The 55440-nt window shown below is 55.3% G+C and carries 48 protein-coding genes and 1 tRNA gene (1 of these 49 cut by a window edge); 17 read left to right on the plus strand and 32 right to left on the minus strand.

Features of this window, described 5'->3' with window-relative positions; all coding sequences use genetic code 11:
- Nucleotides 1-1528: the 5' portion of an ATP-dependent DNA helicase gene (locus ACILP3_RS02200; RefSeq protein ID WP_395615036.1), read on the minus strand. It extends 1208 nt beyond the left edge of the window; the window shows 1528 of its 2736 coding nt (coding positions 1-1528); it begins with the start codon at nucleotides 1526-1528; the stop codon falls past the left edge of the window.
- Nucleotides 1529-1566: 38 nt separating this feature from the next.
- Here ACILP3_RS02200 and ACILP3_RS02205 point away from each other — a divergent pair, with 38 nt between their 5' ends.
- Both ACILP3_RS02205 and ACILP3_RS02210 read left to right on the plus strand, forming a co-directional pair.
- Nucleotides 1567-3132 carry a lysine--tRNA ligase gene (locus ACILP3_RS02205; RefSeq protein ID WP_395615037.1) on the plus strand — a complete coding sequence of 522 codons (1566 nt, stop codon included), beginning with the start codon at nucleotides 1567-1569 and terminating at the stop codon, nucleotides 3130-3132.
- 44 nt (nucleotides 3133-3176) lie between these two features.
- Nucleotides 3177-3698, plus strand: a complete 522-nt coding sequence (locus tag ACILP3_RS02210; protein ID WP_395615038.1) for a DUF1003 domain-containing protein — start codon at nucleotides 3177-3179, stop codon at nucleotides 3696-3698.
- Here ACILP3_RS02210 and ACILP3_RS02215 read toward each other — a convergent pair.
- From ACILP3_RS02215 to ACILP3_RS02260, 10 genes are all read right to left on the minus strand, one after another.
- Nucleotides 3691-4614: a fatty acid desaturase family protein gene (locus ACILP3_RS02215; RefSeq protein WP_395615039.1), complete on the minus strand. Its 924-nt coding sequence runs from the start codon at nucleotides 4612-4614 to the stop codon at nucleotides 3691-3693. The two genes, ACILP3_RS02210 and ACILP3_RS02215, sit on opposite strands and share 8 nt — an antisense overlap.
- A gap of 57 nt (nucleotides 4615-4671) precedes the next feature.
- Nucleotides 4672-5559, minus strand: coding sequence for an alpha/beta hydrolase fold domain-containing protein (locus tag ACILP3_RS02220; protein WP_395615040.1), 888 nt, complete (start codon nucleotides 5557-5559; stop codon nucleotides 4672-4674).
- A gap of 96 nt (nucleotides 5560-5655) precedes the next feature.
- Nucleotides 5656-7461, minus strand: a complete 1806-nt coding sequence (locus tag ACILP3_RS02225; protein WP_395615041.1) for a DUF885 domain-containing protein — start codon at nucleotides 7459-7461, stop codon at nucleotides 5656-5658.
- 140 nt (nucleotides 7462-7601) lie between these two features.
- Nucleotides 7602-8312 (minus strand): prolyl hydroxylase family protein, encoded by a 711-nt coding sequence (locus tag ACILP3_RS02230; protein ID WP_395615042.1) that lies wholly within the window; start codon nucleotides 8310-8312, stop codon nucleotides 7602-7604.
- A 12-nt stretch (nucleotides 8313-8324) separates the two neighbouring features.
- Nucleotides 8325-9593 (minus strand): amidohydrolase family protein, encoded by a 1269-nt coding sequence (locus ACILP3_RS02235; RefSeq protein ID WP_395615043.1) that lies wholly within the window; start codon nucleotides 9591-9593, stop codon nucleotides 8325-8327.
- Between the two features lie 105 nt (nucleotides 9594-9698).
- The gene (locus ACILP3_RS02240) at nucleotides 9699-10517 is read right to left on the minus strand and encodes an RcnB family protein (RefSeq protein ID WP_395615044.1); all 819 of its coding nucleotides are present in this window, start codon (nucleotides 10515-10517) and stop codon (nucleotides 9699-9701) included.
- 124 nt (nucleotides 10518-10641) lie between these two features.
- The gene (locus ACILP3_RS02245) at nucleotides 10642-11355 is read right to left on the minus strand and encodes a M15 family metallopeptidase (RefSeq protein WP_395615045.1); all 714 of its coding nucleotides are present in this window, start codon (nucleotides 11353-11355) and stop codon (nucleotides 10642-10644) included.
- The gene (gene accC, locus ACILP3_RS02250; protein WP_395615046.1) at nucleotides 11331-12680 is read right to left on the minus strand and encodes an acetyl-CoA carboxylase biotin carboxylase subunit; all 1350 of its coding nucleotides are present in this window, start codon (nucleotides 12678-12680) and stop codon (nucleotides 11331-11333) included. The genes ACILP3_RS02245 and accC overlap by 25 nt, the downstream gene beginning before the upstream one ends.
- 2 nt (nucleotides 12681-12682) lie before the next feature.
- Entirely contained in the window at nucleotides 12683-13156 is a 474-nt protein-coding gene (gene accB, locus ACILP3_RS02255; RefSeq protein ID WP_395615047.1) for an acetyl-CoA carboxylase biotin carboxyl carrier protein, read from the minus strand.
- Nucleotides 13157-13200: 44 nt separating this feature from the next.
- Nucleotides 13201-13641: a type II 3-dehydroquinate dehydratase gene (locus tag ACILP3_RS02260; RefSeq protein ID WP_395615085.1), complete on the minus strand. Its 441-nt coding sequence runs from the start codon at nucleotides 13639-13641 to the stop codon at nucleotides 13201-13203.
- A gap of 88 nt (nucleotides 13642-13729) precedes the next feature.
- On the opposite strand from ACILP3_RS02260, the gene thiS reads away from it, so the two are divergent.
- Entirely contained in the window at nucleotides 13730-14737 is a 1008-nt protein-coding gene (gene thiS, locus ACILP3_RS02265; protein ID WP_395615048.1) for a sulfur carrier protein ThiS, read from the plus strand.
- A 65-nt stretch (nucleotides 14738-14802) separates the two neighbouring features.
- Here the strand turns inward: thiS and ACILP3_RS02270 are convergent, their stop codons facing one another.
- The 5 genes from ACILP3_RS02270 to lnt all read right to left on the minus strand — a co-directional run bounded on the left by ACILP3_RS02270 (nucleotide 14803) and on the right by lnt (nucleotide 20573).
- Nucleotides 14803-15546, minus strand: a complete 744-nt coding sequence (locus ACILP3_RS02270; RefSeq protein WP_395615049.1) for a LytR/AlgR family response regulator transcription factor — start codon at nucleotides 15544-15546, stop codon at nucleotides 14803-14805.
- Entirely contained in the window at nucleotides 15543-16670 is a 1128-nt protein-coding gene (locus tag ACILP3_RS02275; protein WP_395615050.1) for a sensor histidine kinase, read from the minus strand. The genes ACILP3_RS02270 and ACILP3_RS02275 overlap by 4 nt, the downstream gene beginning before the upstream one ends.
- Nucleotides 16671-16774: 104 nt before the next feature.
- A complete protein-coding gene (locus ACILP3_RS02280) occupies nucleotides 16775-17479 on the minus strand; it encodes a tRNA (guanine(46)-N(7))-methyltransferase TrmB (protein ID WP_395615051.1) in 705 nt (234 codons plus the stop codon).
- Nucleotides 17480-17522: 43 nt separating this feature from the next.
- Nucleotides 17523-18731 carry a methionine adenosyltransferase gene (gene metK / locus ACILP3_RS02285; protein ID WP_395615052.1) on the minus strand — a complete coding sequence of 403 codons (1209 nt, stop codon included), beginning with the start codon at nucleotides 18729-18731 and terminating at the stop codon, nucleotides 17523-17525.
- 60 nt (nucleotides 18732-18791) lie between these two features.
- Nucleotides 18792-20573, minus strand: coding sequence for an apolipoprotein N-acyltransferase (lnt, locus tag ACILP3_RS02290; RefSeq protein ID WP_395615053.1), 1782 nt, complete (start codon nucleotides 20571-20573; stop codon nucleotides 18792-18794).
- Between the two features lie 70 nt (nucleotides 20574-20643).
- Here lnt and ACILP3_RS02295 point away from each other — a divergent pair, with 70 nt between their 5' ends.
- Genes ACILP3_RS02295 through ACILP3_RS02305 form a run of 3 tightly spaced genes read left to right on the plus strand, consistent with a single transcriptional unit; the run spans nucleotide 20644 to nucleotide 22624 of the window.
- Nucleotides 20644-21018 (plus strand): hypothetical protein, encoded by a 375-nt coding sequence (locus tag ACILP3_RS02295; protein ID WP_395615054.1) that lies wholly within the window; start codon nucleotides 20644-20646, stop codon nucleotides 21016-21018.
- Nucleotides 21015-21434 (plus strand): VOC family protein, encoded by a 420-nt coding sequence (locus ACILP3_RS02300; protein WP_395615055.1) that lies wholly within the window; start codon nucleotides 21015-21017, stop codon nucleotides 21432-21434. Before ACILP3_RS02295 ends, ACILP3_RS02300 begins: the two co-directional genes overlap by 4 nt.
- A 38-nt stretch (nucleotides 21435-21472) precedes the next feature.
- The gene (locus ACILP3_RS02305; RefSeq protein WP_395615056.1) at nucleotides 21473-22624 is read left to right on the plus strand and encodes a JmjC domain-containing protein; all 1152 of its coding nucleotides are present in this window, start codon (nucleotides 21473-21475) and stop codon (nucleotides 22622-22624) included.
- Nucleotides 22625-22815: 191 nt separating this feature from the next.
- On the opposite strand, the gene ACILP3_RS02310 is transcribed toward ACILP3_RS02305, so the two are convergent.
- Nucleotides 22816-23367, minus strand: coding sequence for a pseudouridine synthase (locus ACILP3_RS02310; RefSeq protein WP_395615057.1), 552 nt, complete (start codon nucleotides 23365-23367; stop codon nucleotides 22816-22818).
- 34 nt (nucleotides 23368-23401) lie between these two features.
- Between ACILP3_RS02310 and ACILP3_RS02315 the strand changes: the two genes are divergently transcribed.
- A complete protein-coding gene (locus tag ACILP3_RS02315) occupies nucleotides 23402-23902 on the plus strand; it encodes a DUF2793 domain-containing protein (protein ID WP_395615058.1) in 501 nt (166 codons plus the stop codon).
- Nucleotides 23903-24062: 160 nt separating this feature from the next.
- Nucleotides 24063-25184 carry an OmpA family protein gene (locus ACILP3_RS02320; RefSeq protein ID WP_395615059.1) on the plus strand — a complete coding sequence of 374 codons (1122 nt, stop codon included), beginning with the start codon at nucleotides 24063-24065 and terminating at the stop codon, nucleotides 25182-25184.
- A 95-nt stretch (nucleotides 25185-25279) separates the two neighbouring features.
- On the opposite strand, the gene ACILP3_RS02325 is transcribed toward ACILP3_RS02320, so the two are convergent.
- The gene (locus tag ACILP3_RS02325; RefSeq protein ID WP_395615060.1) at nucleotides 25280-28039 is read right to left on the minus strand and encodes a [protein-PII] uridylyltransferase; all 2760 of its coding nucleotides are present in this window, start codon (nucleotides 28037-28039) and stop codon (nucleotides 25280-25282) included.
- Nucleotides 28040-28076: 37 nt separating this feature from the next.
- Nucleotides 28077-29774 carry a class I adenylate-forming enzyme family protein gene (locus ACILP3_RS02330; protein WP_395615061.1) on the minus strand — a complete coding sequence of 566 codons (1698 nt, stop codon included), beginning with the start codon at nucleotides 29772-29774 and terminating at the stop codon, nucleotides 28077-28079.
- Between the two features lie 75 nt (nucleotides 29775-29849).
- Between ACILP3_RS02330 and lgt the strand changes: the two genes are divergently transcribed.
- Both lgt and ACILP3_RS02340 read left to right on the plus strand, forming a co-directional pair.
- Nucleotides 29850-30716 carry a prolipoprotein diacylglyceryl transferase gene (gene lgt / locus ACILP3_RS02335; RefSeq protein WP_395615062.1) on the plus strand — a complete coding sequence of 289 codons (867 nt, stop codon included), beginning with the start codon at nucleotides 29850-29852 and terminating at the stop codon, nucleotides 30714-30716.
- The gene (locus tag ACILP3_RS02340; RefSeq protein WP_395615063.1) at nucleotides 30706-31764 is read left to right on the plus strand and encodes a class I SAM-dependent methyltransferase; all 1059 of its coding nucleotides are present in this window, start codon (nucleotides 30706-30708) and stop codon (nucleotides 31762-31764) included. The genes lgt and ACILP3_RS02340 overlap by 11 nt, the downstream gene beginning before the upstream one ends.
- Here ACILP3_RS02340 and ACILP3_RS02345 read toward each other — a convergent pair.
- The 4 genes from ACILP3_RS02345 to ACILP3_RS02360 are packed head-to-tail and all read right to left on the minus strand — an operon-like array spanning nucleotide 31761 to nucleotide 35278.
- Nucleotides 31761-32357, minus strand: a complete 597-nt coding sequence (locus ACILP3_RS02345; RefSeq protein ID WP_395615064.1) for an ABC-type transport auxiliary lipoprotein family protein — start codon at nucleotides 32355-32357, stop codon at nucleotides 31761-31763. The two genes, ACILP3_RS02340 and ACILP3_RS02345, sit on opposite strands and share 4 nt — an antisense overlap.
- Nucleotides 32354-33334, minus strand: coding sequence for an MlaD family protein (locus ACILP3_RS02350; RefSeq protein ID WP_395615065.1), 981 nt, complete (start codon nucleotides 33332-33334; stop codon nucleotides 32354-32356). The genes ACILP3_RS02345 and ACILP3_RS02350 overlap by 4 nt, the downstream gene beginning before the upstream one ends.
- 9 nt (nucleotides 33335-33343) lie before the next feature.
- On the minus strand, nucleotides 33344-34165 hold the full coding sequence (locus tag ACILP3_RS02355) for an ABC transporter ATP-binding protein (protein ID WP_395615066.1): 822 nt from the start codon (nucleotides 34163-34165) through the stop codon (nucleotides 33344-33346).
- A gap of 3 nt (nucleotides 34166-34168) precedes the next feature.
- Complete coding sequence (locus tag ACILP3_RS02360; RefSeq protein WP_395615067.1) at nucleotides 34169-35278, minus strand: MlaE family lipid ABC transporter permease subunit; 1110 nt, start codon at nucleotides 35276-35278, stop codon at nucleotides 34169-34171.
- A gap of 78 nt (nucleotides 35279-35356) precedes the next feature.
- Here ACILP3_RS02360 and ACILP3_RS02365 point away from each other — a divergent pair, with 78 nt between their 5' ends.
- The gene (locus tag ACILP3_RS02365) at nucleotides 35357-36055 is read left to right on the plus strand and encodes an HAD family hydrolase (RefSeq protein WP_395615068.1); all 699 of its coding nucleotides are present in this window, start codon (nucleotides 35357-35359) and stop codon (nucleotides 36053-36055) included.
- 24 nt (nucleotides 36056-36079) lie between these two features.
- On the opposite strand, the gene ACILP3_RS02370 is transcribed toward ACILP3_RS02365, so the two are convergent.
- On the minus strand, nucleotides 36080-37489 hold the full coding sequence (locus ACILP3_RS02370; protein WP_395615069.1) for an SLC13 family permease: 1410 nt from the start codon (nucleotides 37487-37489) through the stop codon (nucleotides 36080-36082).
- Nucleotides 37486-38250, minus strand: coding sequence for a peptidoglycan editing factor PgeF (gene pgeF, locus ACILP3_RS02375; protein WP_395615070.1), 765 nt, complete (start codon nucleotides 38248-38250; stop codon nucleotides 37486-37488). Before pgeF ends, ACILP3_RS02370 begins: the two co-directional genes overlap by 4 nt.
- A 90-nt stretch (nucleotides 38251-38340) precedes the next feature.
- Here pgeF and ACILP3_RS02380 point away from each other — a divergent pair, with 90 nt between their 5' ends.
- The gene (locus ACILP3_RS02380; protein WP_395615071.1) at nucleotides 38341-39189 is read left to right on the plus strand and encodes an SDR family oxidoreductase; all 849 of its coding nucleotides are present in this window, start codon (nucleotides 38341-38343) and stop codon (nucleotides 39187-39189) included.
- Here ACILP3_RS02380 and ACILP3_RS02385 read toward each other — a convergent pair.
- Nucleotides 39099-40031 (minus strand): DMT family transporter, encoded by a 933-nt coding sequence (locus tag ACILP3_RS02385; protein WP_395615072.1) that lies wholly within the window; start codon nucleotides 40029-40031, stop codon nucleotides 39099-39101. The two genes, ACILP3_RS02380 and ACILP3_RS02385, sit on opposite strands and share 91 nt — an antisense overlap.
- Nucleotides 40028-41044: a threonine aldolase family protein gene (locus tag ACILP3_RS02390; RefSeq protein WP_395615073.1), complete on the minus strand. Its 1017-nt coding sequence runs from the start codon at nucleotides 41042-41044 to the stop codon at nucleotides 40028-40030. Before ACILP3_RS02390 ends, ACILP3_RS02385 begins: the two co-directional genes overlap by 4 nt.
- 530 nt (nucleotides 41045-41574) lie before the next feature.
- Here ACILP3_RS02390 and ACILP3_RS02395 point away from each other — a divergent pair.
- A complete protein-coding gene (locus ACILP3_RS02395; protein WP_395615074.1) occupies nucleotides 41575-43980 on the plus strand; it encodes a hypothetical protein in 2406 nt (801 codons plus the stop codon).
- A 592-nt stretch (nucleotides 43981-44572) separates the two neighbouring features.
- Here the strand turns inward: ACILP3_RS02395 and ACILP3_RS02400 are convergent.
- On the minus strand, nucleotides 44573-46855 hold the full coding sequence (locus ACILP3_RS02400) for an EAL domain-containing protein (protein ID WP_395615075.1): 2283 nt from the start codon (nucleotides 46853-46855) through the stop codon (nucleotides 44573-44575).
- Between the two features lie 171 nt (nucleotides 46856-47026).
- Here ACILP3_RS02400 and ACILP3_RS02405 point away from each other — a divergent pair, with 171 nt between their 5' ends.
- Together ACILP3_RS02405 and crtI are read left to right on the plus strand one after the other, a co-directional pair.
- A complete protein-coding gene (locus ACILP3_RS02405) occupies nucleotides 47027-48301 on the plus strand; it encodes a M20/M25/M40 family metallo-hydrolase (RefSeq protein ID WP_395615076.1) in 1275 nt (424 codons plus the stop codon).
- 83 nt (nucleotides 48302-48384) lie between these two features.
- A complete protein-coding gene (gene crtI / locus ACILP3_RS02410) occupies nucleotides 48385-49992 on the plus strand; it encodes a phytoene desaturase family protein (protein ID WP_395615077.1) in 1608 nt (535 codons plus the stop codon).
- Nucleotides 49993-50042: 50 nt separating this feature from the next.
- Here crtI and ACILP3_RS02415 read toward each other — a convergent pair whose 3' ends face one another.
- Together ACILP3_RS02415 and ACILP3_RS02420 are read right to left on the minus strand one after the other, a co-directional pair.
- The gene (locus ACILP3_RS02415) at nucleotides 50043-51656 is read right to left on the minus strand and encodes a sensor histidine kinase (protein WP_395615078.1); all 1614 of its coding nucleotides are present in this window, start codon (nucleotides 51654-51656) and stop codon (nucleotides 50043-50045) included.
- Between the two features lie 189 nt (nucleotides 51657-51845).
- Complete coding sequence (locus ACILP3_RS02420) at nucleotides 51846-52748, minus strand: LysR family transcriptional regulator (RefSeq protein ID WP_395615079.1); 903 nt, start codon at nucleotides 52746-52748, stop codon at nucleotides 51846-51848.
- Nucleotides 52749-52837: 89 nt separating this feature from the next.
- Between ACILP3_RS02420 and ACILP3_RS02425 the strand changes: the two genes are divergently transcribed.
- Entirely contained in the window at nucleotides 52838-53773 is a 936-nt protein-coding gene (locus ACILP3_RS02425; RefSeq protein ID WP_395615080.1) for a sterol desaturase family protein, read from the plus strand.
- Entirely contained in the window at nucleotides 53770-54348 is a 579-nt protein-coding gene (locus tag ACILP3_RS02430) for a hypothetical protein (protein ID WP_395615081.1), read from the plus strand. The genes ACILP3_RS02425 and ACILP3_RS02430 overlap by 4 nt, the downstream gene beginning before the upstream one ends.
- Nucleotides 54349-54516: 168 nt before the next feature.
- On the opposite strand, the gene ACILP3_RS02435 is transcribed toward ACILP3_RS02430, so the two are convergent.
- Together ACILP3_RS02435 and ACILP3_RS02440 are read right to left on the minus strand one after the other, a co-directional pair.
- The gene (locus ACILP3_RS02435) at nucleotides 54517-55086 is read right to left on the minus strand and encodes a carboxymuconolactone decarboxylase family protein (RefSeq protein WP_395615082.1); all 570 of its coding nucleotides are present in this window, start codon (nucleotides 55084-55086) and stop codon (nucleotides 54517-54519) included.
- Nucleotides 55087-55319: 233 nt separating this feature from the next.
- A tRNA-Thr gene (locus ACILP3_RS02440) sits at nucleotides 55320-55394 on the minus strand.
- Between the last annotated feature and the right edge of the window lie 46 nt (nucleotides 55395-55440).

Here is a 55440-nt window from a genome sequence, read left to right on the forward strand (position 1 = left end):
CGCGGATCGCGGCCAATAATCGTTCGATTGGCCCGGACGGCATGCCCTCGGCCAAACGCGCAAGCCATCCGTCGCCGGGCAAAGCCTCAGCAGCGACGCGCGCCATTTCAATGGCCAAGCCGCCCTCTTCATCATAAGACGCCACATCGGCCAGCCGCGCCGAAAGCCCGCGCCGTCGCCCGCGCGCTTTGCCTTCGGGACCAATGACCCAGCGGCGCAGCTCAATCGTTTCTTGGCCCGTCAGCGCGGCGGCAAACATGGAATCGGCGGCGTCAAACAGATGATGACCTTCGTCAAAAATGATCCGGCTTGGCCGGTTTTGTTCATCCCGCCCGCGCGCGGCGTTGACCATCATCAACGCGTGATTGGCGATGACAATTTCGGCCTGCACCGACGAACGGGCGGCGCGTTCAATGAAACATTTTTTATAATGCGGGCATCCGGCATAAATGCATTCGCCCCGCCGGTCGGTCAGTGCTGTGGAGCCATTGCGCCGAAACAAGGTCGGCAGCCAGCCGGGCAAATCGCCGCCGATCATATCGCCATCATGCGAATAAGCCGCCCAGCGCGCGACCAAATGCGCAAGGATCGCCGCACGTCCGGCAAAGCCGCCTTGCAAGGCATCCTCCAGATTCAGCAGGCACAGATAATTTTCGCGCCCCTTGCGCACCACGACCTTGGATTTAAATGTTTCATGGTCTGGGTAAATCCGCTTTGCCTCGCGCACCAATTGCCGTTGTAGCGCCTTGGTAAAAGTGGAAATCCACACGGTGCCATCGGCGGCGGTCGCCCACAGGCTGGCAGGCGCGAGATAACCCAGCGTCTTGCCAATGCCCGTGCCTGCTTCGGCCAGCAGCATATGCGGTTCGCCCTTGCCCTTGCGCGGCGCGAAAATATTGGCCGCCGCTTGCGCAAAATCGCGCTGGCCCTGCCGCGTTTCTGCAGAGCCGCCGACCAAAGATGCCAAGCGTTCTTGCACGGCATCGGCCTGTAACGTGACGACGCGGGGCGGGGTGCGCGGTGCGGCTTCTTCCCATTCGGGCAAGCGGCTAAACAGCCAGCGTTCGGGCCGCTCGGGCTTTTTGAGTGCGGCCAGCACCAGATTGGCCCATGGCCAACGCAGCCGCATCAACGCTTGCGCTGAATCCCACGCGCCTTCGCGTTCGGCCCAATCTGGGTCGCCGAGCACAGACAGCAACTGACGCGCGGCGCGCAATAAGAACAACGGAACCTCTTGGTCTGTTGCGGGCGCTGGCAAGTCTAAGGTCTTCGCCAGTCCCTTCGGCGTCGGCACGGCAAAGCGCGCCGGATAGACAAAGGCATATAGCTCCAGAAGGTCCAGCCCTGACAAATCGGGATAGCCAAGCCTTTGTGCGACCAATGGCGCATTCAGCATGACCATCGGCGTTTCCGCCGCACGGCCCGCCGCCTCGCCCTTGCTCATGGTTTGCAACTGTCCGTCGCTGTTGCCCATCCAAATACCGGCATGGCTTGCATGGAGCGCAGGAAAGGCTAGTGGAGTTTCCATCAGCCCTGATAGGCGTATTTGGAACGAAAGAGCAACACGTGACTGACCTTCGCGATATAGCATTGGCATCAAAAGCCTGGCCTTATGAAGAGGCGCGGCGTTTGCTGAAACGCTATCCCCATGGCAAGGCCGATGGTCAGGCGATTATCTTCGAATGTGGCTATGGCCCATCGGGCTTGCCGCATATCGGCACGTTTAACGAAGTGCTGCGCACGACGATGGTGCGCAATGCGTTCCGGACCCTGTCCGACGCACCGTCGCGCTTGATCGAATTTTCCGATGATATGGATGGCCTGCGCAAGGTGCCGGACAATGTGCCCAACCAGGCAATGCTCGCCGAACATTTGGGCAAGCCCTTGTCGCGCATCCCCGATCCGTTTGAAAAGTTCGAAAGCTTTGCCGCGCATAATAATGCGATGCTGCGCGATTTTCTGGATCAGTTTGGCTTTGAATATGAATTTATCTCTTCATCGTCGCAATATGAAAGCGGCGCGTTTGACGATGCCTTGAAAAATGTGCTGCGCAATTATCAGGGCATCATGGACATCATGTTGCCGACGTTGCGCAAGGAACGGGCCGCGACCTATTCGCCCATATTGCCGATCAGCGCAAAGAGCGGCGTTGTGCTTCAGGTACCCGTTGAGGTTGTCGATGCCGAGGCTGGCCTTATCCGTTTCGATGATGATGGCGACATCGTCACGCAATCGGTTTTGGGCGGCCAGTCAAAGCTGCAATGGAAGGTCGACTGGGCGATGCGCTGGGTCGCGTTGGGCGTCGATTATGAAATGTATGGCAAGGATTTGACCGACAGCGGCGTGCAATCGGGCAAGATCGCGCGCGTGCTGGGCGGGCGTCCGCCCGAAAGCCTGATTTACGAAATGTTCCTCGACGAAAAAGGCGAGAAGATTTCCAAGTCCAAGGGCAATGGCCTCGCGCTTGAGGATTGGTTGAAATATGGCACCGAAAACAGCGTTGCCTTTTACGCTTTTCGCGAACCCAAAAGCGCCAAGCAACTGCATTTGGGCGTCGTGCCAAAGGCTGTGGACGAATATTTCCAGTTCCGCGCGCAATGGCATGACCAACCGATTGAAAAGCGGCTGGGCAACCCTGTGCACCATGTCCACAATGGCCAAGTGCCGAGCGGGCAGCCACCGGTGACATTCGGCCTGTTGCTCAACCTTGTCGGCGTGATGGGGGCAGGCGCCACCGAGGCGCAGGTTTGGGCCTATCTTGGCAATTATGCCGATAATGTCTCGCCGGAAAATGCGCCGGAACTGGCCGAGCTGATCCCCATTGCCTTGGCCTATAACCGCGACTTTGTTGCGCCGACGCTGCACAAGCGTAAGCCCGAGGGCGTCGAGATTGCGGCCTTGCAAACGCTGGATGCGCGGCTGGCGCAATTGCCTGCGGATGCCAGCGCCGAGGATATTCAAAATATCGTCTATGAAATCGGCAAAGAGGGCGGATTTGAAAATCTGCGCGACTGGTTCAAGGCGTTGTACGAAACGCTTTTGGGTTCAAGCGCCGGACCGCGCATGGGCAGCTTTATCGCGCTGTATGGCGTGGCCAATAGCCGCGAGCTCATTGCCGAGGCGCTTGCATAAAAAAGAGCCGCGCCATTCGGATGGAACATTGCAGGAGTATGGATATGAAAGAACTGCCTTCCGTCGAACAACTGGCGCTTGATCTGCTTGGAAAGTCGCTGGACCAGCTGGAGGCGGAAGAGGCCAAGGTGCTGCACCATATTCACCATGTGCAGCACACCAGCCGCGACGTCGGCGATATTGTCGACGAACAGTCGACCTTTGGCGAGCGGCTGTCCGACAAGGTTGCGGCGGTGGGTGGATCATGGAAATTCATCATGGTCTTTGCCGCTGTTTTGTTGGGCTGGATGCTTTTAAACTCGCAGATATTGGGCACGTTGGGCAAAGCCTTTGACCCCTATCCGTTCATTTTTCTGAACCTGATGCTGTCAACGGTGGCGGCGATTCAAGCGCCCATCATCATGATGAGCCAAAATCGCCAGTCGGCCAAAGACCGCATCGCCGCTGCGCATGATTATGAAGTCAATTTGCGCGCCGAACTAGAAATCCTGCGCTTGCATGCAAAAATCGACGCGCTGCTGGACATCATTAAGCGCGAAAATATCCAAGCGCCCTCGGTCAGTTGACCGCCTGCGCCAGAACGTCGCGATAATGGGGCGATAGCGTCATCTTGGGATGATAGCCGCCGCTTCCCAGCAGGCGATGGGTCGCCGCCAGATGGTAGCAGGGCACACCCATGAACAGATGATGCTCGCTGTGATAATTGACCCAATAAGGCGCGACCGTCGCACGGGCGATCAGGCCCGCATAAGTGGTCCGCGCATGGGTGAACGGGTCGCCGCTACCCGTCGGTGTGCAGGCATGTTCAGCGATGTTGCGGATGCGCAGGAACAATTGAAAACTCGTGGCCAGCGCCGCCAGCCAAAGCAGAAATGGCGTCCAGCCCCAGACGAGCAAAGATATCGTCAGCAATATGGCTTGTAAGGCTAAAAACCGGCCTACCGTGCGCGCTGTGGTGCTTGCCCCACGCAACGCGACTGCAAATTGCGCCCGGCGTTGCTTGTAAAATGTCTGTCCTGTCAGATCGCGGATAAACTTGCGGCGCAGGCTATCGCGGCTGGTGGGGAAGGGGGCGGATAAAGAAAGGTCGGGGTCTTCGGGCTGCTGCGTATATTTATGGTGCGTCAAATGATAGGCGCGATAGGCGAATAAATCACTGCCCGTCGCTGCGCCCGTCGGCCATTGACCGAGCCAGTTGTTGGTCTTGCGGTCGGGGTGGAGCAAACCATGCGCGCCATCATGCATTAGGATTGAAAGCCCCAATTGCCGTCCGCCCAATATCGCCAGCACCACTGGTGTTGCCAGTAATCCGGCCAACCAGTGATAGTCCCAGGCCGCCGCGCCGCCAAAGGCCGCGAGGGCAACCACCATCCAGCCATGCAGCACAAGCCAGATGCCGCGCCAACGCGACACTGTGGTAATCGCGCGCCAATCGTCAGCGGCGAAAACGTCGCGCGGGTTGGCGGCCTTTACCGCTGGCATGATGCGTCCATATGCATGCCGACAGCATAAAGCGGGAATTGCCCGCGCGCAAACGCGTTAGGTGACGGCCGGTGCGACAAAATTGGCCATTCTTGCCTGCGCCTTGCGCGATTCACGGAAGCTGAAAATGGGCCAATCATGTAGCATGCCCGCATGCTCGATAAGTTCCACCGATGGCAGCTTCGCCTTTAATGCGCGCGAATCTGTGACCAATATGTCGTCGCCGCCAGCAAAGGCGAGAATCGGTGGCAATCCGTCCCAATTGCCGAAAATCGGGCTGCATCTTGGGTCATCGCGGGGCAGATCGCCTGCATATAGCATCCCGCCTGCGGAAATGCCGCTGATGGTCAGGATGCCGTCGCGTGGTTCCGTTTTCAACTGGTCGGGATGCGCGGGGTCAAGGTTGAGCCAAGGGCAAATGAGCAACAGGCTAGCGGGCAAAGCCTGCCCCGCATCGCGCGCCATGTGCGCCAACGCAGCGGTCAGGCCGCCACCTGCAGAATCGCCACCCATGACAAAGGCGGTGTCACCCATCTCCGCCATATAGGCTGTATAATAATCCATCGCCCAATTGGTGATATAAGCGGCGGTATTTTCCGGCGCGAGCGGATAAAGTGGCGCAGTCACGGACCAGCCATGTTGCGCCGCCATGCGCGACAGAAATTTCCAATGAATGTCGGTTGCCGGATAAACATAGCCGCCGCCATGCCAGAACAGGATATGCGCCGACGGCGCACTATCCTTGGGCGCAATGTGCCAAACCGGACGGCCCTGAAATTCGCTGTGCCGAATATCGACGTCGGCATGTGCTTTGGGTGATGGCAAGGGCGCGGAACGGATTTTTGCAATATTTTTTTCAAATTGCGGCCCACCGCTGAACATCCGGCGATAATAGCCCGTGCTGCGCAGGACAAAACCAGCAAGGCTGGCGGCAAAACTTGGCATAATTCACTCTCCCCTGCCAGGGGAGCTATAGCAACATGCCATACCAATCAAGCAGTTCGCTTCCCGGCAAGCATTCTCGCCGGGAAGCGCACGCATTTACTTCGACGCTGATATCCACTCGTCGATTTTCTTTTCAAGGACCGTCAGCGGCAACGCGCCTGTGTTCAAAACCTGATTATGGAATTCGCGCACGTCGAATTTTTTGCCCAATTGCGCCTTGGCCTTGTCCTTCAGGCGCATGATGGTCAGCGCACCGATTTTATACGCCAAGGCTTGTGTTGGAATGGCGATATAGCGTTCCACCTCTGCGGTTGCATCGGTTTTGCCCATGTCGCTATTGGCGAGCATATAATCGATGGCTTGTTGGCGCGTCCAACCCTTGCTGTGCAGGCCAGTGTCGACCACAAGGCGCATGGCGCGCAGCATTTCGTCCGACAAGGTGCCGAAGCGTTGATAGGGGTCTTTGAACAGGCCCATGTCATAGCCCAAGGTTTCCGAATAAAGCGCCCAGCCCTCCACATAAGCGGTATTGCCACCAAAGCGCATGAAGGCAGGCAATTTTTCATTTTCCTGCGCGATGCTGATCTGGAAATGATGCCCCGGCGCACCTTCGTGCAGATAGAGCGTGGTCATGCCAGGGGTCGTGCGGCTTGGCAGGTCATACGCGTTGAAATAAAATGTGCCGGCGCGCGAACCGTCGGGGGTGCCGGACTGATAGCTGCCGCCAGCTTCATATTTTTCGCGGAATTCTTCATAAGGTTTGATTTCAAGCGGCGCTTTGGGGAGATATTTGAACTGCGTCGAAATCTGTCCATCGACAATCTTGCCAATGTCATAATAGCCTTGGGTCAAGGCATCACGGCTGGCGAGTTTGAACTTTGGATCTGAACGCAAATGTTCAAAAAACTCCGGTAAAGTACCTTTGAAGCCAACTTCCGTGCGGATCGCTTCCATCCCCGATGTAATCCGCGCGACTTCGGACAGGCCGAGATTGTGGATGTCGGCGGCCTTTAACGGCAAGGTCGTCGTTTGCTCGATCATATATTGATACAGGCCTTCGCCGCCCTTCATCGCCGATAGGCCAACCTGTTCACGCGCCAAGGGCAAATAGCTGTCGCGTAGAAAATCGCGCAGGCGGGCATTGGCGGGGTAGAGGCCGTTTTCGATAATGTCGCGATATTCCGCCGTCAGCCGTGCCTTGTCGGCATCGCTGAAACCTTCTGGGAATTTCAGGACTGGCCCATAATATGGCGATTCTTCGGTCTTTTGCGCAAGCTGCGTATTCAATTGATCGACGACATTCGTGATTGTCATCTTCGTTTCAAACACGCCCGTCGCCATGCCCTGACGGAAACGGTCAATCGACCGATCCATGAGTATGATAAACTCCTTATGCCGTTTCAGGTTATTGTCATAATCCTGCACGGTCTTGAACGGCGCTGCACCCTGTCCGCTGGCAAAGGTCGGGTAGAAAGTGTGAAAGCCGAAAAAGTGATTGAGCGGACGCACGACGGTCAGGTCCATAATCTCTTTGGATAAGCCCTTGAGCGCATCCGTCTGGTTTTGTTTGAACACGTCATAAGCGATCTTGTCGGTCGCGTTTAGCCGGTTACGGTCAATGTTTTTCAAGGCCTCCAAATTGGCTTCGGCGGCTTTGCGTTCATTGGCGAAATAGGCATCGGAGATGAAATCACCAAAACGGTCAGCATAGCGCATATCGCCCCGGAACATGGCGTTCAACGGGTTACGCTGCAGGCTGGCCTCATCATCGGCAGCGAACAACGCAGCCAGTCGCTGGCTTTCGGTCGCGGCGGTTTCTGTCGGGGCTGTCTGCGCCTGCGCGGCCAATGGCGACAGCAAGGCAGCGCAGCTCAGCAAAAGGATATGGTGCTTCATTTTCATGGGATATTCTCCAACAATATTTCAAATGCACTTAAGGGGTGCTTTATGGGAATGGGCTTGCTGTCGGCGTCCTGATGGCCAAGCGCAACATGGTTTCGACAGACGACAATAAGCGGGGGGCAAAAGATGCGCGATGCCCTTTACGACATTTTGGGTGTCGTAAGCTCCAGCCAGTCATTTTGCCGGTACCATTTGGTGATGATATGCTTCACCCCGCGCGTGACCGGCGTGCCGGTATGCAATGTTTTATAGTTGAGCGTCCCGTCCGGCTTTGCATTGTTCCACATCAGCATCATGCCGGCTTGCGGACGAATTCCCAGCCCCAGATGCGGGAATTCGGTTGCGCCGCCCTCTTTGGGTTCGTTCAAGAAGATCATTGCGGTCCAACTGCGCTGCCCGCCGCCCGGGCCTTCGTGGACCCAATAGCTTTGGCTTGGGTGGAAAAAATCATGATGCGCTTTAAACTCTTGCCCGACTTGGTAACGCTGCCCCTGCATGGTTTCGGCATAATCATTGTCGATACCCAAAACATCGCTCATCCGCGCCTCGACTTTGGCGATGAACGCGTCCCACCGGTTGAGATGGCAACTGTAACTGGTGCGAAAGCCGGCTTGCTCCGTGCCTGCATATAAGGTGGAGGGCACGGCATCGGCATCAATTTTCGCAATCAATGTCTTGCAGTCTTTGGCGCTTAAAAACCCTTGATAGATATATAATTGCGCATCGGCATGTTCGACCTGCTGCACCAGCGGATTGGCGTCCAACCGTTTGGTGACATGCGCCCCGATCCGCGCCAGCTTGGCGGGATCATTATTGGGATCAAATTCTTTGGTGGGCGTATCTGTCTGCATAGGATCACCGAATCACGGAATGATGCGTCCTCTTACCATGACCCATTCCGCCGTTTCGAGGGTGCGAATATTATTGAGCGGATTTTCATTCACCGCGACCAGATCAGCCGAATAGCCAACCGCAATGCGGCCAATTTCATTTTCCAGCCCAAGCGTTTTGGCGGCCACCGTGGTGGCGCTGGCCAATGCCTCGGTCGGGGTCATTCCTGCGTTCACCAATAAGGCAAATTCGCTGCCATTGCGGCCATGTTCAAACACGCCCGCGTCGGTGCCAAAAGCAACGGTAACGCCCATGGCCTTTGCGCGGCGGACCTGACGGCCAGCGGCCTCAACGGCTTGTTTGGCCTTCACCTCGACTGTGGGGGTGTAAATGCCCTTGCCCAGACGGGCGCGCACACCCTCCAGCGCCATTAGCGTTGGAACCAAAGCCGTGCCCTTGGCCTTCATCACCTTCAACGCCGCCTCATCGGCAAAGGTGCCATGTTCGATGGAATCAATGCCTGCGGCGGATGCCGCTTCGATGCCGCGCGCGCCATGGGCATGGGCCATGACCTTTAGCCCAAGCGAATGGGCGGTGTTGGTGATGGATAGCATTTCTTCGTTGGTAAAATGCGCCTCCAGCCCGCGGCCCTGTTGCGACAAGACGCCGCCCGTAGCCGTAATCTTGATAACGTCGGCACCTGCGCGTGACGATTTGCGTACCTTTTCTGCGCATTCAACAGGCCCTGTGCAGGTATAGCCCGATTCCAACGTGGCAATGACGTCGTTGCGGAACCCAGACACATCAGCATGGCCGCCGACGATGGATAATGCGGGGCCAGCGGCGATGATGCGCGGGCCAATGATGCGGCCTTCTGCGGTGCCACGGCGCAGGACAAAAGCGGTATTTTGTGCAGAGCCTGCCTCACGCACCGTCGTGAAGCCTGCTTTGACCGTCAACGCTGCGTTCTTCACGCCCATGACCACGCCCCATTCATCGGGGTTCACCGCCTCATCACGATAATCATCGCCTGGGTCGCCAGTTAAATGAACATGGAGGTCAATGAGGCCGGGGACCAATGTCTTGGTCGACAGGTCAACGACTTTGTCCGCCTGAAACGGGTTGTTGATGCCTTTGGCGATGTCTTTAATCCGCCCGTCTTCGACCAAGATGACCGCTGGCCCAACAGGGCCTGTCGCGGCATCGGGGATGAGGTTGCCAACGATGATTGCTTGCGTCGCGGCGGACGCTGGCGCGACCAATGACAAAGCGGCGCTTGCAAATAATAGACAACGTAACATCAAAAACTCTCCTGTGTTCATGGCGGAGAGTTTGGTCAGCTTGGGCCAATGTTACAAGCAAAAAAGCCCGGACGTTGATGTCCGGGCCTTTTCGTTTTTACAGGCTTACCAGAAAAAGTCGCGAATGACGTCAACCACACGGCCGTTGCGTACATCGACCAAAAGGACATCGTCATAATAACGCACCCAACGGTAGCCGCCATAAGCGGCTGGCAAACGATATTGCCAAGGATCGTTGATCCAGTAACGCGAACCAAAATAGGCCGAACCTAAAGAAAAGCCGATGGAAACGCGGCTATAGCTGCGGTCACGATAGGGCGCGTAATACCGACCAAGGCGGTAATAATTTCGGTTCTGCTCCCGATATTTGCGCCAGTTATAGCGGTTGTCATTGCGCCAATTGTTGGACCAGCGGCCCATTTGATTCCGGTCCAATCGGCCGTCGCTGTTGCGGTCATAGCGACGGTCAATGCGTTCATCGTCATTGCGGTCGAAGCGGCGGTCCAGACGGCCATCACGGTTGCGATCCCAATTCCGGTCGAGACTGCCATCGCGATTGCGGTCCCAGCGGCGGTCAAGGTCACCATCGCGGTTGCGATCATAATATCGGCCGTCTTGGCGCGCTGCGCGGGCATCGGTGCGCGCGGCCTCACGCTGCGGCGCGACGCGCGTTATGACTTCTGCTGGCGTGGGCTCTTGCAATGACTGCAGGCGTTGCTGCCGGTTTTGCTGCCGCTCTGCGCGTTGTTCCGGTGCCGGGTTGGCACGCGCCGCCTGCCGTTCGATGCGACGTCCCTCGTTCTGCACATCCGCATAGTTTTCAATCATCACATCAGGGCCGACCGGTGCGACCGAAGCCGCATGCGCCGCAAGTGGCGACAGCGTGGTCGCGGTCACCAAACTCAATAGGATAAACTTTTTCATGGTAGGTCCCCATGGCAGAGGCACCATGCTTCTGCGTTGAGCCCTGTCTGAACCGATTCTGCTGAAGCGAAGCTGAACTATCTATTCATGTTCATGAAAGGAGGCTTTTTGATGAACGGGTTCGTCAAGTGATCTTGTTAAACGGAATATCCATGACCGGGAACTGCGCCCATCCGGTAAAATCAAAATGCCACCATTCGTTGGACAGGCCGACAAAGCCCTCAGCCTCCAAATAACTTGCCAGCCGCGCACGGTTGGCGATCGCGGCGGTGGAAGCACCCATATAATCACGGTGCGCTTTTTCGGAAAAATCATCAAACTCGGTCGGCATTTCGACAAGTTGCCCAGTTTGCAGATCATGTAAGGTCAAATCGACCGCGCAGCCCCGATTATGTTTTGACCCGCGTTTGGGGTTGGCGACATATTCCTTTTTCGGGCCAACTGGCGTTGCATCCCACAGCTTTTTGGTAATGCGCCAAGGGCGATAGGCATCGTAAATGGTCAGGCCAAAGCCGTCGGCCTGTGCCATTTTGCTGGCACGCGCGACCGCTTGTGCCGCCGGGGCTGCCAAAAACGCGCGCGCTTCGTCATATAAAATCCGGCCTGTAAAATTGTTGGCAGTCGCATAACGCATATCGAGCCGGATAGCCGGATCGAGCTTTATCAACTCTAACAGCCGCTTTGGGTCATCGGGCAAGAGCGCGGCGGCCTTGTCCGCTGAAATGAAAAATACATCACGGTCAGGACCGACAGACGCGCAGCCGGCCAGCGGCAGCGCCGCCAGCCCAAAGGCTACCTCACGGCGGGAGAGGGTTATTTCGCGTCCTTCGCCAGCCATTCTTCAAGCCATTTGATGGTGTAGTTGCCGTTCTGGAAATCAGGTTCTTCCAACAGCCGTTGATGCAATGGAATCGTGGTCTTCATACCCTCAATCACAAATTCGCCCAGCGCCCGGCGCAAGCGCATCAGGCATCCTTCACGCGTTTGGCCATAGACAATCAACTTGGCGATCATGCTGTCATAATATGGCGGGACCTTATAACCATGATATAGGCCGCTATCGACGCGGACATACAAGCCGCCGGGCGGGTGGTACCAGCTAACCGTGCCAGGCGACGGCATGAAACTGTGCGGATCTTCGGCGTTGATCCGGCATTCCACCGCATGGCCCGTGAAGGTCACATCCTCTTGGCGAAACGACAGCGGCTTGCCTTCGGCCACGCGGATTTGTTCGCGGACAAGGTCGATGCCCGTAATCATTTCGGTGACAGGATGTTCGACCTGCAACCGTGTGTTCATTTCGATGAAATAAAATTCACCATTTTCCCACAAAAATTCGATGGTGCCAGCCCCGCGATAGCCCATATCGGCCATCGCCTTGGCGCAGATATTGCCCATGCGATCCCGCTCGGCCGTTGCCAGCACAGGCGAGGGCGCTTCTTCCAGCACCTTTTGGTGCCGCCGTTGCAAGGAACAGTCGCGCTCGCCCAAATGGACGGCATGGCCATTGCCATCACCGAAAATCTGAAATTCGATATGGCGCGGGTTGCCGAGATATTTTTCAAGATAGACCGTCGCGTCGCCAAAGGCGGCTTTCGCTTCGGACCCTGCTTGCTGCATCTGGGTTTCCAGCTCTTCTTCGCTGTTCACAACCTTCATGCCGCGCCCGCCCCCACCGGAGGCTGCCTTGATAATGACCGGATAGCCAATGTCGCGCGCTATGGCTTTGGCTTCATTGACATCCTCAATCGCGCCATCGGAACCGGGAACAAGCGGCAAGCCCAAGGCGCCTGCGGTCCGCTTCGCCTCCACCTTGTCGCCCATGGTACGGATATGTTCGGGCTTGGGGCCGATCCATGTGATATCATGGCTTTCGACGATTTCGGCAAATTGCGCGTTTTCCGACAAGAAGCCATAGCCGGGATGAATCGCATCGGCATGGCTGATTTCGGCGGCAGAAATAATCGCCGGAATATTCAAATAGCTGTCGGTCGCAGAAGGCGGCCCGATGCAAATTGCCTCATCTGCCAACCGCACATGCATGGCGTCGGCATCAGCGGTGGAATGGACGGCAACCGTTTTGATCCCCATTTCATGCGCAGCACGGTGAATACGCAGCGCAATTTCGCCACGGTTGGCGATAAGGATTTTTTCAATGGCCATGTTTACGCAATCACCAACAGGGGTTGATCAAACTCAACTGGCTGGCCGCTTTCGACCAAGATTTCGGTGACGGTGCCCGACGTGGCGGCGACAATCGGGTTCATGACCTTCATCGCTTCGATGATCAAAACGGTGTCGCCCGCCTTCACTTGCTGACCCACGCTGACAAAGGGTGCGGCATCGGGTTCAGGCGTCAGATACGCCGTGCCGACCATCGGTGACTTCATCGCATTGGCGGATATCGCAGGGGCGCTTGGTGCGGCTGCGGCGGCTGCTGGCGCAGTTGCGGGCGCCGCGACGGGCGCTGCCATCATCGGTGCGGCTACAGCGGTCATATTGCGGGATACGCGGATTTTGCGTTCGCCGTCCTCCACCTCAATTTCGCTGAGGCCTGTGTCGTTCAGCATCGCCGCCAGTTCGCGGACAAGGTCCGTGTCGACTTGCATGCTGCCAGTGGTTCCTGTCTTTGCCGCCATGTAAAACTCCTTGGGCCTCTGAATTTACTTTGGAGCGCCTAATGTCAAAGTTGTAACGCTACGTCTAGCGCCAGTTCGTAGGATTTTGCGCCATGTCCGGCAAACACTTCTTTCGCGGCCATGCCAACATAGCTTAAATGCCGAAAATCTTCGCGCTGATGCGGGTCGGATAGATGCACTTCAAATACCGGGACATTAATCGCCTTAATCGCGTCCAAAATCGCGATCGACGTATGCGTGTAGCCAGCAGCGTTCAGCAATACCGCCTTTGCACCGACAGCTTGCGCCTCATGCAGCCAATCGATCAAATGGCCTTCATGGTTGGACTGCCGAAAATCGATGAGGGCCCCTGCGGCGCGCGCACGGTCGTCCAAATGGCCAGCGATATCATCCAACGTGTCGGTACCGTAGATTTCGGGCTCTCTTGTGCCCAGCAAATTGAGATTTGGTCCATTCAGAACAAAGATTACCGGCTGGTCGGCCAAAGGATATTCCCCAGATAATGTCAAAGCAGCGGTTGCGCACTGTGCTCGCCCGACACTATATGCGCGTGAATAAAAATTGCGAGATGAAATGACCTCACCCCTGTCCCTGGATTCGATTGCCCTGACGCTCAATGGCGAATTGCGCCGTTTTCGTGCCCATGCCACCGTCGCCGATCTTGTCCGCGACATCGGGCTTGATCCGGCCAAGGTCGCGGTAGAACGCAATTTGGAGATTGTCTCACGCTCAACCTTGGAAGATGTGGTCTTGGCCGATGGTGATCGGCTGGAGATCGTCCATTTTGTTGGCGGTGGGCAGGGCAGCGCCCCAAATGATAGCTGGACAGTGGCCGGACGCACTTTTCATTCGCGGCTGATTGTGGGGACAGGCAAATATAAGGATTTTGAACAAAATGCCGCCGCGCTTGTGGCGTCGGGCGCGGAGATTATCACCGTAGCCGTGCGGCGCGTGAATGTGTCGGACCCAAAGGCACCGATGCTGACCGATTATATCGATCCCAAAAAATATACCTATCTGCCCAACACCGCCGGATGCTTTACCGCCGATGATGCGATCCGCACCTTGCGCTTGGCGCGTGAGGCGGGCGGCTGGGATTTGGTCAAGCTTGAGGTATTGGGCGAGGCTAAGACATTATATCCCGACATGCGCGAAACGTTAAAGGCGACTGAGGTTTTGGCCAAGGAAGGCTTCCTGCCGATGGTCTATTGCGTCGATGATCCGATTGCCGCCAAGCAATTGGAAGATGCAGGCGCCGTGGCTGTGATGCCGCTTGGCGCGCCGATTGGTTCGGGGCTTGGCATACAAAACCGCGTCACCATCCGTTTGATCGTTGAGGGCGCGAAGGTTCCGGTATTGGTCGATGCGGGCGTTGGTACGGCCTCCGATGCGGCAGTTGCGATGGAGTTGGGCTGCGAAGGCGTGTTGATGAACACCGCGATTGCCGAGGCTAAGAATCCCGTTGCTATGGCAATGGCGATGAAATTGGCAGTCCAGTCAGGTCGCATGGCTTATCTGGCGGGCCGAATGGGCCGGCGTATGTATGCGGATCCCTCCAGCCCGCTTGCTGGATTGATTTAAAAACCCAAGCGCATCGACTGATCACCACAGACCCAACAAGGCTGGCGCGCGACTATTGGAGTTTTCTATTTTCCGGCGAGCCGCTTGACGTCGGCGAGATATTTACGCCCGATGCGCATCGCGTGATCTTCGCCCAATAAAGCGTGCCAGACCCCGCCACCTTCATGCCGAAGGCCAGTGATAAGATCTCGGCGCACTATATGGCTGCGGTGAATGCGCTGAAATTGTTCGGGGTCCAATCTTTGCTCCAGCGCAGAAATCGTCTGGTGCAGCAAATAGCTGCGGCCATTGGTATATAGCCGCATATAATCGCGCTCGGCCTCAATCCGTTCAATATCCATCGCGGCGACCCGAATAAGCTCCGCGCGGTGGGACACCCAAAATTCATGCGCGTAACCGCTGTTTGTTTTTGCCGAAAGCTCGGGCACATGCGCATCGGCCTCAGATGCGCCAGATGCGCGGGTGATTGCGCGGCCAAGACGTTCGCTCGACACAGGTTTGAGGACATAGTCCACGACATCAAGGTCAAACGCCTCAACCGCGAAATTATCATAAGCCGTGATGAGGATGATTGCGGGTTTTTTCGCCATAAGCCCCAAGGCGCGGGCGGCGTTGATGCCGTCCATTTTGGGCATACCGATGTCGAGAAAAATCAAGTCCGGCGTCAATGTTTGCGCAATGCGCAGCGCTTCCACACCGTCATTTGCCGTGCCGACAATGTCGATCATGGGATGATCAGCGCTTAATATTTGAAGGCGCTCAATGGCCAGCGGCTCGTCATCGACAATCAACGTCCGCAGCCGCCTCATGCCGATATCCTCCGGCTTAGGGGCAAACGCAGATTGGCGACAAAGCCCCCGCCCTGTATCGCTTGTGTATCGAGGCGCGCCGCCGACTTATAGCGTGCTTCCAATCGGTCGCGGACATTGGCCAAGCCAATACCGTTTCCGCCAATATGGTCTGGATCGGCGGCTTCGCCATCATCGATGACGCTGAGGATAAGAACATCACGCTCAGCTTTGGCGCTGATGGTCAATTCTACCGGACGGGTGGTGCGCGAGACACCGTATTTAATCGCGTTTTCGACCAAAGGTTGCAGAATCAATGCCGGAACATGCTGCCCCAACAAAGCATCGGGAATGTCGATTTTGACACGCAGCCTTTTGGGATAACGCACGCTTTCAATTTCGAGATATAGCCGTTGAAGTTCGACTTCTTCTGCAAGCGTCACATCCTCCAGCGGGTCCGACGACAGGCTTGTCCGATAAAAATTGGACAAATTCTGGATCATCGCTTCGGCCTCTTTGGGCTTTCCGGTCATGACAAGGCTGGAAAGCGAATTCAGCGTATTGAACAAGAAATGCGGATTGACCTGATAGCGCAAGGAACGCAGCTCGGCATCTTGCGCCGCTTGTGCAAAGCGGGACGTTTTGCGTTCGGCTTCGCGCACTTCACGGGCATAGCCAATGGCGACATAGAGCGATCCCCATGCGATCAGGAAAAAATAATGCGTCACTGAGATATCGGCAATTTCCTGCCAAGAGGACAGGCCCAGTTGCGCTTTCAGATCTTCAACCGAGCGGCCCATGCTTGGGTCCTTAAACAGGCTGACGGGGTCATATAGGTTGAAGATATAGAAATTGGCGGAGGCCAATGTTATGGCGCACGGAATGGCCCCCAAAAACGCCAGACTGACCCGAAAGCCAAGCGAACGGCGGTCGCCCATACGCAAACCGACATAGAGCAGCCAAGTGACAAGCACGCCAACCAACGCCACTATCAAGCGTCGTTCGAATAGAGTAGCTTGCGCAGGAAAATCCAGCAATGCGGCGCGTAGCGACAAGATCAGCGCATAAAAGGCCCAAAAACCAGCGATGGTTAACAACGCCATCTGGGGGGCAATGAGCGGATGCGGGGACGTAGCTCTCTCCATATCCTTCCATACCGCATTTTGCGCAGCTTGCACCACGTGCATCGTCTCTCGTCGAACGCTTGGCCAAGTTCGTCGAATGTTTATCTTTGGCTTAGGTCCTGACCCTAGGTTTCTTTGCGGCGATAGCGGAAATACCAGACTTCATGCCCAAGGCGGCGCGCTTTTGCCTCATAGCGGGTTTCCGGCCAGCCGCCGGGGCGGTTTTGGAAATCGGACGCGTTATGGCACAGCCAGTCAAATTGCGGCCGGTGGCGCTGCATAATCATCAGCGCGTGACGGACATAAATGGGATGGTCGGTGCCAAAGCGGAACTCACCGCCGGGTTTTAACTTTGCTGCAATCAAATCGACTGGCCCGTCATTCATCATCCGGCGCTTTACATGCCGCGCCTTTGGCCATGGGTCGGGGTGCAGCAGATAGACGAAGGATAATGACCCGTCCGGAACACGGCGCAACATCTCCAACGCATCGCCCATATGCAGGCGAACATTGTGCAGGCCACCTTCACGGATATGGGACAAAGCTTGCGCAACGCCGTTCAGAAATGGCTCGCAGCCAATAAAGCCGTGATCGGGCAGCAGGTCGGCGCGAAACGCCAAATGCTCGCCGCCACCAAAACCAATTTCAAAATGCATTGCGCGGTCGTCGCCGAACAATTCTTGGCTTCTTAGCGCCCCTTCGTCCGGCACCGAAATCTGTGGCAGGAGATTGTCGACCAAGTCATGTTGCTCGGCACGCAGCTTTTTACCCTTTGAACGGCCATAGAGGCGGTTCAGCGTCGTTGGGTCCCCGATTTTGTTCGCAGTCATGAAGGTGGCGGCTAAACTTTCGGCCGCCACCCTGCAAGCCTAATCACGCCAAAGCGGCTTTGAGGTCCTCGACCAGATCGGTGCGTTCCCATGGGAAGAAGTCACCTTCGGGCGTGCGACCGAAATGGCCATAAGCGGCGGTCTTGCGATAAATCGGTTTATTCAGGCCAAGATGCGTGCGGATAGCGCGGGGCGTGAGGCCACCCAATTTTGCGATGCCCATGATCGCGGCTTCAATCTGGTCATCGCCGACCGTGCCAGTGCGGTGCGTGTCGACATAAAGCGACAAAGGCTTGGACACGCCAATGGCATAAGCGAGCTGAATGGTGCAGCGTGTCGCAAGGCCAGCAGCGACGATATTCTTCGCCAAATAACGGGTGATATAGGCGGCAGAACGGTCGACCTTCGTCGGGTCCTTGCCTGAAAACGCGCCGCCGCCATGCGGGGCTGCGCCGCCATACGTATCGACAATGATCTTGCGGCCCGTCAGACCCGCGTCGCCATCAGGCCCGCCGATTTCGAAGCTGCCCGTTGGGTTGATGTGATATTCGGTTTCGGTCAGCAGGCTGGCGGGAAGCAGGTCAGCGATGACGCCCTTCACATAATTGTGCAGCTCGGCTTCCTTCGCACCTTGGTCATAACCCGGCGCGTGCTGTGTCGACACAACGATTGCGGTCGCGGCCTCTGGCTTGCCTTCATTGTTGTAGCGCAAGGTAACCTGGCTTTTGGCATCAGGCTCAAGAAATGGCGCGGCACCGGAATGACGGTCTGCGGCCATGCGCTCAAGGATCTTGTGGCTGTAATCCAGCGTCGCTGGCATGAGGTCGGGCGTTTCCGTCGAGGCATAGCCAAACATGATGCCTTGGTCGCCTGCGCCTTCGTCCTTGTCGCCTGCGGCGTCTACGCCCTGCGCGATGTGCGCAGACTGGCCATGCAGGTTATTTTCAAAGCGCAGCGTTTCCCAATGGAAACCCTTTTGTGCGTAACCAATTTCCTTAACGGTGCGGCGGACGGTAGCCTCGATTTCTGCCTTGGCGCCATCGGCCCATTGGCCATTTTCATATACGCCTTTGCAGCGAATTTCACCCGCGAGCACAACCAATTGCGTCGTGGTCAAGGTTTCGCAGGCGATGCGCGCTTCGGGATCTTTGGATAAAAACAGATCGACGATGGCGTCTGAAATTTGGTCCGAAACCTTATCAGGATGTCCTTCGGACACGGATTCGGACGTGAAGAGGTAATTTGAGCGCATGGTTTTTCCAGTCTATTGCTGTGTCTGCGTATAAAGAATTCTTTATATCGTGATATGCCTTTAGCGAGAAGCGCGGCGGTGGGCAAGCGGTAACAATGCCAACAAAATCAGCATTCCGGCCAGACCGAGCGGAAGGACGTTACCGAAACGGGCGAACAAGGTCGGCGCTTTGGCGCGCGGTAAAAACGCATCGATGCGGCCATCAATGCCTAAGGGCAGGCTTTGCGTGATCTGGCCATTGGCATCGATGATGGCGCTGATCCCTGTGGGTGTTGCGCGGATGACGGGTAGGCCTTCCTCAATTGCACGCAACCGTGCCTGCGCCAAATGCTGCGGCGGGCCAATAGTGCCGAACCACGCGTCATTGGATGGATTGAAGATGAAATCGGGCCGGTTTTTGCGGTCCACCGTCTGGCCGGAAAAAATAATCTCATAGCAAATCTGCATGCCAATTTTGACGGGTTTGCCGTCAATGGTCACGGTGATTGTCTGCGCGCCCGGGCCAGGCCAGAAATCGAGGCTGCCCGGCACCAATCGCGCCAATCCAAGCGGTTTCAATAACCATGGCAAAGGCAGATATTCGCCATAAGGCACCAAATGCGCCTTGTCATAATGGCCAAGGATGCGGCCATAGGCGTCCATGGCGGACACGCTGTTGCGTGCAGCGACCAATTGCCGTTTTTCGAAAATAAGGCGGTTTGCACCTGTTACCAGCACATCATTATCGGCCATCAGCGTGGTGAGCCGCGCGCGTGCGCCAGCGGCGCTGTCGCCAGCCTGCCCCCGATAATAATGATAAGGATAGCCATCCTCCAAATAGTCCGGAATCGCCGCCTCTGGCCAAAGGAGAAGGCGCGGACCTTGACCCTGTAAAGGGCGGCTGTTCATCGCCAGCTTGGCAAAGTTGATCACGTCATAGCCGGGTGCATATTTGTCGGCTTGGGAGATATTGGGTTGGACCACGGTGACGGCGATGGGTTGTGTTTGGGGAACCGTGCTGCTGAAAAATCCGCCCCAGAGCGAAACACGCGCGATAATTCCTATCGCGGCGAATACAAAGAGCAACAATCCACCAATGAAATAGCCTGTCCATCCGCCGCTACTGCGTTCGGCGTTGGATGCCCGCGTCCAAAGCGACGTAAATTTGTAAACGCCGCCGACAACCAAAATGATGACACCCGACATGCCATAGGTCCCAACCGCGCTGGCAAGCTGTGCCGCATAAGGCAGGGACAAAGTGATGACGCTCAACGGGTTCCAGACATAGCCGGTGAACACCCAACTGCGCAGCCATTCGGTGATGATCCACAGGCCAGCAAAACCGAGGATGAGGGGGAGTGAAATCCTCCCCGGCACGGGGAGCGGGACCGCCGAAGGCGGTGGAGGGGGGGTGCCTTCATCCGCCGCCCTTTCGGCATTTTCCCCTCCGTCACGCGCTGCGCGCGCGCCACCTCCCCGTGAACGGGGAGGATTTGAAAGCAGCCACGCCCCTGCCGCCGCCAAGGCAGGATACACCGCCAAATACAAAGCCAGCGCGACCACGGCGATATAGCCTAGCCAGATTGGCATCGCGGCCTGAAAGGTAAAGGCGACCGCAATCCATTGATTGCCAAAGGTGAAATGCCCGACCCCGAACAGCCAGCCAAGAATGAACGCCCGCTTTGTATTTTGGGCATGCGCGATCAGATGGATCAGCAACGCAAAGCAAACGAGCGTCAGCGGCCAAAGCCCCCAAGGTTCAAAGCCATAAGCCGACAATGCGCCAGCGCCTATAGCGGCCGAGCGCGCAAATCGGTGAAGCAGGGCGGAGATTTTCTGCACGCCTTCGCCTTTGCCGTTCATATGTGACAAATGCAATCGGGCAAACAAGGTCCTTGCTTGCGGTTCGCCGTTTGCCTGCTAATTCAGGGCCATGATATTTTTCGCAATTGCGCTTGTCGCCACTCCCCCGTCCGCGCTCACCGACGCCCATCAAGGCGATATTGCCTGTGTCGCCGTCATTGCGACCTTGGCCGAGAAACAGCGGACAGGCACGGCGTCAGCCGATGCACCCGATGTTCGCCAATTGGGCAAAAAATGGGCCGGCATTGTCGGTAATCGCGTCACCACGCAAAGCGGGCAACCGCGCGAATTGGTCGCGGTCGCTATGGCGGAAGCCGCCAAAGCCGAATTTCAGCGGCCAAGTGATTTGGCGCGGATCAACTATTGCGCCGTGCAAATGACGGCGGAACTTGCTAATGCCGACAGCTTCAACAAACCCTTGCCCAAGCCGGTGACATCCAAATGAGCTTACGTCCCTTCCATCTCGCTTTTCCTGTCCACGATCTTGCCGAAGCGCGGCATTTTTACGGGGGCATCATGGGCTGCGCCGAAGGGCGGTCGTCCGACCAATGGATCGATTTCAATTTTTTCGGCCACCAAATTGTCGCACATTTGGATGCGTCGGCGCGCAGCGTTTCGACGCATAATCCGGTGGATGGGCATGACGTCCCCGTCCCGCATTTCGGCGTTGTTTTGGACATGGACCAATGGGAGGCCTTGGCAGAACGCGTAAAGGCGGCGGGCGTCCGGTTTGGTATCGAGCCACATATCCGGTTCAAGGGCCAAGTGGGCGAGCAAGCCACGATGTTTTTTTATGACCCAAGCGGCAATGCGTTGGAGTTCAAGGCATTTGCCGATGATGCGAATTTGTTTGCGCGCTGACGCTTGCATTTTGCCGTTTTAGGCCACAGCGCGACGTCATGGACTTTCAAAATTTCGACATTGACCAATTTCTGCGGGAATATTGGCAGAAAAAACCGCTGCTGATCCGCAATGCGTTTCGCGACTGGCAAAACCCGCTGGAGCCGGACGAGCTGGCGGGGCTGGCCTGCGAAGAGGAAATGGAATCGCGGCTGATTTGCCAAACCGATGCGGGTTGGGAGATGGAGCAAGGTCCGCTGGCCGAAGAACGGCTTTCTGGCTTAAGCGAAAGCCATTGGACATTGCTGGTGCAAGCGGTCGACCATCATGTGCCGGCGGTTGCCGACCTGATCGCGCCGTTCCGTTTCATTCCCAATTGGCGCATCGACGATGTGATGGTCAGCCTTGCCGCCGACCAAGGCGGGGTGGGACCGCATTTCGACCAATATGATGTTTTCCTCATCCAAGGGCTTGGCCGCCGCCGCTGGCAGATCGGGCCGCACTGCGATGCTGATACGCCGTTGCTGCCGCATAACGATTTGAAATTGCTCAGCGCATTTGCGGCGACCGAGGAATGGGTGTTGGAACCCGGCGATATCCTCTATGTCCCGCCGGGCATCGCGCATAATGGCGTTGCGGTGGGTTCGGATTGCATGACCTATTCGGTTGGTTTCCGCGCACCATCGCGCGCCGACCTTTTGGGGCATTATGTCGATGATGTTCTGGATGGGATTCCAGATGACGAACTCTACCGCGACCCAGATTTGAAGGACCAGGCCAATGCAGGCGAGATTTTGCCTGAGGCGCTTGCCCGCTTGCAGCAGATGGTGCTGGAATCCTTGTCCGACCCTGCGCATTTCGCCCGCTGGTTCGGCACCTTCAACAGCGCGCCCAAATATCCCGACGTGGATTGGCGACCCGAAATACCCGTTACGCCGCAGGACGTGCGCGCGGCGATCAGCGCGCAAGTGCCGCTGTCGCGCAATCCGGCGAGCCGATTGGCTTTTATCGCCACAGGCGCGGACGCGCTCATGCTGTTTGCCGATGGTGTCTGTTTTGACTGCATTGGCGAGACGGCGGCCTTGGCGAAAGATTTGTGCGCTGCGGATAGCGTGGTTCTCGACGTCGCATTGGTGGGCAGCGCGGCGGCCATCGATTTGCTAACTCAGCTCTGCAATAATGGCTGCATCGCATTTGACAGCGAGGATTGATCTGCGCACGCGGTTAAGCATCTGCGCGAAGAAAGCGCGTTATGCAAATGAGGCTGACGCGCTATCGGCGATTGCAAAGGCGACAATCACGCTGCGGCACTATGCGTGCGACCGTTGCGGGCAGTTTCATTTGACCAGCCGGACGAAGGGCAAGCGAATCCCGCGCCCGTCGGGTGATTGAGGGCCTTGGTTTAGACCTCGACTTCGCGCCAGCTTCCCGGCGCAAGGCCATCAAGCGTCCATTCGCCAATCGCGCGGCGGACCAACCGCAAGGTCGGGTGCCCGACGGCAGCGGTCATGCGTCGGACCTGGCGGTTGCGGCCCTCACGGATCGTCAGCATGATCCAGCTATCGGGCACCGACAGCCGCACGCGGATCGGCGGGTCGCGCGGCCATAGCATGGGGTCGGCAATCCGCTCGGCTTCGCACGGCAGGGTCAGGCCATCCTTCAACGATACGCCGCGCCGCAACTGCACCAGCGTATCGTCGGTCACGTCGCCTTCGACTTGCACCAAATAGCTTTTGGCCATTTTATATTTGGGGTCCGATATCCGCGCCTGCAAACGGCCATCATCGGTTAGCAGCATCAACCCCTCACTATCCATATCGAGCCGCCCCGCAGGATAGACGCCAGGCACATCCACAAATTGCGACAAAGTCGGCCGCGGCGAACCCTCCGTCCCCATGTCGGTAAATTGCGGCAAGACGCCATAAGGTTTGTTGAACAGAATGATGCGGGACATGCGGGTGCTGTAGCGAAAGCGGGGGAGATGCGAAATGCTGTTGTGGGTGGGGGTGGTGAAAGATTGGGCAGTCAACTCACTGGAGCACGGTAATGCCGAAAAAGAAAAGTCCCAAAAGCCAAAAGGAGCAAAGCGAGCGGCGCAGAAAGAAATTAAGCATAATGAAGCGCTCGTTATCATCGATGCGCTGCTGCATATGGCAGTCGAAGCTGCCTTGACGGTTGCACCGACCGCAACCGACAATGATAGCGGTAAGTGTTGGATCATTAATGGGACCCCAACGGGTGCCTGGGCAAACAAAGCTGGTCAGATTGCCTGTTGGATTGGAGGCAGTTGGCGCTTTGTCATTCCCCATGAAGGCATGGGGGTTTGGAACAAATCCACACGGCGGCACAGCCGGTTCATATCCGGCCAATGGACGACCGCGCCTACGGTCCCTAATCCAACTGACGGCACGGCCGTCGACAGCGAGGCGCGCGCAGCTATTGTTGCGATTTTACAATATTTCCGGCTGATCGGCATTTTAGCAACATGAACCGAAAACGGCGGAAAACGCTGCAAATATTATCATAGATTGTGAATAATGGCGACATTTTGGCAACAGTATAGAGACATAGCGACTTGCATCGATGGAACAGAATTGGTAGACAAAGGTTCTCGAATTTCCGTTCCTAAGATAGATAAGGGGAAAGTTGATGCGTAAGTTAGCCATAAGTTTGGCGCTCGCTTCTACAGCTCTGGCGTCACCGGCTTTGGCCCGCGACAACCAGTGGTATGTTGGAGTTGATGGCGGTGCCATGTTAGTAGAAGACCTTGCTTTGGATATTGGTGTCATCAGTGATGCGGCATCATTAGACACGAACAAGGGTTATGATGTTGGCGGCGTTGTCGGATATGATTTCGGTGGCTTCCGTCTTGAATCAGAAGTTTCGTATCGTAAGGCAGATGTAACTGGCGTAACCAGCCAATCGCCCCAGATCACGAGCGGTACCAGCACTGCTTTGCGGAGTGCCGGCACATATGAGCTCGATGGTGATGCAAATGCACTGAGCTTCATGGTCAATGGACTGTTGGATTTCGGTGACGATGATGGCATTCAAGGCTTTATCGGCGGCGGCGTTGGCGTTGCACGCGTAGATGTGCAAGCTGTGCTCGCAGCACCAGCATTCCTTGATGACTCGGATACGGGTTTTGCATGGCAGGCACTCGCTGGCGTTCGTGCGCCATTGAGCGATAACTGGGACGTTGGCGTAAAGTATCGTTTCTTTAACGCAGACAAGGTCAGCCTGGTTGATCGTCTCGGCCGTGCGGTCGACACACGCTTCCGTTCGCACAGCATCATGGCAAGCTTGGTTTACAACTTCGGCGGCGCACCTGCGCCTGTTGAAGTGGCACCACCGCCACCACCACCACCTTATGTGGCACCACCGCCACCACCGCCACCACCGCCGCCACCTGCGCCGGTGTGCAACACAGGTCCTTATATCGTATTCTTCGATTGGGATAAATCGGACCTGCGTACAGACGCGGCTTCGGTTCTCGATAATGCCGTTGCGCAATATTCGAACTGTGGCAGCGCGAAGGTTATGCTTGCAGGTCACGCCGATAAGTCGGGTACTGCAAAGTATAACGTTGGCCTCTCAGAGCGTCGTAACGGTACCGTTCGTGCGTATCTTGAGTCCAAGGGCGTAACAGCTGGCGCGATTGCTACGGAAGCATTTGGCGAAACTGCACCATTGGTACAAACTGCAGATGGTGAGCGTGAACCGCAAAACCGTCGCGTGGAAGTCACCTACGGTCCAGGTTCGGGAATGTAATTCCCAATCTGTTTTCAGGTTAAAAGAAAGGCTGGTCGAAAGACCGGCCTTTTTTTTGCGTCGCTTGCATAGTCGCGCGCATGACTGTGCAGATTTTAGGCCGCAGCCTTTGCCTTCACGCGCGCCTTGACTGTTGCTGCTTCCAAAAGCCGCGTCTCAAGTGCCTTTAACTTGTTTTTGTTTTCGATTTTTCCGCCGAACAAATCCGTCACATAAAATGTGTCGACGGCGCGTTCCCCGTAAGTGGCGATATGCGCACTGTGCAATGTGACTTTGGATTCAAACAGCGCGAGCGCTAAATTATTGAGCAAAGCGGGCCGATCCAGCGCATTTACCTCAATCACTGTAAATCGGTTGGAAGCTTGATTATCAATCAACACCGATGGCGCGATTTTAAAGGCATCGGCCCTGCGCAACGCTTTCGGTTTTGCATCCAATTGTGTCATCAACCGCGCGCGGTTGCTGAGCGCCTCTTCAATGATACGCTGGAGGCGGTTTAACTGGCTTTGCTCCTGAAAAGGACGACCCAGCGGATCTTGGATAAGGAAATTGTCCACCGCCATGCCGTCACTGCTGGTGTGAATGCGCGCATCGATGATGTTGCCGCCCGCCAGATGAATGGCACCCGCTATCCGGTAAAACAACCCTGGATGGTCGGCGGCAAAAACCGTGACGAGCGTCGCGCCGCGATCGGGGTAGAAGCACGCATCAATGGCAAGACCCGTGCCCACATTGGAAAGTAGGTGCCGAGCGTTGCGCGCAATGATGTCATCTGGTTCCGCAATCCAATAAGCGTCGGGAAGCGTTTTGGCAAAAGCAGCAAATGTATCGGCGGGCAGTTGCAACGCGGACGCCAGTTTCGCTTTTTTCGAGGCAATCCGTTCGTCCCGACCCCGCTGCTTATGTCCCAGACGTAGGACTTCTTCGGTGGCTTCAAACAGGTCCGACAAAAGCTGCCGTTTCCAACTATTCCAAACGCCCGGCCCCACGGCGCGGATGTCAACGACGGTCAAGACCAATAACAGCTTCAACCGCTCGGGCGACTGCACGGCTTGGGCAAAATCCAAGATAGTCTTGAAATCTGCCAAGTCCCGCTTGAACGCGGTCGCAGACATCAACAAATGATAACGGACAAGCCAAGCCACGGTTTCCGTCTCGGCCGGTGAAAGACCAAGCCGCGGGCATAAGGTTTCGGCAACCTCGGCTCCTAAGGCACTATGGTCACCGCCCCGCCCCTTCGCGATGTCGTGGAGCAAAGTTGCGACAAACAATACCCGCTTGCTGACAATCTGTTGCACCATTGCCGTAGACAGCGGGTGATCCTGCTTTAGCTTGCCCCTGTTGATATCGGCCAGCAATCCAATCGCGCGGATAGAATGTTCATCTACTGTGTAATGATGATACATGTCGAACTGCATTTGCGCGACGACGCGGCGGAAATCAGGAATGAACCTGCCAAAGACGGTAGATTCATTCATCCAGCGCAACACCGTTTCCGGGTCGCGTGGAGACGTCAGAATTTCGAGGAAAAGCGCGTTAGCGCGGGGGTCGCGTCGCACTATTTTGTCGATCAACCGGGCATCCCTTTGGGCCGCGCGCATAGCCAGCGGGTGGATTTCCAATTCATGCAGATCTGCCAAATGAAATATCTCGAGCAAACGCACGGGGTCTTGCGCAAAAAAATCGTCATCGGGCAGCGCCAAGCGACCGCGATCCAGTTGAAAGCCGTTTAGCTTTCCCGGTTTCCGGGCAAAACTGGGCAAGAAGCGACGGCCCTTTTTGGCCATAGCTTCGTCCAAATGCGCAAGGAAAAGCCCGGTTACGTCGCCAACCGTTTTTGCGTTCAAAAAGTAAAAGTGCATGAACCGTTCAACCGCCGAGCGTCCGGGGCGATCGGCAAATTGCATAAGCTCTGCAACTTCGCGCTGCAGATCAAATGTCAGACGTTCTTCCGCGCGCCCGGTGATATTGTGCATATGGCAACGCACCGACCACAAGAAATTTTCGGCCTTTCTGAAACGATTATATTCTTCAATGGTCAGCAGGCCAACGTCGACAAGTTCGGACGCGGCTGACACTTTGTGGATATATTTACCAATCCAATAGAGGGTGTGCAGGTCGCGAAGCCCGCCTTTACCATCCTTGATATTGGGCTCGACCACATATCGGCTGTCACCCATGCGCCGGTGCCGATCATCGCGTTCAATCATTTTTAGGCGCACAAATTCAGACGCCGTGTTGGCGACGACTTCATTCCAGAAACGCAGCGAAGCCTCTTCGTAAACGCCGCGGTCGCCCCAAACAAACCGGCTTTCCAGTAAAGCGGTGCGGATGGTCAAATCCTCTTGCGCCATCTTTACGGTTTCATCGAGGGACCTGCTCGATTGGCCAACCTTCAACCCAAGGTCCCAAAGCAAATAGAGGATCGCTTCGACAACCTGCTCGGTCCACGAGCTGCGCTTGAAAGGCGTTACAAAGCCGATATCGACGTCGCTGTGCGGCGCCATTTCACCGCGGCCATATCCACCAACTGCCAGCACCGCGATCCTTTCGGACGCGGAGCGGTTCGCAGCGGGATATGCATGAACGGTGACATAATCGTAGATGAGCCGAACGATTTGATCGATAAGAAATGCTTGCTCCGCCGATGCGCGATAGCCTTGAGACGGCGCCGCATTTAGGCGTTGTTGTATTTCGGCCCGACCGTTGGTCAGAGCCGTTTGCAGTATTTCTACGACACGAGGACGGCGTGCCTGGGCCCCGTCTTCGCGCACGATGGTTTCAATCTGTTCCGCAAGCGCGCTCCGGTCGATAATGTCGCGTTGCTTGAATATCCGTTCTGCTGTTGATGCCATCAGGTGACCTTAGTCGCGATCCGGCATCCTGTCAGCATCAACCAGATATCTTGGCATTATATTCGCGTCGCAGCGTCACCCGGTCGATTTTCTGCGTCCCCAGACGGGGGAGCGGTTCGGCAACTTGCCAGAAATGGGCAGGAATCTTAAAGGGTGCAAGACGCGGCGCCAAAAACGCTTTCAACGCCTCCTCTGTCAGCGTGACGCCGTCCTTTGTCTGATAGACGATACCGGGAACCTCACCATATTTGTCATCAGCGATACCAAATACCGACAATTCGACTATCGAGTCATGCTCATAGGCGGCTGCTTCAACCTCGGGGCAGCTTATATTCTCGCCGCCTCGGATGATGATATCTTTCTTGCGGTCGACGATGAATAAATAGCCGTCTTCGTCGAGATAACCGATGTCGCCGGTCCGGAAAAACCCATCGGCGGTGAAGGCGTCGCGCGTGGCATCTTCGTTATTCCAATAGCCATTGAAATTGGCAATCGTCCGAATGCCCACTTCCCCACGTTCACCTTGCGGCAAGACATTGCCATCATCGTCCAGCATTTGGACTTCTACGAGCGGCTTGGTCGCAGGGCCGGTGCTGGTTGGCTTTTCCAGATAATTGTCCGTGAAATTGCCGCAGCCAACGCCGTTGGTTTCGGTAAGGCCATACCCTAATAATGGATAGCCCCAGCTCATTTCCTTGCGGATTTTTTTGACATGCTCGACAGGACGCGGTGCGCCGCCGGCGGCAAATGCGGTGCAACTGGTAAGGTCATATTTATGGCGGGCCGGGTGCGTCGCAAGCTCAATGCTCATCAATGGAACGCCCACAAAATAGGTGATGCGTTCTTTTTCAATGATCCGCATCGCGTCTTCTGCGTCCCATTTGGGCATCAACACGAGCTTGCGGCCAATGGCGAAGCTTTGCAGCACCAAGGGAATTGACGCGGTGACGTGGAACAATGGCACATTGACGAGCGCCGAGGGCTGCGCTGGCATTGATTGGCCGCTGGCGGACATGAGTTCGAAGAAGACAAGCGTCTGACCCACATAGCTCATCGCGCCCTGGACGACAGCGCGATGGTCTGACACGGCACCCTTTGACTGTCCAGTTGAACCAGACGTGTATAATATCGTCGCATTATCCAGCGGATCCAGCGTTGGCAGCGCTGTTGCAGCGCCGCCACCCTGTGCGGTCAAAACCGATAAGCCATCCAAGGGCCGGGAATCATGGTTGATGATGAGGAGTTCGCAACCACCAAGATCTTGTCCGGCCATCCGCGCGGCACGCTGTTCATCGGCAAGAACGAAGCGGCAGCCGACCATGCGAATGCCTTCAGCCAACTCGCCGCCCTGCCACCAGCCATTCAGCAAAGTGGCAACGCCGCCTGCCATCACAATCGCCATATAGGCAATGATCCAATTGGCCGAGTTGCGCGCCGCAATGCCAACGCGCTCACCCTTTTGAAGTTTGTGGCCTTCGACAAGGCCACCTGCCAAGGCGCGGGCCGCACCATAAGTTTCTGCGAAACTTAAACGGATATCACCATCGACCAAAAATTCCTTGTCGGCATGGGTTGCGCAGAAAAATGCGAAATAGTCGGCCATGTTACCCGGCGCTTTGGCGAAAACGGGCAATTGGACACCGTTTTTCTCGGCATAGGTAACGGCCAAGGGGCCATCATTGGCCATAAGCCGGTTAATGGTGGCATCGATTGCAAGGTCCAACTGCGAGGGCATGTGATTCTCTCCTAAACTCTTTGTGCGTCTTCTATTTGGCTCTATAGGAATGTCAAAATATCCTGAGGAAATATTGTGTCATTCGAGATTATTTCAACTGCTGCTGGATTTATTCAATTTACCGACCTTGGCGTAGGTCCGGTTGCGCTTGATCTGGGCTTCTTTCAGATCCGTTGGTATTCGCTTGGTTATCTGGTTGGCATAATGCTTGGCTATTGGATGTTGCTGAAATTGCTCGTCCGTCCAGGCGCGCCAATGTCCCGCGCGCAAGCCGATGACATCATCCTATACACCACCTTGGGCATCATTTTGGGTGGACGCATTGGCTATATCTTATTCTACCAACCGTCCATTTTGCAGAACCCCATGGATGTACTCAAACTGTGGGAAGGCGGGATGTCGTTCCATGGCGGCGCGATTGGTATTATATTTTCGCTCTGGCTTTTGGCGCGCAAGCATAAGCTGTCTTTCTTGCGTGTCTGTGATTACGTCGCCTGCGTCGTTCCCTTTGGGTTATTCCTCGTGCGCTTGGCGAACTTCGTGAATGATGAGCTTTGGGGTCGCGTCACTGACGTGCCTTGGGCCGTTGTGTTTCCCAATGGCGGGGATTTGCCGCGCCACCCAAGCCAATTGTATGAAGCTGTGTTTGAAGGGCTATTGATGGCCGCAATATTGTGGCCATTATTCTGGAAAACCAATGCGCGGTATAGGCCGGGGTTCCTGACGGGTATGGCCGCAATCATTTACGGCACGGCCCGGTTTTCCATCGAGTTTTTCAGGGAGCCGGACCAGCAGCTGCAGTGGTTGGTGGAAACAAGTGGCCTGAGCATGGGGCAGTGGCTCACTATTCCGATGATATTGGTCGGACTGTTCCTCGTGTTCACCGCAGGTGCGCGCAAGCAACGTGCAGAGGCCATGGCCGGCAGTAACAGTGTCACCTGACAGCGCGCAAGTTGCAGTCCGCCTTGCGCAACAGATAGAGGCATCAGGCCCCGTCAGCGTTGCCGAATATATGCGTGTGGCCAATACCGCATATTATGGGCGCGCTGACCCGCTGGGCGCAGCAGGTGATTTCATCACGGCACCAGAAATCAGCCAAATGTTTGGCGAGATGGTGGGCATTTGGTTGAGCGATTTATGGTTACGCCATCGCCCGGCGGCCTGTTATTATGTAGAGCTTGGCCCTGGCCGCGGGACTTTGGCGGCAGACGCGCTGAGAACAATGAAGCGTTTGGGTTGGGAGCCATCGGTTCATTTTGTAGAAAACAGTCCTGCATTGCGCGCCAAGCAGGTGCAGGCAGTGCCTGACGCGACATTCCATGACAATCTGGAAACCCTTCCGACCGATGCGCCCTTGTTCGTTGTGGCAAACGAGTTTTTTGACGCTTTGCCGATCCGGCAGATTGTCTCAACACTAGGCGGCTGGCGGGAGCGGGTCGTTGTGCAGGATGGTGTGTCCGGCTTTGCCGCAATGCCCGGCGCTTGCGTGACCGAGGACCTTATCCCCGAACAATTTCGCACTGCCGCCATGGGTAGTATTTACGAACTCTGTCCTGAAGCATCATCGATCATGCATCAGCTTTCGGCGCGGCTAGCACAGCAGGGCGGGGTGATGTTGGTCATCGACTATGGCTATACACAGCCCGCGTTGGGCGACACTTTGCAAGCAGTGCAAAGCCACACATATGCCGACCCTTTCACCAATCCGGGCCAGCATGATTTGACGGCGCATGTCGACTTTTTTGAATTGTCGAACTGTGCGAAAAACTGTGGTCTTTTGGTGGCTGGACCAAGCGACCAAGGCGCATGGCTTTCGGCTCTTGGTATTGACCAGCGTGCGCAAATTTTGGCCGCGGCCAACCCCAGCAGAGCCGCAGACATTGCTTCTGCACGTAACCGACTGGTCGCGCCAGATGCCATGGGGGCATTATTCAAAATATTGGCCACCTATGCCCCAGATTGGCCGCAGCCTGAGGGGTTCGGTCTTTAGCCAGCCCAGTCGGCGATCTGGCTCGCAACGTCGTTCGCGGCGGCATTTAACGCTGCCCCTGCCGGTGCGGGCGCAATCGCGTTTACGGGTCGCCGTGCCTCAAACCTGCGTTTTTCGGTTGCACTTCCGCGTATAATTTTGACCATGTCATAGACCACAACGGCCTCGTTGGTGGTGGCATCGATACCAAATTCCAGCAGGCTTCCCGACAAATAGCGCGTGGCCTTTCCGCCCGCGTCCACTTCATTGAGCACAAGATTGCCGCTCTTCGCCGACACAGTTTCGACGAGCAACATCTGCATCAAACGGGCGGGTTTGTCCGCCCAAAATGCGTCTTTGAGATAGGCTATGCTGCTGGCATCAATCTGGACCGGCACGCGGTTATTATCTAGCTTGCGCGGGACTTGCGGTATCTGGATAACCAAGGCATCGGCAACGGCCGCTGTGCGCGCAGCACCAGCAGACACGACATTGTCGGCCGTCAGGAGCAGCATGGAGACGGGTGCCTTGCCGCCGAAGCTGACGCAGGCGCCAAGCATTATGAGGAGAGGTAACGCATATAAGCGTGGACCGGAGATTTTGCTGAACATCATTTTGGGTTCCTGCTGCCGGGTTTATAATCGGGTAAGGCGGGTGCGCCGACGACGCTACCGATGCCGCCTTGGTCCACTTTCTCGGTTACGGACTTTAACGATACCGATAATTCTCTCAAGTCACGTGCCAGTTGTGTCACTTCGGGCAAAGTCTGGCTATTCAACGTTTCAATTGCCGGGTTGGCATTGTTCAAGGTCGTTTCCAACGCAGCCAGACTGCCATTTGCGGACCGCAATGTTTTGCGCAATTCATCCAGCATCGGGCGACCTTCACTGTCGAGTAGCTTATTTGTAGAGCCTGCCATTTTGGTAATCTCATCGGCAGCAAGGCCCGCCTTTTGCAAGGTAATGCGCGATTCCTGAATGGCCGCACGCAAGTCGGGTCCTTGCGCTACTAATGTTCCCGAAATGCTCTCCACATTGTCCAAAATCTGTTCGACGGACTGTTGGTTCTTGTCGGACAATATGTTGGTCAGCCGTTCGGTCAAGGTGGATAGCCGTTCCAAAAGCAAAGGCGCGTTATTGAGCAGTTCGCCCAAGGCGCCTGGCTTTGTCGGAATGACGGGCACGCCTGTGGGGCATGCGGTCTGTGGATTCACCTTAGGGCAATTTAGTGCAGGCGCGCCTTTAACCGCACCATCCAGTTGAATTTCGGAAACGCCAGTGAAGCCGATGCCGTTGATCGTCGCTGTTGTGCCCTGAAGCACGGGCACAGAGTCCTTGACGCTTATGCGCACCCGAACAAATTCCGGATCGGGCCCCCATAATTCGATGCTCTCAATCTGGCCGACCGGAACACCGGAAAAAGACACGCCTGAACCCTTGGCCAGCCCATTGACCGATTGCTGAAAGAATATGTCATATTCTTTCTTGTCGCCATCGCTTGTCCGCGAAAGCCAAACGGTAAAGGCCGCCAGCAGCGCCAGAAGGAGAAGCGTGACAGCGCCCACCATCACATAATTGGATTTAGTTTCCATATGCCTGCCTTATGACCTTCCTAGCTGCTGCGTCTTTGCACCTGCGGATTCACCCCCGTCGCTGTGACCGCGCCGTGCCGCGCGGCCGCGTGGGCCACTGAAATACTCGTTGATCCAAGGGTGATCGATGGCGAGCAATTCTTCAATTGCGCCTATGGCTATAACTTTTTGATCGGCCAAAACGGCCACGCGATCACAAATGGAATAGAGCGTATCAAGATCATGCGTAATCAAAAAGACGGTTAGGCCAAGCGTCTCTTTCAAATCGCGTGTTAAATTGTCGAATTTGGCCGCCCCGATAGGATCAAGCCCGGCGGTTGGTTCATCCAGAAACAACAATTCCGGATCCATCGCCAATGCCCGCGCGACACCAGCACGCTTGCGCATACCGCCCGATAGCTCGGATGGATATTTATGCGCAGCTTCCGGCGGCAGGCCGCTTAAGAAGATTTTGTAGCGCGCGATTTCATCGAGCAGTTCTTTGCTGAAATCCGGATAAAATTCCCGCAACGGCACCTGCACATTTTCCGCGACGGTTAAGGTTGAAAACAATGCGCCGCCCTGAAAAAGGACGCCCCAGCGTCGCCGGACGTCGGAGGCTTCATCTTCTTCCTTGCCGATCATGCCTTCGTCAAAGACGCGAATTTCGCCTGAATCTGGTTGTTGCAAGCCGATGATTGACCGCATGAGTACGGATTTGCCCGTTCCCGACCCGCCAACAACGCCCAATATTTCGCCACGGCGGACTTCGATGTTGAGATCCTGATGGATCACTTGGTCGCCAAAGCTATTACACAGGCCAGTGACGGAAATGATGTTGGGTGGGGCCATGGTTTAATCCCAACCAATTTCGCTAAAGAACACAGCGAAAAATGCGTCGAGGACGATAACAAGGAAAATGGCCTGCACGACGGCAGCAGTGGTCTTCAGGCCCACTTGCTCGGCATTGCCTTTGACCTGCATTCCCTGAAAACAACCCGCCATCGCAATAATTGCGCCAAAGACTGGGGCCTTTATCATCCCAACCCAGAAGTCGGTAATCGGCGTTACTTCGCGCAGTCGCTGAACAAAGGTCGCTGGCGGGATATCCAGCACAATCCAGCACAATAGCCCGCCGCCAATAATCGACATTAACGAAGCGAAAATACCGAGCAAGGGCATCATGATCACCGCAGCGATCACGCGCGGCACGACCAACGCTTCTACAGGGACAACACCGATCGTGCGCATGGCGTCAATTTCTTCGGTGATCTTCATCGTTCCGATCTGGGCGGCAAAGGCAGACCCAGATCGACCCGCAACCATGATCGCGGTCATCAATATGCCCAGTTCACGCAAAGTAAGTCGCCCGATCAGGTTGATGGTAAATATCTCGGCGCCAAACTGGCGGAGCTGCACCGCGCCTTGCTGCGCAATGACGATGCCGATGAGGAAGCTCATCAGGCCGACAATGCCTAATGCGCGGACGCCGACCATATCGAAATGTTGAACCACCGCGTGCCAGCGAAAGCGGCGCGGGCTGATTATCAAAGTGAAGAACGCTTTGACCACTTGCCCGACAAAGCCAAGGAATTGCAAAAAAGTCGTTATGCCGACGACAACACCACCGCCCACTTCAGCCAAAAAATGATGCAGCGGTGAAATCGTTGGTTTCGCAGCGACTTCGGCTTGATCGACACCGCGGACAGCATCAATCAAACGATCAGCGTCATTCGCGCCGCCGGTGATTTGCGCATTATGTTCTTTAGCGGTCCGATAGACGAGCCAGGCACCGACTGTGTCCATATGGGTGACGCCGGAAATATCGATTTCAGAAAAGGGGCCACCAATGTCGCGCAAATGGCGGTCAACATCACCAATTGACGCAATGGCGAAGTCACCAGACAGCCGGAGAACTTGCCCGCTGGGCAGATATTCAACAGTGAGTTCGGCAGAGTTAGCCATGGCGATATAATTGGCCTATTATGAGGACTATCACAAGCCTGTAGACTTCTTAGGTAAAGTTATGCCTTTAAGATCATCATGACGAAATCCAAAACAACTTTGCTGGCCATATATGATATGGACAAGACCATTACGCGGCGCGCCACTTATAATGGGTTTCTTCTGCATATGGCGTTTAACAAGTCACCGTGGCGATTGTTGCTTGCACCATTTTTGCCAGTTGGTTTGGTTTTATATGCGCTGAAGATTTGGGATCGGGCGCGGCTTAAGCAGTTTTCGCAAATTCTGCTGATCGGCAGACGCGTGCCAAAGGCGCATTTTGCCAAATATCTGGAAAGCCATGCGGATTTGGTTGTGGGCAAAAACGTCTATCCGCAGTTGCGCGCGCGCGTGGCAGAGGAGAAGGCAGCAGGCTATCGTCATGTCATGGCGACGGCTTCTTATCGTTTATATGTGGAGGCGATTGCCAAAAGGCTGGGCTTTGATGATGTCATTGCAACAGACCTTTCGACTGACAGCAGCGGCCATGTGCTGGCGCGGATTGACGGGCATAATTGCTATGACGCGGCAAAGCTGGAACGGGTGAAGGAGTGGATGGAAAGACACGGCCTGGAGCGCGCCAATTGTTATATCCGTGCCTATTCCGACCATGTCTCCGACGCGCCATTACTTGGCTATGCCGATGAGCCTTTCGCGACCAACCCGCATGGCCCGCTTGCACGATTGGCGGAGACGAAGGGCTGGCCTATTCTCGATTGGCGCGTGGCGGAAACCTGATCGCACGCCAAGGCATGCCAATTTTTACAAAATGGCGAGCGCACCAACGAGCCAGACTGCCCCTACAATCAGGGGAATGCCCGCAAGATCAAGATAAAATCCGGCCTTTACCATTTTGGGCAAGGCAATGTGCCCGCTGGCCCATGCAATGGCATTTGGCCCCGTGCCTGACGGCATCATAAAGCCCCAGCTTGCGGCCATGGATGCAGCCATCGCCATCAACCAAGGGTCAGCGCCGGTTGCGGCGACGAGGCCAGCCACCACGGGCAGCACGCCACTGGCGGTCGCGACATTGCTGGCAAATTCGGTGATCAAAATGACCAAAGCGGTCAGCGCAAGCGCGATGATGATGGGATGCACTACGGACAAGGGCTCTAATGCCTCTCCAAGCCACCCAGCAAGCCCTGACTGCGTGATACCAGCAGCGAGTGCCAAACCACCCCCAAACATCATGATAACGCCCCACGGGGCTCTGTCCGCTTCCTGCCATGTTAGCAAAGGACGACCGGTACCATCGGGTATCAGAAAAAGTAACAAAGACCCCGCAATCGCGATGCTGCCGTCGGTAATGCCGCCCTTGGGCAAAAGCGGTTCCAACCATTGCTGCGATATCCAAAGGCCAATGACCAACAACAATATCGGAAGCAGCCGTTTTTCGGCCACGGACATGGGCTGCGCCTTACCGATTGATGCGCGTGCGGCATCTACGTCAAAACTGCCCGCCGTAACATTTTGCACCCGCATCAGGATGAACGCGCATAAGGGCACGCCGACAATCACGATGGGCAGGCCGTAGAGCATCCATGTCAGAAAGCTGATCTGGATACCCAATTGCTTTTCCACAAGCGCGGCTGCAATCGCGTTGGTCGGCGATCCGACAAGCGTCCCAAGCCCGCCAATTGATGCGGCAAAGGCCACGCCCATGATCAACGCACCTGCAAGGCCGTCTGTTTCTCCAGGCTTTGTCCCGCCAGCGGCAAGGACGGCAACCGCGATCGGCACCATGATAAGCGCGATGGAGGTGTTGGACATCACCATGCTGAGCAAGGCAGTTGAACCCATGAACGCGATCATGAGGCCCGTGACGCTATGTCCAGATTTTCCCAATATGGCGAGGGCGACGCGGCGATGCATGCCCGTACGTTCAATGGTGAGCGCCAGAAATGCGCCGCCCAGAATGAGGAAAAGGATGGGCGAGTAATATTCCTTCGCCACGTCCGGCGAGGTCATAATATTCATCAGCGGCAGCGCCAGAAACGGCAGCAATGCGGTGACGGTCAACGGCAAAGCTTGCGTCATCCAATAGGTCGCCATCAAGATGGTGAGGGCGGCCACGTGCCACGCAGATGGTTCCATGCCTGTGGGTGCAGGCAAAAACAGCATGACTAAGAAGACAACAAGTCCGCCCCAAAATCCGACCCGATCTGCCTTCATGTGCGCAGTCCGATCATAGACATTTGCCCGCCATATCCCGGTTCGTTCAGGTGGCAACTGCGCCGATAACTGAAAAACCGTTCGGGCTGGCTGTAGGTATCCTGCCCCAGACATTCGACCACATTAATGCCGGCCGTCGCAAGTCGCGACGCGACATAGCCTTCGATATCAAATTGATAATGGCCCGCTTTCCCATCGGTGAAGAAGCGTTCGTTTGCCGCGGCATGTTCAACGAAGTTGCGGAAAAAGCCTTCGTCCACTTCATAGCTTTTTTGCGCGATGCATGGACCGATGGCGCACACTATTTGGTCGCGCATGGCCCCCAATTTTTCCATGGCAACTATCGTGCTTTCATTGACTCCGGTAATTGCGCCTTTCCAACCGGAATGCGCTGCGCCGACGACGCCAGCGCGGGTGTCTGCAAATAAAACAGGCACGCAATCCGCAGTTTGGACAGCCAACAAGATATTCGGGCGATCTGTTACCAGCGCGTCAGCCTTGGGTGGGTCGTCTTGATCTATAGGACCAGTGACAGTGACCACATCAGGTGAATGTATTTGATACACACGTGAAAGTGCTGCCCCGGGCATGATTGCGGCAACCGCGCGCCGCCGGTTTTCGATGACATTTTCGCGCACATCGTCCGAACCAAGGCTGCAGTTTAGCCCGGCATAAATGCCCTTAGAAACACCACCGATACGGCCAAGGAACCCATGTGCAATGTCACCTAATGCATCCGACCTGATTACCTCAACTGCCATGCCTTGCGCTTCCTCCCGTCACCTCTATTCGCAACTGCGGCGCTTGACGGCAAGCCATTAGATTGCGATCCAGAATATATGCAGCGACATATGCTTATATTTGGAATGGGCTACACCGCCACTCGGCTTGCCGACACTTTGCGCGCCGACGGCTGGTTGGTTTCGGGCACAAGGCGGATGAGCAGCGGCGATGCCATTGCGTTTGACGATCAAGCTGCGGTCCTGACGGCGCTGGAGACCGCAACGCATATCTTGTCGAGCGTTCCGCCCATGGCCGAGGGCGGCGATCCAGTGCTCCAAAAATATGGCGCGGCAATTGTGGCGCGCGACGACTTATGGGTTGGCTATCTCTCCTCCACAGGGGTCTATGGCGATACTGGCGGCGCATGGGTCGATGAAAGCGCACCGATAGGCAGCGGACGCCGCACCGCGCGGGCCGAAGCCGACCTTGCGTGGCAGGCCTTGCGCGACGATGTGCATGTTTTCCGTTTACCCGGCATTTACGGCCCGGGCAGATCGGCGCTGGAACGAGTGGCAGAGGGCAAGGCGCATCGTATCGATATGCCGGATCAGATTTTCAGCCGCGTCCATGTTGACGACATTGTCGCTGCGGTCATTGCCGCTTTTGATGGTCCCGCGGGGGTCTATAATATCGCCGATGACATGCCCGCGCCGCAAAATGATGTCATCGAATATGCGTGCGACCTGCTGCAACGGGATTGGCCGCCATTGCAGTCCATCGCGGCGGCGGGCCTGTCGGTTATGGCACGCGGATTTTATGCCGAAAACCGCCGCATTGCGAATATAAAGGCGAAACGGCTTCTACATTGGATGCCGCGATATGCCGATTACCGGCTGGGCTTAGGCGCCTGCATTGCGACAACCAAGCCAAGCATCGCCAATGCGCCGCCCGCCAGCGCCAGCGTTGACCAGACATAGCCTTCGAATATCGTGGACAGGATCATTGCGACCACGGGAATGACGACGCCGGTATAGGCCGCCTTGCCGGGGCCAATGTCGCGGATCAGGCGGAAATAGAGCGGGAAGGTGACGACCGTTCCAATGATGCTGAGATACAGGACGCCGCCAATATAGCCGGGACGCATATCGACAATCGGCGGACCCGCTGTGATGAAGGCATATATGCTATTGCCAATGCTGCCCCACAACATCGACCATGCCAAAACCGTGATGGTTGGAACACGCGCTATTCGAGGCGTGACCTGAAGCACGTTGGACACAGACGCCGTCGCCACGGCACATAACACCAAAGATAGCCCCAGCAGCACGTCCGCCCCGCCCATTGGTGCGGCGCGATATTCCTGCAACATTAGCAATCCCACCCCGACGCTGGCAATCAGGGAGCCAAGTTTGAACGCCCCGCTGATGGGTCGTCCCAACCAATATTTGGCCAACACCGCATTGGGTACAATTAACAAGGCGAACACCACCGCCACAAGGCCGGAGGTCACATAATGTTCGGCGGTATAGACAAAGTTGAAGTTCAGCCCGAATTGCAACACGCCCAGCAACATCGTCCAACCGACCATCGAGCGGTCAATCTTCAGCGATTGCCGCATCACCAGCGCAAGGATGAACATGCCGATCGCCGCCACGACGAAACGATAGGTCACCGACCATGTCGTGGGTACCGTGCCCAATTGATCGCGGATGACCAACCAAGTCGACCCCCAGATCAAAGACGTCACCATGAAGGGTATCCATACCCGTGGCGTCAGAAAACCGGGTTCTTCTTGGCGCGCATTTTCTGCCATGCTCATAAGGCCGCGATCGCGCGGGCCAATGGGGCGACGTCGGATTCTTTATGTTGCCAACTGGTCACCAGCCGCGCCGCGCCCCAGACATCATCAATCACGCCCCAATCGTAAAAGTCAAAACCCTGCGCGCGCAATGCCGCCGCTTCGGCGGGCGTGAGGCGCAGGAACAGCTCATTGGCTTGCACAGGGTATAACAAGCGTTCGCCCGCCGCCTGCGCAATGACCATCGCTGCTGCATTGGCGGAGCGCGCATTGTGCAGCCATAAATCATCCCGCAGCATGGCGAGCAATTGCACCGCAAGGAACCGGCCCTTCGACTGCAAATGCCCCGCCCGTTTGCGGCGATAGCGCGCGGCATCGGCCAAGGTCGGGTCAAAATAGACTAAGGCTTCTGCCCCCATGCCGCCATTTTTGACAAAGCCGAAGCTTAAGATATCAACCCCTGCGTTCACCGTGACGTCGGCAGGCGTGCATCCCAGATGCGCCACCGCATTGGCAAATCGCGCGCCGTCCATATGCAGACCAAGCCCGCGTGCGCGGCACAGGGCGCCCAACGCCGCAACTTCGGATGGGGTGTAGACCATACCATATTCAGTGGCGTTGGTAATTGATACAGCGGCGGCCTGTACCTGATGCACATCCTTGCCAATGGCGTCGAGTGTGGCGGTGACGGTCGCAGGCGTTATTTTCGCCCCGTCGCCGTCGACCAACATCAATTTTGCGCCAGCGGTGTAGAAACCCGGTGCGCCGCATTCATCAACCTCAATATGCGCCTCGCGATGGCAAATGACGCCCTGATGCGGCTGCACCATTGATGCGAGCGCAAGGCAATTCGCGCTAGTGCCCGTCGCCACCCATAGAACAGCAGCATCGCGGCCAAAGAGTTCGGAGAATGCCGCATCCAACCGCGCGCTATATTGGTCACCGTCATAGGCGGTGTCGATATGATTGGCATCGGCCATGGCTTGCATGACAGCAGGATGCACCGGGGCGGCATTGTCGGAAAAGAAACGCATGGGCAGCGCATGGCGGGAAAATGCGTGCGGCGTCAAGTAGGTAAGGGGCGAGGCAGGGTCGGCGTCATGCATTCCGCCCCATCGACTTGCGATGGGGAGGGGGACCGTTCGCGTAGCGAATGGTGGAGGGGCCTAAGCCGCCAAAGGCCCCTCCGTCACCCGACGCTGGCGCATCGGCTGCCACCTCCCCATCGCAAGTCGATGGGGAGGATAGAATCAGCACCCGCCTGTTTTAATTCCAGGGGGACCGTCGCAGACGGTGGAGGGGGCTGGCCTTTCAAGCGCCATGCCAGACCGAGGGCCCCCTCCGTCAGTTGCTGGGCAACTGCCACCTCCCCGTGCCGGGGAGGATTTTCACCCATTTTTCCATAGACAAGACACGAACAAAATGTCACTAAATGTCATAAACGGTCCAGTTTACAATGAGTTACGTCAACATGAACTGCGAGCGCGATGGATATTCAAAGCTATCTGAACAACATTAGGACGGTCGGTGCGTCGGATTTTGTTTTCTATCCGGAGCGCGCCCGTTGAGCCTCTTGCAAGCCCTTGCTTCGGCCAAGACCGAAGAGGATGTCAAAGACGCCTATATCAAGGCGCTTGGCCTCAAAAATGTGTCCAAGGGGCTGGTCGATATCCAGACGCCCGAAATCTGGTTTGAGGCGAAGGAAGCGGCAACCCCGCCATTGCTGATGTTTGCGCAATTATTGGTTTATGTCCGCGCCGCGCGCAGACGTGGCGAACCCATCCCCGGCTTTCTAGGTGTCATTGATCGGGAAAAGGCGGCGCTGATGGCGACCGAGCATGCCCTGCCTTTGTTAGAGGATGACGATATCATCTGGCCCAAATCCGGTTCGGCGGCGGACAAGGCGCTGGCCGCGCAAATCGCACCAGTGATTGAAGGCCATTTCGTGCTCTATCCGATCAACGGGTATGAGGCGGAGTTTATCAAAGCCACCAAGGATGTGATCCGCCAAGGCCGGATCATCCGCACCCCCATCACGCCGGACAATCTGCGGCAGGTGTTCGACAAATGGGTGACGATGGTTGGCGTTGAATTGGGCGTCACAGGGCAAGTCGATTATGCCATATTGTTCTTTGCCGACATCATGCATGACGGACATAATGAGGCAATGCAGGGGCCTGCCGGGGCACGCTTGCTTTTCAGTGGCGACAAGCCAGTGTTCATCGTCGGAAACCAACAATATGAATTGGCCAGTGATCGCGGCTATCGCAATTTTTGGAATATTTACCACCGCCCGCCCGAAGAAAAGCACCGGCATTATCTGCTGCAACGGCGTGACAGCCTGCTGCCGATGGATGAGCAGAAGTTTAAAGGCGCGTTCTACACCCCCTTCCACATTGTCGATAAAGCGTATGACCAATTGACCGCCACCTTGGGCGCGGATTGGCAGGACAGATATATCGTCTGGGATAATTGCGCGGGCGTTGGCAATTTGGAGGCAAAACACAGCAATTTGCGCAATGTGTTCATGTCGACGCTCGATAAGGAAGATGTGACGATTATGCGCGGCAACCCTGCCTTCGCCGGGGCAGAGATTTTCCAATATGATTATCTGAACGACGATGTGACCGACTTTGGAGAGATTGATTATAGCCTGACGGGCAAGGTGCCGCTGGCCCTGCGGCAGGCAATTGCCGATGCAAAGGTGGGCAAAGAGGGCGCGAAGCCGATACTGGTGCTGATCAATCCGCCTTATGCTGAGGCGACTAGCGGTGGGCTTGCCGTCCCTATAGTGGGTGGTAAGAACAAGCTTGGCGTGGCAAACACCCAATTTGCACGCACTGCTATGGATCAATATGGCAAGGCAACAAATGAGTTGTTCATGCAGTTCATCGCTCGGGCATACAAGGAATTGCCGACAGCGAAGTTAGCAATCTTCAGCAAAGTAAAATATATTTCAACGCCGACATTGAACGATTTTCGAAACGTCTGGCGCGCTGAATATCTCGGTGGGTTCGCGGTCCACAGTAGAACATTTGAAGGGTTGAAGGGTGATTTCCCTATCAGCTTCTTCATCTGGGACACTGGAGGGACACAGGTTATCGACAATGTCACGGCGGTGGCACTGGACAAGGATGGTAATCTGGTGGGTGAGAAGGCCTTCCTCAATTATGATAGCCTTAAACTGCTGACTGACTGGGTGGCTAGGCAGCCTTTGAACAGGCAAGCGGTGATCCCTCTCAAGGGAGCAATTGACCCAGCAACTTCGAGCGCTGATCTGCGTGGTACCCGATGGTCTGAGGGGGCCATTGCATGGTTGAATTGTGCAGGAAATGACTTTCAAAACGCCGTTGCAAAGACATTCCTCCTCTCTTCAGGCTATAGCAGTGCCAGAGGGTTTTTCGTCACACCAGAAAACCTCTGGCAAGCCGCCATCGTCTTTTCCGTCCGCCGCCTCATAAAGCCGACATGGCTCAACGACCGCGATCAGTTTCTGCAACCCTCCGAGCCGTTGACGGAGGCCTTCAAATCCGATTGTCTAATCTGGATGCTGTTCAACAATAGCAACCTCACTGCTGGGGCAGATGGGTTGCGCTGGAATGATCGCGATTGGTCGCTCATCAACCACTTCATCCCATTTACTGAAGCGGAAGTCGGCGCCAAAGCGCGGTTCGCGAGTGAATTCATGGTGCGCTATATGGCGGGCATGGCGTTCTCCCCCGAAGCGCAAGCGGTGCTCGATGAAGGGCGCAAGCTGTGGACGCGGTTTCACGCCATCGACTTTCCGCATAAGATTAGGGATGAGTTAAAACTCAATCGCGCGGACGCAGGCTGGTACCAAATCCGCAAGGCACTGGAACAATATGGCGACACCGAATTGACCGATTTTGATCCGTTCAAAACCGCCTACGCCACCTTGGGCAACAGTTTGCGCCCCATGGTTTTTAAACTGGGTTTCTTGCCAAGCTAATGGACAAAGCCCCCTCTCCCCCAACCCCTTTTCCCCTGAAGGGGGTGAAGGGCGTGAGGTGCGTGCGGGGGGTTTCTAATTCCTCCCCGGCACGGGGAGGGGGACCGTCGCAGACGGTGGAGGGGGCCCCTCCGTCAGTTGCTGTCGCAACTGCCACCTCCCTATCTTTAGTCGATGGGGAGACGCAAATGGGCCGTGTGCAGATCAACCCCGACCGATATTTCGAAACCGACCGCATCATGCGGGAGATTATATTGCCCTTCCCCTGAACCCTTTTTGGCCCGCGACGGCGTGCATGGACACCCATATAAAGTTAACATCACTTATGTTTTAATAAACTATAATATTAGTTATATGTCTTACAAATAAAAAAAGGGAACTAATGTCCCCCTTTTTCATTAATTGAAAATATCTTATCCGTTGACGCCGCCTGCGCGACCACCACCGAAAAGCCAGTCCCAAAAACCTGCTGTTTGGTCTTCGACTTGCTTAGCTTTTTCAAGCGCTTTCATGTCGTTTCTCCATTAAAACGTGGCCTGCTCGACCAACTATTTAATATAATGGAAAATTAACTATCTTCAACAATTGTTTATTAACCAACTTTATTATGAAATGCCGTAAAGTATATGGAGCAGAAATTGAGAAGATTCAGCGGAGTAGCGATGATCTTCCCTTTTCCTTTATGGCAGGCATGGCGCCGTAACGCGGTAAGTACATCGCGGTCATCAATGCCATTCGCCGTCGTAATTATGTGGTTTGCTTTGGCGATTCGCAGTGCGCCTGCGGCAAATATTGCGCTGCTCGTGGAACCCAAAAGTTCTGCGCAAAAACTCTTTGCCAAAAATATTTCGTCCGGCTGAAATATATTGATCAAATCAATGTCGGCATCGGTTGTGCCGAAATTACCTATACCAATGCGAAAGCCATTTAACTGTAACTTATGTAATATCACGCGGACGGCATCATTCCATTTATGGTCGTGCAGATCGATGACTTCGAAGGTCAGGTTGGATGGCTGGCATTTGGCGTCCAAAATATGGTGCAGCATATCCGCTGCAAAGCCGTCCTCCAAAAGAATATCAGTGGATATTTTGACATTGATGGCAAAGTCGGATTGCTGTTGGACCAATTGCCCTGCGGCCATGATCGCCTGTGTGCATAAATAGGTGCTGACGGTTTTTAAGGTGCCGCTGTGCCGGGCCATTGCAAATAATTTGGCGGTATTGATTTGACCATAAGCAGGATGCGTCCACCGCAGCGCGGCTGCGGCGGAGCGGACCTGACCGTCACCCAAATTTTGCTGTGCCTCCAGCACCAATTCCAAATCGCCATTGTGCATCGCGGTTGCAAATTCGGACGCGAACTGCGGCTGTAACACATTGTAGAAATCGGCAGTGGTGGCGATGGTGAAGCTCGATTGCGACACGCTGGCGTCTATCGATGCGGCAAGCGCGCTTTCCATGCGGCTTTTGATATTTTTGTTCACGTTGCGGTCAACGCCAAAGTAAATATCGATATCGATTTTGCGACCGTTGATCAGCAGTGGTTCGGCAAATAATTGCCGCAAACCGTCCAGATGCTCCGCAAGCTTGCTTGTCGATATGCTTGGCATTTCCCAGAGGAATTGTTGATGGTCATTATGGGTGAGCTGTTGTTCGTCAATCACCGTGGACAGGCGGTGGCCCACTTGCTTCATGATGGCGATTTCGTCCTCTTGCCGGACATATCCCAATCTTGTTTCCGCGCGCATCAGCGTTGCGCCAATGAACAGGGCGTTTGAAACAACCTCCTCCACCAAATATCCGGTCATGTTGAAAAAGCCGGTTGCTGCATTTCGTTGGGACCGCATAAGCGCAGCCTTTTGGCGCGACACTAATATGCCCACGCTTGCGATCAATGCCAAAGCGGGCATCGGATCATTGGCAATGTTCCGCGTTGCCAGCCAACTGCTCGCGCTCAAAATGGCCAAAGCGGCTGCCCAGCTGATATATTTGCTATATTGAAGGCCGCGCCGCGTGAGATGTATCGTGGCAATGATGATGGCAAAGGCGAAAAAGTAAAACCAACCCCAGCTGACCGGAATACCGCTTTTCAGTGTCTCTGCCGCCAATGCATGAAAGATAACGCCGGGTTGGTCGCCCCATCCGGGCATTGAGTGGATATCATTTTGCGTGGGGTCGGTGACACCCAATATGACGGTCTTCCCTTTCAATATATCCGGGTCTGCGGTCTGTTCGAAAAGACGGATGGGCGATATTAAAGGCACTGATTTTGGGTCAAACGCATAATCGACGGGAAAATTATCGAGCTTTGTTTGATCCAAGCCCGCAATACTGGCCGCAAGTGAAATAAGCGGACCACGTTCGGTCTGTATGTGTATCGGCGCGTCCCAAACGAAACCGAAAAGATATGGAAGCGAAGCTGACACCACATCGGTTGAACCCACGACCGCCGGGTGGGAGAAGATGGAACGGGCTGCGTCATTTTCGGATCGTGAGGCAAGCGCGATCACTTTGGTCGGCGCTTTGAGCGTTTCGAGCGTATTGCGCAGGCGATTGTCTGCATATGCGGTGGTGCGGCCTTGATAGCCGATGTCCACATAAATTGCCGCTGGTGCGTAACCGTCGATTTTGCGGAGCAACTCGGCTTGCTTGTCGCGCGGCCACGGCCAACGGCCAATGGCATCAATGGCTGCAGAATCGATGCCGACCACGACAATATCGCCAGATACCGGTTTAACCGCAGCCTTGGTTTGCAGGGCATAAAGCCCAAGCGCCAAGGGTTGAAAAAGATTGAGCGCGCCAAGCACGCCGCAGACAATTGCGACGAGCAGAATTTTTCGGCTGATGGTTGCCTTGTTGAGATTAAGCGCCATGGGCCGGGGCATAGGCCGAACATGGTGAAAATAGTGTTAATCTTGGGCCGTGCGCCGTTATGTGTGTCAAACATGGGCTGATCAGCGGTCTTGGCCAATTGCCATGATGGACAAATTGAAAAGCGGCGGCCAAGATATAGGGGCAAACAACAAACGATAAGGATACCGCATATGTCATTGACCGCAGGCTTGCTAATGATTGCCTCTTTAGGCGCAACAATGACGCCTGCGAAAGGCGATGATGCGGTGCAGAAGGTGGCGCAAAGCGCACGCTATAATGCTTTGGTTCAGCAGCTTGATTCCGAACATGACCGCATCGTCGACGAGATCATCACGCTCGTCGAAATTCCGGCCCCGCCTTTCAAAGAGGCAGAGCGTGCCAAGGCCTATCACGATATGTTGCGCGTAGCGGGCCTTCAGGACGTCGAAATCGATGCCGAGGGTAATGCCATGGGCCTGTATCGCGGATCGGGCCCTGCGGGTGGCCCTGTGCTCATCCTTGCGGCACATCTCGATACGGTCTTTCCCGAAGGCACGCCGTTGAAGGTGCGCCGTGACGGCACCCGATTATATGCGCCGGGCATTGGTGACGACACACGCAGCCTTGCCGTCCTTTTGGCCTATGCACGGGCGATGAAGGACAAGAATATCCGCCCGCGCACCGACATATTGTTCGTGGGCAATGTGGGCGAAGAGGGGCCGGGCGACTTGCGCGGTGTGCGCTATCTCCTCACCAAGGGCAAATATAAGGACCGAGTGAAGGCATTTGTGTCGATGGACGGCACGGACCCCCAACGCGTGGTCAATGGCGGCGTGGGATCGCGGCGGTACCGGATTAGCTATAAGGGGCCGGGCGGCCATAGCTATGGCGCCTTTGGCCTTGTGAACCCCATGGTGGCGATGGGCCAGACGGTGACCGAATTATACAAAATACCCGTGCCCGCTTCCCCGAAAACCACTTATGCGGCGTCGGTCACAGGCGGCGGCACGTCGGTAAATTCCATTCCCCATGAAGTGTTTATGGAATTTGATTTCCGTTCCGAAAGTCCGACGGAACTGACCAAAATCGAACAACGGTTTTTGTCGATCGTGCAGGACAGCGTAAATGCCGAAAACAATGCGCGTGTTGTAAGAGAGGGTAAGATTGTCGCCGAGGCGAAGCTGATTGGTGACCGGCCAGCGGGGATGACGGCGCAAAGCGCGGCGATTACGCAAATTGCCGCGGCGGCCATTCGCGCCAATGGGATGACACCGCAATTATCCGCCTCATCCACCGATTCCAATTTGCCCATGAGCTTGGGCGTGCCTGCCTTAACCATCGGATCGGGCGGAAGTGGCGGCCGCGCGCATGCGCTTGATGAATGGATTGATGTGGAAAAAGCGCAAAGCGTCAAGGGCATGTCGACGGGATTGCTGATGTTATTGACCATGGCGGATATGCCATAACCTCCAGCATAACCTAGGATAACATCTAGGTTGTTCGGCGGCGCTTTAGGCAGTAGCAGCAAGGCAACTAAGGGTGATCCAGAATGTTGCGACGTAAAGCAGTTGTCATTGGTGCAGGTATTGGCGGCATAGCATGCGCCATGCGTTTACAAAGCCTTGGCTTTGATACGCAAATCGTGGAAGCGCTCGACGCCCCCGGCGGCCGTGCCTATGTCCGCAAGGCCGATGGCTTTGTCTTTGATATGGGGCCAACGGTTCTTACCGTGCCGCATTTCATTGAGGAATTGTTTAGCCTGCAGCAAGACCATGCCATGCTGGGTGAACCAGACTTTCCACCGCATATTTTGGATGAAAATAACCGCGTGCGTGAAGGCATTTCGGGCGGACCCAACACCAGCAAATATGTCGAGATAATTCCGATACTGCCATTTTACCGCATCTATTTTGATGACGGCACGTTTTTTGATTATGATGGCGATCCGGTCAGCACGCGGACGCAGATCCAGCGTTTGGCGCCGGAGGATCTCGCGGGATATGAAGCCTTTCACGAGCAAGCCAGAGCCATATTTAAACGTGGATTTTTGACGCTGGGATATACCTATTTCGGCAGCCTTGGGTCGATGTTGCGCGTTGTCCCCGATTTGCTGAAGCTTGGCGCGGTGCGGTCGCTGTTCGGCATGGTCAGCAAATATTTCAAATCCGACAAAATGCGTCAGGTGTTCAGCTTTGAACCCTTGCTGGTCGGTGGCAACCCGATGAAGGTGCCGGCTATCTATGCGATGATCCATTTTGTCGAAAAGACCTGGGGCATTCATTATGCCAAGGGCGGCACGGGCGCACTGGTGGCGGCGTTAGTCAAAAAGTTTGAAGATATGGGCGGCCAGTTGCGGCTGAATGCACCGGTGCAGCGCATATTGGTGGAAGACGGCGTTGCCAAGGGCGTCGCCTTGGCAAGCGGTGAAACGATATTTGCAGATGTTGTGGTGTCGAACGCCGATTACGCCAATACTTATCTCAAGCTCGTCGATAAGGCGCATCGGCGCATTAACCGCGATGCTTTGGTGAAATTCCGCAAGCAATCCATGTCGTTAATGGTGATTTATTTCGGCTATGAATGCCGCGACAATGACCCGGATTTGCGCCATCATAACATCATATTGGGCCCACGGTACGAAGCATTGCTCGATGAGATTTTCGAAAAAAAGGTGATGAGTCCGGATTTCTCACAATATCTGCACATCCCGACGCTGACCGATCCGACCATGGCGCCTGCGGGCCATCATGCCGCTTATACGCTGATCCCCGTGCCCAATAACGCAAGCGGCATCGATTGGGATGTCGAAGGCCCGAAACTCAGCGCGCGGGTGCTGAGCTTCCTTGAAGAACGCGGCTATATCCCTGACCTTGCGGCGCGGTTGAAGCATGTGAGTTTCATTACGCCGGATTATTTTTCCGAAACGCTGGGTTCCTATCTTGGCAATGGGTTTGGCGTGGAACCCGTTTTGACCCAGACAGCCTTTTTCCGTCCGCACAATAAGTCGGAAGATGTGCACAATCTCTATCTGGTCGGGCAAGGCACGCAACCTGGTGGCGGAACCCCGTCGGTGATGATGTCGGCAAAAATGACCGCTCGCGAGATCGCCCGCGACTTGGGCGTGGATGCATCTGTCGTCAACGGCGTGCCAAGTTAGCGGGAAGCCATATATTAAAGACGGCCTTTATATGCGGGTCTTGAAACCCTTCATGTGGCGCGTTCGCTGACTTGGTCCAAAGGACAATCAAGCCGCCAAGAAAAGCCCAAAGTCGCAAAATTGACCGTCACTTCTCCGCCGAGGTTCATCTCAACCACTTTACCTATGACCATCGAACCAAAGCCGCTTTCTTTTGGCGGAAAAACGGTGGGGCCTTCGGACTCGATCCAAGTCATCACAAGGCGATCGGTGATGCCATCCGATAGCTTGTGCCAACTTATGTCAATGCGACCTTCTATATTTGACAAAGCGCCATGCTTAGCGGCGTTCGTGGCGAGTTCGTGCACGGCCATGCCAATTGTCTGGACGGCCGCTGACGACAATTGCACATTTTCTCCTGAGATCGAAATGCGCGAGCCGATAAGATCTTTGAAATGGTTGAGTTGGGCACGGATCAGGGCCTCTAGCGACACCCGCTTCCACTGATTTTCGACAAGAACATCCTGACCGGCGGCCAATGATTGTACTCGGGCAGAGAATTTTTTCAGAAAATCGACATGATTCTCCCCGCGTGTCTGGTTTGCGACTGATAAAACCACAGCGAGCAGATTTTTAGCGCGATGGTTTATCTCACCCATGAGAAGTCGAACGTGGCTTTCACGATTTTTTTCTTCGGTGATGTCGAGATTAGTACCGACGACCCACTCGGTCTGCCCGTCGGGGCCCCTACGCGCTATCTCTACAGCGCGAATGTATCGCACGTCACTACCGTCGCGTGGAAGGATCCGAAATTCGCGCTTGCTTGCGCCACAATTGCTGACTGTGTCTTGTAAAACCGCATCTTGGTCCGCCGCGTCTTCAGGGTGGACGCTGGCGATATAGTCTTCATATTTTACGAGACCATCTGTGGTGGGAGGCAGCCCGTATAGATCGAACATTGCTTTATCCCAAGTGACGTGCCCAGATGGAATATGCCAATGCCAAAGGCCAATGCCGGCGGTTTCAGTCGCCAGATGTATTTTGATTTCACTTTCGCGCAGTTCGTCGATGGCATGCTTTCGCTCGGCAACCCGCTGTTCCAGTTCGAGGACCAGCTCTGCTTTTGTATTCGCCAAATTGAGGTTTAATTCGCGCTCCTTAATCAATTGCCGGTTGGCCACCTGCATACCGTGCACAAGCAACAAATCTGTCGCCACCACAAAAACGTAAAAACCAAGCGCAACTTGCTTGCCAGCGATGCTGAACGAATAAGCAGGGGTGAGGAAATAATAATATGCAACGGCGCCACACAGCAGCGCCGATATCAAGCCAAAGCGAACTCCGAACAGGAACGAGGTGATGATGACGGCCGGAAAAAATGTGACGTAGGGAAATCCCGGCGGGAGTATGGGGGCGGTCGCAACGCGCAAAAACCATGCCGCAGCGAAAATAGCTAATGTGCAAGCTAACTGCAAAAATGGGTTCTGATCTGCCAAAGGGAGACGCATGATCCAACCCGTCATTCGGCTGGAGGTCCCGTTTTCGAGAGTGGTTGTCGCCATGATCCCCCCCTTTATTGTTGCTGCACAGTTGATGGTAACACAACTATGCTTGAAACGAACCATTCTATCAGTAATCGCAATACCGAAGCGGACATTTTTGCATGATGCCCCCGCTTTTGCCAATTTGGTTCTGGCCGCCGTCGCCGGTATATGCGCTGTCAAACGGCATTTACCGGCATGTGCTCCTCAGACTATTGAGCCGGACTGCGACTAGGGTCAGGCACTTGGGGGTCAGGTACTTTGGGGTCAGGCACTATTGGGGTCAGGCACTATTAAATGCACCTTCGCGGGTGTTGCATGCCGGGTAGAAAATTAGCCAGATTCCTTTGGTATCGCAAAAGCGTTTTGCAACGCATGCAACACAGGGTCAGGATTATCATTTTTGAGTGTGATTGCGCTGACATTATACCGCGCACCATCGCTTAAGGGCATAGGCATCACCGCAAGGTCGAGTGCACGTGCCTCCCTGTTTGCGAAGGATGCGGGCAATAAGGTAATCATGTCGCTTTTAGCGACCATAGCAAGGCAGGACACGAGACTGAGAACACGGTAATGCGGGAATCCGGAGCGCCGATATTTTTCTTCTATGTCTGCCGGAATGGCCGAGCGGTAGTTTCGATCATATCCGGGAATGGCCCATTTATACTGTAGCATCTCATCCGAGACAAAGGCGTGCTGTAATAGCGGATGGTCGTTGCGCATCACGGCAACATAGGCCTCGTCGATTATCTTATGGATGTGAAACAGCCGCTGTTGGGGAATAGCGCTCACGCTCGTGGAATGAAAAAGTAACATGTCCGCTTCCCGTTGGCGTAAGCGGCCTGCGGCAATATCTAGCGGAAGCGTTTCCGCCGTCACGCGAATGTCGGGATATGCCTTATAAAATGCCGTCAGGGCTGGCGCTAAGGATGCTTCCATCACTGCGGGGCCGGCAATGAGCCGCAAATGTCGTGTGCCGGATAAAACCTCATCGCCGATTTGCTCAGCTAAAGCCAAAAGCTCCTCAGCCCTTTGCGCAAGGCGGTTGCCGGCATATGTGGGGACGACACTGCGTGTGGTCCTGTTGAACAATTCTGTGCCCAGTTCTTGTTCAAGCAGTTGCAACGATTTGGTGAGCGCCGAATGTGTCATGCCGAGCTCGTTGGCGGCTCGGCTGAAACTTTTGTTGCGATACACGGCGACGAATCGGGACAGACGATTCAGATTTATATTCATGTTCCGATAATTACATAATATGCATTTATTATTCAATTTTTTAAATTTCTGACCAGTCTATCCTCGGTAGCAATCATGGGGAGAAATTTGTGACCATAGAGCAGTTCATCAACCAAAATTGGGTCATAATCGCACTTACTGCTTTTGCACTGGGTATCTTGCTCGAACTGGGTGCTATTCGCTTTCTCAAGCGAAAGGGTGACGTGCCGCTGAAAGACTCGCTGCTCTCGATATTTCTTGGGCTCGCCAGTGATCCGGTAAATGCAATTTTTGCGTTCATCACCACCGCCGCTTTATTTGCGGCGGCACCATTTGCCATTGGCGAAATCCCCATCACTTGGGGATCGTTTCTGTTGTGCTTCGTGCTCGACGATCTGCGATTCTACGTGCACCACCGTATATGCCACCGCGTCCGTTGGGGTTGGGCCATGCATGTCGTGCATCATTCTTCCACCAACTTTAACATGCCCATTGCGCTCCGCCAAAGTTGGATGAAGCACTTTACTGGTACGATGATGCTTAAAATTCCGCTGATTTTAATCGGCTTTGATCCTGTATTGGTTATTTTCTGTGGCGTGTTGAATGCAACCTACCAATTCTTCCTCCACACCGAGACGATCGACCGTATGCCGCGGTGGTTTGAATATATTTTCAACACGCCGAGCCACCACCGCGTGCACCATGGTCGAAATCCAGAATATCTGGATGCGAATTTTGCCGGCACGCTGATCATCTGGGATCGGATGTTTGGCACATTTGTCGAGGAGGACCGCGCCGTGCCCGTTGATTATGGTCTGGTCAAAAACCTAGAGACATTTAATCCGTTCACCATCTTAACGCATGAATATGTCGGCATAGCGCAAGATGCGACGCAGCGCGGACTGAGTATATGGCAGAGATTATGTTACATTTTTGCGCCGCCAGGCTGGAGCCATGATGGGTCGCGTTTGACATCCGCAGATATCAAGCGCGAGGCCGGTTTGCTTCCCAATGATAATGTAACAGCGCCACTGCCGAGAGTGTGATGCCTGCCCATTACGCGCTATCCGATGCGGCCATTGTGCTCGTCACGATCTTTGCTGGAAACATCCTTTGGCGAAACGACCGGATATTGCCGGCTTTTGCCATGGCGTGCTTCGGGGTGGCGGCCTTTATCGGAGTGGTGCGTTTTGGGGGTGGTTTGCAGGAAGAACTTGCAGCGCTGCATGCGGGCGCTTCTCAAGGTCTCGGCCTTGCCGGTGCCTTGGCAATGTTATGCACTTATTTGTTCCGTCCCAATGATGGGCGCAGGATATGGACAATCGCAGTGATATTGTGCGTTGCGACAGCGACCTTATTGTTCGCGCGACCATTTATTGGCCCTATGTTCATATTGGCCCTCATGATCGTCATTTTAGCTTCAATCGCGCGGCCTGTCTCATCGAAGCTAACATGGCTTGTTCCACTCGCGTCCGCCGTAATGCTTGCAAACACTGTGTTCATCCGGCGTGCGCCGTGGCTTGATGAGGCCGTAGCTTGGCATGTCTATCATGTGGTCATTGCTTTGGCTCTCGCGGCACTTGCGAAGGGTTTGATACCAGCCGCACCAAGCGCGCGGTGATTCAAAAAACAATTTTCCGCCATATTACTTTTCAGTGATCGTTTTCTGGCTTCGGCCATAGGCGGCAAACTGCCCTTAACGCCCCGCACTTTGCCGCCTGACCTTATCACTCTGTGAAAAGAGAATATTATTGATTGCTAATCGTCCAAGCCCATCGGACGGATGTGTTTAAACCTGCGCTGCTTGCGGCATGGTCGGCATGCAGACATCATCAAGCCCGAGCACATGGGTCAAGCGGCCAAGTGCAATCCAGGAGCCGATGGAGAAGGTCATATCTACGATTTCGGCATCGGAAAAATGCTGGTGCATCCGGTTCCAAAAATCTTCATCTGTCTTTAGCCCCTTTGGCTTTTCTCCCAGCCGTTCGGCAAATTCTATTGCTAATAGCTCACGGTCACTGAACCCAGTTGCCGTGCGCCAGTTTTCGACGTCATCGTAAAATCCCGCGCCTGGCGGGGTGTTGTCGCGGATTGTTGAAGCTTTCGCCACGTCGCCACCGCTTCGTTCGATATGGCCAAACAAATCGCGATCGGCACGCATAGTGAGGCACAAAGCGCAACCATTTATCTGAGCCGTGCGTATCCTTGCGGCCTCCATTTCACGCATCGACAACTTTGAGTTTTCATAGACAGCCAGCGAATATTGACCCGCCGCCATACCAATTTCAGGTGCGTAATGCGTCCAGACATAAGCGGAGGGATCGGATTCGAATTGGGCAGGAATGGCAACATTTGGCATGGGGCGGTCCTCTGTATGAATCTAGTTATGGTGTCTCGTCGGTTAAATCGCTGACGGCGCACATTTCGATAATAAAACAAACATAGATGATTGTTTTATTATCGCCAAGCGGTTTGCCTTAAACCGTGTCTGGTGAGCCGAGTATGATGATCGCCTGTCTGCGTATTTGCCGTGCCGCCCCAAAACAAAAGTGGTGCCACGAAATAGGGCCTTGGAGATATTGGGGGGCTTCCTGGTGCTGCTGGGGAGGATTGAACTCCCGACCTCGTCATTACCAATGACGCGCTCTACCACTGAGCTACAGCAGCAATACCGAAGGTGCGGCCCTATGCGAAGGCTGGGGCTTAATGTCAA

The organism is Sphingorhabdus sp. (genome assembly GCF_044239665.1).
Lineage (GTDB): Bacteria > Pseudomonadota > Alphaproteobacteria > Sphingomonadales > Sphingomonadaceae > Sphingorhabdus_B.

Bases quoted from the DNA above. Each gene is read 5' to 3' on its own strand.
- ACILP3_RS02310 (WP_395615057.1), bottom strand. From the start codon at position 23,367: ATGTCCCGCATCATTCTGTTCAACAAACCTTATGGCGTCTTGCCGCAA.
- ACILP3_RS02435 (WP_395615082.1), bottom strand. From the start codon at position 55,086: ATGCCAAATGTTGCCATTCCTGCCCAATTCGAATCCGATCCCTCCGCT.
- ACILP3_RS02380 (WP_395615071.1), top strand. From the start codon at position 38,341: ATGCTTATATTTGGAATGGGCTACACCGCCACTCGGCTTGCCGACACT.
- thiS (WP_395615048.1), top strand. From the start codon at position 13,730: ATGACCTCACCCCTGTCCCTGGATTCGATTGCCCTGACGCTCAATGGC.
- metK (WP_395615052.1), bottom strand. From the start codon at position 18,731: ATGCGCTCAAATTACCTCTTCACGTCCGAATCCGTGTCCGAAGGACAT.
- ACILP3_RS02210 (WP_395615038.1), top strand. From the start codon at position 3,177: ATGAAAGAACTGCCTTCCGTCGAACAACTGGCGCTTGATCTGCTTGGA.
- ACILP3_RS02420 (WP_395615079.1), bottom strand. From the start codon at position 52,748: ATGAATATAAATCTGAATCGTCTGTCCCGATTCGTCGCCGTGTATCGC.
- ACILP3_RS02345 (WP_395615064.1), bottom strand. From the start codon at position 32,357: ATGATGTTCAGCAAAATCTCCGGTCCACGCTTATATGCGTTACCTCTC.
- ACILP3_RS02320 (WP_395615059.1), top strand. From the start codon at position 24,063: ATGCGTAAGTTAGCCATAAGTTTGGCGCTCGCTTCTACAGCTCTGGCG.
- ACILP3_RS02385 (WP_395615072.1), bottom strand. From the start codon at position 40,031: ATGAGCATGGCAGAAAATGCGCGCCAAGAAGAACCCGGTTTTCTGACG.
- ACILP3_RS02365 (WP_395615068.1), top strand. From the start codon at position 35,357: ATGACGAAATCCAAAACAACTTTGCTGGCCATATATGATATGGACAAG.
- lnt (WP_395615053.1), bottom strand. From the start codon at position 20,573: ATGAACGGCAAAGGCGAAGGCGTGCAGAAAATCTCCGCCCTGCTTCAC.
- ACILP3_RS02225 (WP_395615041.1), bottom strand. From the start codon at position 7,461: ATGAAAATGAAGCACCATATCCTTTTGCTGAGCTGCGCTGCCTTGCTG.
- ACILP3_RS02330 (WP_395615061.1), bottom strand. From the start codon at position 29,774: ATGCCCTCGCAGTTGGACCTTGCAATCGATGCCACCATTAACCGGCTT.
- ACILP3_RS02270 (WP_395615049.1), bottom strand. From the start codon at position 15,546: ATGAGGCGGCTGCGGACGTTGATTGTCGATGACGAGCCGCTGGCCATT.
- ACILP3_RS02235 (WP_395615043.1), bottom strand. From the start codon at position 9,593: ATGTTACGTTGTCTATTATTTGCAAGCGCCGCTTTGTCATTGGTCGCG.
- ACILP3_RS02370 (WP_395615069.1), bottom strand. From the start codon at position 37,489: ATGAAGGCAGATCGGGTCGGATTTTGGGGCGGACTTGTTGTCTTCTTA.
- ACILP3_RS02360 (WP_395615067.1), bottom strand. From the start codon at position 35,278: ATGGCTAACTCTGCCGAACTCACTGTTGAATATCTGCCCAGCGGGCAA.
- ACILP3_RS02400 (WP_395615075.1), bottom strand. From the start codon at position 46,855: ATGGCGCTTAATCTCAACAAGGCAACCATCAGCCGAAAAATTCTGCTC.
- pgeF (WP_395615070.1), bottom strand. From the start codon at position 38,250: ATGGCAGTTGAGGTAATCAGGTCGGATGCATTAGGTGACATTGCACAT.
- ACILP3_RS02300 (WP_395615055.1), top strand. From the start codon at position 21,015: ATGAGCTTACGTCCCTTCCATCTCGCTTTTCCTGTCCACGATCTTGCC.
- ACILP3_RS02220 (WP_395615040.1), bottom strand. From the start codon at position 5,559: ATGCCAAGTTTTGCCGCCAGCCTTGCTGGTTTTGTCCTGCGCAGCACG.
- ACILP3_RS02215 (WP_395615039.1), bottom strand. From the start codon at position 4,614: ATGCCAGCGGTAAAGGCCGCCAACCCGCGCGACGTTTTCGCCGCTGAC.
- crtI (WP_395615077.1), top strand. From the start codon at position 48,385: ATGTTGCGACGTAAAGCAGTTGTCATTGGTGCAGGTATTGGCGGCATA.
- ACILP3_RS02275 (WP_395615050.1), bottom strand. From the start codon at position 16,670: ATGGAGAGAGCTACGTCCCCGCATCCGCTCATTGCCCCCCAGATGGCG.
- ACILP3_RS02350 (WP_395615065.1), bottom strand. From the start codon at position 33,334: ATGGAAACTAAATCCAATTATGTGATGGTGGGCGCTGTCACGCTTCTC.
- ACILP3_RS02230 (WP_395615042.1), bottom strand. From the start codon at position 8,312: ATGCAGACAGATACGCCCACCAAAGAATTTGATCCCAATAATGATCCC.
- ACILP3_RS02245 (WP_395615045.1), bottom strand. From the start codon at position 11,355: ATGGCTGGCGAAGGACGCGAAATAACCCTCTCCCGCCGTGAGGTAGCC.
- ACILP3_RS02355 (WP_395615066.1), bottom strand. From the start codon at position 34,165: ATGGCCCCACCCAACATCATTTCCGTCACTGGCCTGTGTAATAGCTTT.
- ACILP3_RS02405 (WP_395615076.1), top strand. From the start codon at position 47,027: ATGTCATTGACCGCAGGCTTGCTAATGATTGCCTCTTTAGGCGCAACA.
- ACILP3_RS02325 (WP_395615060.1), bottom strand. From the start codon at position 28,039: ATGGCATCAACAGCAGAACGGATATTCAAGCAACGCGACATTATCGAC.
- ACILP3_RS02390 (WP_395615073.1), bottom strand. From the start codon at position 41,044: ATGCGTTTCTTTTCCGACAATGCCGCCCCGGTGCATCCTGCTGTCATG.
- ACILP3_RS02305 (WP_395615056.1), top strand. From the start codon at position 21,473: ATGGACTTTCAAAATTTCGACATTGACCAATTTCTGCGGGAATATTGG.
- accB (WP_395615047.1), bottom strand. From the start codon at position 13,156: ATGGCGGCAAAGACAGGAACCACTGGCAGCATGCAAGTCGACACGGAC.
- accC (WP_395615046.1), bottom strand. From the start codon at position 12,680: ATGGCCATTGAAAAAATCCTTATCGCCAACCGTGGCGAAATTGCGCTG.
- ACILP3_RS02240 (WP_395615044.1), bottom strand. From the start codon at position 10,517: ATGAAAAAGTTTATCCTATTGAGTTTGGTGACCGCGACCACGCTGTCG.
- ACILP3_RS02295 (WP_395615054.1), top strand. From the start codon at position 20,644: ATGATATTTTTCGCAATTGCGCTTGTCGCCACTCCCCCGTCCGCGCTC.
- ACILP3_RS02315 (WP_395615058.1), top strand. From the start codon at position 23,402: ATGCTGTTGTGGGTGGGGGTGGTGAAAGATTGGGCAGTCAACTCACTG.
- ACILP3_RS02280 (WP_395615051.1), bottom strand. From the start codon at position 17,479: ATGACTGCGAACAAAATCGGGGACCCAACGACGCTGAACCGCCTCTAT.